The following is a 45,764-nucleotide window of genomic DNA, read 5'->3' on the forward strand; positions in this document are numbered from 1 at the left end:
GACGTCCGGGTGGCGGCCACTCCCTTGTGTCACGGAAGCCAGAACGTGATCGGTTTATTGCATTTTCAATGCGGCGGTTGGTCGTTTTTATCTGCATGGAATGACCGGTGGAGGCTGTCCTTCCAGCAAGGTCACATGGCGAACCCGAACTGACTATGCTCCCCGATGTGTTGCGGAGCGCTCACAGCGAGTCATGAACGCTGCGAGCGCACGGACGGAGCGCGGCTGCGAGAAAAGCGGCCATCGACGCGATCTCGAAGCGCCCCGTCGGCGCATCGCATCACCTCAGTCCGTTCATTTCAGACGGTTTAGGGACCCCTTGATGGTTCGTGCAGGTTCAATTTCCAGACCCCGGCCGACCGCCGTCGCCCGGGTATGGCTCCTCCCTCCCGGAGTTCTGGCCGCGGCCTCCGCCATAGCGCTGCTGCTCTGTCCCGCGCGGATACGGACACCGGTCACCTGGTGCGGACTCGCCGCGGTCCTCCTGACGGCCCTCACCTCCGCCACCGCCGCGCGCCGAACCCGCGCGGTGGAAGCGGGCCGCCACACACGGGCGAGCGCCGAGGCGGCGGAGCGGCACGCCCAGCGCGAGGCCGAACTGCTCGGGCGCCTGGCCGATCAGCGGGCCACCGTCGTCTGGCTCGCCGAAGAGCTCCTGCCCGCGACCGTCGCCCGTCTGCAGAAGGGCGACCGCTCCTCGGAGATCCTCGGCGCCGTCAGCTTCGGGAAGCACCTCGACCCCGACTACACCGAGGCGCTCAAGGGGGCCCTGCGGACGTTCCTGGAAGCCGTGGAGGCCGAGGAGCACACCCGGGACGCCTCCCAGCGGGCCCTGGTGGCGGTCGCGCGCCGGGTCCAGGCGATCGTGCACCAGCTCGCCAAGGACCTCCACGCCATGCAGATCCTGCACGGCACGGACCTCGTGGTCTCCCGCGGCCTGCAGAACGTCGACCACCGCAACGCCCTGATCGGCCGCCTCGCGGCCAGCATCGCGGTCCTCGGCGACGCCAGGCCCGGCCGCCAGTGGTCGAAGGCGATCCCGCTCTACGACGTCCTGCGCGGGGCCATGTCGCGCATCGTGGACTACCCCCGGGTGAAGCTGCAGTCGGTGACGGAGGTGGCGGTGATCGGCCCCGGCGCCGAGCCGCTGATGCACCTGCTCGCCGAACTCCTCGACAACGCCACCACGTTCTCGCCGCCGCACACCCCCGTGGAGGTGACCGCGAGCGAGGTGCCCTCCGGCATCGCGATCGAGATCGAGGACCGCGGCGTCGGACTCACCGAAGAGGTCCGGCAGCGCGTCGAGCGCGTCATGGCGCAGTCGCGGACCGGAATCAACCTGTCGGGCCTCGGCGAGCTCACCCAGATCGGCCTTCCGGTCGTCAGCCGGCTGGCCCGCGAGCACGGCTGCGAGGTCGACCTGCGCACCTCCGCCTACGGAGGCGTACGGGCCGTGGTCCTCGTCCCCCGCAATCTGATCACCACGGTCCCGCAGTCCGCCCTGCGGATCCCGGACATCGCCCGGAGGCGTACGGGCGGTGGCCCCGTCCTGCCCCGGCCGACACCGGCGCCCGACGCCACCGCGGGCTCCGGCGAGGTCAGGAAGACCGCCAACGGACTCCCGCAACGACGACGGGAGCCTCCCGTGCTCCCGCAGCGACGACGCGAGTCGCCCGTTCCCACCCCGGTCGTCCAGACGGGGCCCGCGCCCGCCGATCCGGCGGCCTCCCGGGGCGCCTCCGCCGACGCCCGCCAGCCGGGCCTGATGTGGGAGGCGTTCAACGGCGACAAGAGAGGCGACAAGAGAGCGGTCGCCGAACCTTTCCCTTCCCCCAGCGAGCCGTCAGATGAGGACGAGTAACATGCAGCCACTGCCGAACATGGACTGGATGCTCACGGAGCTCGTGAGCAGCGTCCCGTACGTGCGACACGTGGTCGTCCTGTCGTCGGACGGCCTGTGCATCGGGCAGGCGAACACGGCCCCCGACACGGCCGACGCGATCGCTGCCGCCTGCTCCGGCATCCAGAGCCTGGCGCGGGCCATCGCGCAGATGTTCCCGCAGGGGGACGGGTCGACGCGGATGGTCGGCATCGAGGCCGACGGCGGCTACTTCTCCCTGATGGCGGCCGGCCCCGGGGCCTATCTCGCGGTCCTCGCCGACCAGGAGGTGGACGCCGGACTCCTCGGCGACCGCATGCGGACGCTGGTGATCCGGATCGGCCAGCACATGACCAGCCCGCCTCGTGAGGACGTCGGGCAGGCGATGTGACATCGGAGAACCAGGACCCCTGGAATGAAGGCACACCCGTCCCGCTCTACGTCATTACCGGTGACCCGGACTCCGTGGCCAAGACCTTCAACCTGGTCACCCTCATCGCGACGAGGTCCGAGCCCGACCCCGCCATGCAGCCCGAGCACGCGGCCATCCTCTCCCTGTGCTCGTACCCGCTCTCGGTGGCCGAGGTCTCCGCATACCTCAGCCTCCCCTTCAGCGTCGTCACCGTGCTGCTCTCCAAACTCGTCGAGGAGGAGCGGGTCGAGGCCATCGCACCCGTCCCCGTGGCGGCCTATCCCGAACGCGACCTACTGGAGGCGGTGATCCATGGACTACGCAAGCTCTGACGTACTCGATGCCGGCCGACGCGACACCGACCTGCTGCTGCCCCACGGCGCCAGGGGGGTCAAGGTCGTCATCGTCGGCGGCTTCGGGGTCGGCAAGACCACCATGGTCGGGGCGGTGAGCGAGATCCCGCCCCTGACCACCGAGGAGACCATGACGCAGGCGGGCGTCGGGATCGACGACAACCCCGGCGCCAAGGACAAGAAGACCACGACCGTCGCGATGGACTTCGGACGGATCAGCATCAACGAGGAGCTGATCCTCTACCTGTTCGGCACCCCCGGACAGGAGCGCTTCTGGTTCCTGTGGAACGGCATCTTCGAAGGCGCGCTCGGCGCGGTGGTCCTCGTCGACACCCGCAGGATCGAAGTCTCCTTCGAGGTCATCACCCGGCTCGAGGACCGCCGCGTCCCGTTCGTCGTGGCCGTCAACGCCTTCCCGGAGGCCCCGAAGTACCCCCTAGCAGACCTCCGCACCGCTCTGGCCCTCAGCGAAACCGTGCCCATCGTCACCTGTGACGCACGGGACAGGGCGTCCTGCCGCGACGCCCTGCTCTCGCTGATGGGCTACCTGTGCACCCTCGCCGCCGCCCAGGAGACCGCATGACCGTCCCGCCCACCGAACACGCCCCCGCACAGCCCGGGGCCGTCCCGCCCCCGGGCTGCCCGGCCCACATCGCCGACGGCCCCGGTGGGGCCACCCGGCTCTACGGCCCCGCCGCGGAGACGGACCCCATGGGCCTGTACGAGAAGCTGCGCGCCGCCCACGGCCCGGTGGCGCCCGTCCTGCTCGACGGCGACGTACGCGCCTGGCTCGTCCTGGGGTACCTGGAGAACCGCGACGTGGCCAGCCGCCCGACCCAGTTCTCCCGCGACCCCCGCGTCTGGCACGGCTGGCGCAGCGGGGAGATCGACCCCGCCACCTCCCCGCTCATTCCGATGATCGGCTGGCGCCCCGACTGCGTCTGCGCCGACGGCGAGGAGCACCAGCGGCTGCGCGGCGCGGTCACGGCCGGCCTCAACCAGTTCGACCACCGGGGCGTCCGGCGCCACATCACCCGCTTCGCCCACCAGGTGATCGACACCTTCTGCGAGAGCGGCGAGGCGGATCTGGTGGAGCAGTTCACCGAGGCCGTGCCCATGCTCACCCTCAGCCATCTGCTCGGGATGTCGGACGAGGACGCCCCCAGGCTCGTGCACGCCGCCCGTGACCTGTTCAAGGCCACCGAGACCTCGCTCGCCAGCAACGCCTACGTGCTGGAGTGCCTCGAACAGCTCGTCGCCGAGAAGCACGCCCGGCCGGGACACGACATCGCCTCCGCGCTCCTCGCCCACCCCGCGGGGCTCACCGACGAGGAGGTCCAGCACCACCTGCGGCTCATCCTGCTCGCCGGCTACGAGACGACCGCCAACCTCATGTCGAACGTCATGCGCATGGTCGTCACCGACCCCCGGTTCCGCGGTTCGCTGGCGGGCGGTCAGATGACGCTGCCCGAAGCGGTCGAGCAGGTCCTCTGGGACGAGCCGCCGCTCATGGTGTGCCCGGGACGCTGGGCCAACGGCGACACGACCCTCGGGGGACAGCAGATCAAGGCGGGGGACATGCTCCTGCTCGGTCTGGCCGCGGGCAACGTCGACCAGACGATCCGCCCGGACTCCGCGACCCCCGTGCACCACAACCGCGCGCACCTGTCCTTCAGCGCCGGCACGCACGAATGCCCGGGTCAGGACATCGGCCGCATCATCGCCGACGCGGGCATCGACATCCTGCTCACCCGGCTGCCCGACATCGCGCTGGCCGTCCCCGAGGAGAGCCTCAGCTGGCGCTCCTCCACCTGGGCCCGGCACCTCACGGCCCTCCCCGTGACCTTCGCCCCCCGCCCGCCCCAGTCCGACGACCTCCCGGCCCCGCTCCCGGCCCCGCCGCCGCAGAGCAACGGCAGGCCCGTGCCGTCTCCGGGGCCGGTGGCCGTACCCGGGACGGCACGAGGGCCCGAGCCCCGCGCCTCCTGGCTGACGCGCGTCAGGCGCTTCCTGCGCAGGAGGTAGGCCCGCGCCGGGGCGACCCCGCTGCCCTCACCCCGGGAACGGGACGTCCCCGGAGGCGTAGCGGGGCGCTCCGGTGTACCAGGCGTGGAGGCCGGAGAGGAAGCCGCAGGCTCCCTCGAGCCAGGTCTCCAGCTCGGCCCGCTCGTCGCGGTCGAGGCCGAAGCGCCGGACGAGCGGCGGCAGTTCGCTCCGCCGGAGGTGCTCGAAGTCCCGCAGCCGGGCGTTCACCAGGTTCAGGGCGGCGGGCACGGCGTCGTGGAGGGCGATGCCCAGGGACGTCCCGACGACCAGCACCAGGTTGTTGACGTCGTTCTCCTCGTGCACCTCCCTTTCGTAGGACGCGATGTCGTTCGCCAGTCCCATGAAATCCATGAAGGCGTCGAGCAGGGCACGGACGGTCCGGGTGTGCCGTATCTGTTCGGGTATGCGCGCGCCGGTGGCCAGTTCGACGGAATAGGGGGCGGTGTAGGCGGCGAAGCTCTCCCGGCGGAACGGGGCGTAATCGATCAGGTGGGGAATGCGGCCGCTGCGGCTGTTGGCCAGTTCCTCGACTCCCGCGTCGACGTACCGCACCAGGGCCCGGTTGAACTCCACCCGCCAGTGCGCCAGCCTCGGCGGGAAGAGCTGCTGCTGCAGATCGGCGATCCCCCGCTCGACGGCGTTCGTCGGTTCGGGCAGCCGGGCGCCGCGCTCGGGCCGCAGGAAGGCGTGCAGCCGGGCGGTGAAGGCCCGGGCTCCGGGAAGGTCGCCGGTCTGCTTGAAGGCGGAGGCGAAGTAGTCGTCCCAGGCGAGGGCCCAGATGTTGAACCGGTGGTTGAGCCGTAAGGCCTCGAACGAGGCGTCGGGAAGGGTCCAGGCGGTCAGCTGGTCGACGGTCATGGCGTGGAACTTCGACCGCGTCCAGATCGCGGTACGCGCCGAGGACCACCCGCCGCCGTCCAGCATCCCCATGCCGCGCGCCCAGGACTCGCTCTCCTCGTGCAGGGCCGGCAGATACGGATTCACCCGCAGCGCGTAGGGCATCCACAACTGCGGCAGCTCGACGGCACGCACGGTCATGGGACCGACCTCCTTCTCACTCCGGTCCGCATCGCTGTGCCGCGAGGCCGGACGCTGCCCGGTCCACGGCTCTGCAAACCTGCCCATCAGAGACGGCCGGAAACCGTTCAACTAACCGAGATCATCGATCAGTTCGGGTTCACTCACGAAACAGAACGGACCTCCCGGTGACCGGCGTCAGACGCGTCACAGCGGCTGGTCGGGCCAGTCCAGGAGCCGGGCGCCGATGACGGCCGTTTGGAGGGTGTAGCGCTGGACGGGATCGCCGGGGTCCGCGCCGGTCAGGCGGTGGATGCGGTCGAGGCGGTACGTCATGGCCCGCACGCTGAGGCTGAGGCTGCGGGCCGCCTGGGCGGTGACGCAGCCGGTGTCGAAGTACGCCGTGAGCGTGTCCAGGAGGGGCTTGGCGCCGCCCCGGGCCTGGCGGAGCGGGCCGAGAACGGTGCCCACGAGCTCGGCCATGGCCTGCCGGTCGCGGGTGAGCACGGGGTAGACGAGGAGGTCGCCGGCGTGCAGGACAGGATCGGTGAGGTCCATGCGGGCCGCGAGGGCGAGGGCGTTGAGGGCCTCCTCGTAGGAGTGGACGACACCGCCCGCGCCCGGATGCGCGCGGCCGATCGCCACCTGGCCGCCGTCGGTCGCCGCGTACGCCTGCTTGGCGAAATGGGCGAGCACCTCGGGCTCGTCGGCCGGGGCGACGCAGATCAGCCGCCCGTCCTTGGTGGTGAGCAGGATGCGGCGGTTGCCGAAGCGGGCGACGAGCGAGGACTCGACGGTACGGGTGACCGCGTAGCCGTCGCCGTACGGCTCCGGGCCCTGGGCGACGGCGACGGCGTGGGCGTGGGAGAGGAGCAGCCCGAAGCGCTCGGCCCGCTCCGCCAGCCGGCCGAGACCGCTCCGGCCGTGGAGCAGGTCGTCGATGAACTCGCGCCGCTCCGCCTCCTCCTGGCGCACCGCCAGGTGCTGGGCCCGCTCGTGTCCCTCGGCGAAGGCGTCCACGGCCTGCTCGACGGCGCTCAGGAGGTGCTCGGCGGCGGCCTGCGGCAGACCGGGGCGTACCCGCTGGGCCGCGGAGAGGTGGGCCCGGACGAGGGCCCGCAGTCCGATGCCGGCCTCCGCGGCCCGCTCCCCGAGCGCGCCCAGGGCCTCGCGCTCCTCCCGGGTGAGCCTGCGACGGGTCGCGCACACCCCCGTCAGGATCTCGGCGTACCCCTCCAGGTACTCTTCGGCCGGCTCCCGCTCCGCCATGGTTCCTCCCCCGTCTCCCGACGCGTTCTCGACGCGCGGTGGTCCAGGGTGACATGCCGCCGGCCGGGGTCCGCGACCGGCATCGGGGAGACGTCGAAGACTGCCGGATCACGGCAATGCCGGACGGGTGATCAAGCCTCAGGATGGCCGAACGGGAGGGCATGGGCGTCGGCCCGGTGCCGGGAGACAGAAAGCGGACGGGGGAGCAGCTCGGCGTCCAGCGCGAGAACCAGGCCCGCGAGGTGGCCGTCGCGCAGGAGAACCGCGAGCGGGTCATCGCCGTCGAGAACGAGCGGATCGAGAAGGACCGCCTCCTGGAGGTCATCGCCCGCGACCGGGAGACCCAGCTGCCCCGTATCGCGGCCGACAAGGAGGTCGAGGCCGAGCGCCGCGAGATCGCCGAGGTGATCCGGGAGCGGGTCGCGGTGGACCGCACGGTCGTCGAGCAGGAGGAGTCCATCAAGCGGCTGCGCGTGGTCGAGGAGGCCGAGCGCACCCGGCAGGCCGTCGTCATCGCCGCCGAGGGCCTCCGCGGCGGCGCGGGTGCGGGGGATGGAGGCCGGCGTCATCGAGAAGGCCGGCCGCGCCCAGGCGGAGGCCATCGAGGCACGGCTGCGTGCCGAGGCTGCCGGTGGCCGCGAGAAGGCGCTCGCCGAGGCGGCCGGCACGCGGGAGAAGGCACTGGCCGAGGCCACGGCGATCGGCGAGAAGCTGAAGGCCGAGGCGGCCGGTCCGACCGAGACCGGCTGGTGGAGTCGATCGCGCTCGGGAAGTCCGTGGACGGGTTCATGGACCACAGCCGGACCGCGCAGGCGCTCGCCGGTCCCTGGCGGCTCCGGCCGGCATCGAGGCGCTGAACGGCGCCGCCGAGAACTGACCGCACGGGGAGCGGTCACAGAGGGTCCGGCGCCGGCAAACGGGGGAGTTGGCGGCACCGGACCCGTACTCACCACCGTACAAGGAGCGGGACGAGATGGGTGCCGGAATCGACGAGGACACGCACACGGTCTTGCGCGACCGGCTCGCGGCACGGGCCGCCGAGCCGGCCAGGCGCGCCGGAGCCCTCGACGAGGAGCGGATCGCGGCCTTCGGCTCCGGCGAGCTCGCGCTCACCGACACCCGCCGCATCGACACCGAGCGCGCCCGCCTCCGCCTGGACGCCTACCGCCCCCGGGTCATGGCGTCCTCCGTCCGCAACCGGCTCGTCGACGAGGTCTACCTCCCGCTCCTCGGCGACAACCTCGCCAAACAGCTCGGCGCCGCCGGAGCCGCCGGGCGCGGCGACTCCCACGGACTGCTGCTGCTCCTCTCCCCGCCCGGTTACGGCAGGACCACCCTCATCGGGTACGTCACCGAACGCCTCGGCCTGCTGCTCGTCGAGGTCGACGGCCCCGCCCTCACCCGGCTGGCCGCCGCGACCGGCTCACCCACCCCTACGCCCCGGCCGAACTCGACCGGGTCCTCGCCGTCCTCCGTCGTCTTCTCACCGCCCGGGAGACCGTCCTCGCCGTCAACGAGGCGTACGTCGCCTCCGTCGCCACCGCCGACGAGGCTCGCACCGGACCGCTACCGTACGATGAACAAGATCACGGCCCGCCTCTCTCCCGTCATGGACGACGCCGAACTCGGCGCCCTGATCGACGACCACTCCACCGCCGGGGCCCAGACGCTGACGACCGAAGCCGAGGCCGACCTCCTCGAACTCGCCGCACTGCGCGGCACCCTTACCCCGGAACACCGCCGGAACCGGCGGAGGAGGAGAGAGACAGCATGGCCAAGCCGGTGCACGCGGCGATCGGACAGAAGCCGATCCGCTGCCAGGTGTGTGACAACGACACCTTCCGCGAGCGGGAGGTGAAGCTGAACAGCACGGGGATGGAGTTCTTCAACATGGCCTGGGCGAACGAGTCGGCGACCGGACTGATCTGCTGGTCGTGCGGCTACGTCCACCTCTTCGTCAACCGGGACATCAGGCTCTACCGGATACGCGAATGACACCGGCTCCCGAAGGGACCGGCGCCTTCGCCGCGGCCCGGACGGCTCAGGCGGTGAACGAGCCGTGCCGGCCGGCCCCGGCCGTGAAGCGTGCGGCGCCGCTGAGGGTCTCGCCGGCCGACAGGGGCACCATGCCGTGCCGCAGTTCGACCGCCAGCGCCTCGGGTTCGGGCAGACCGTGCTGCTCCCGGACGGACAGGCGGTCGTGGCGCAGGCACAGTTGAGGGAACGCGGCGATCTCCCGGGCCAGTTCCTCCGCCGCGGCCCGGGCCCGGCCCGGCGGTACGAGACGGTTCGCGAGCCCGATCTCGTACGCCTCGGCGGCCGGGACCGGCCGACCGGTCAGGATCAGGTCCATGGCGCGGCTCTCGCCGATCAGCCGGGGCAGCCGGACCGTGCCGCCGTCGATCAGGGGCACTCCCCACCGGCGGCAGAACACCCCGAGGACCGCGTCCTCCTCGACCACGCGCAGATCGCACCAGAGGGCCAGTTCGAGCCCGCCGGCCACCGCATGGCCGCTGACGGCCGCGACGACCGGCTTCGTCAGGCGCAGCCGGGTCGGCCCCATCGGGCCGTCGCCGTCGGGCGCCACCCGGTTCCCGCGCCCGGTGCCGACGGCCTTGAGGTCGGCGCCCGCGCAGAACGTGCCGCCCTCGCCCCACAGCACCGCGACCGAGGCCTCCTCGTCGGCCTCGAACGCCCGGAAGGCGTCGGCCAGTCGCCGCGCCGTCGGCCCGTCCACGGCGTTGCGGGCGGCGGGCCGGGACAGGACCACCGTGGTCACGGGCCCGTCGCGCTCGACGCGGACGGCGTCCTGCTCCGCCGGTGTCGCTGATGCATCGGTCATGGGGGCATTCTCACGTGGCCGTGGCCCGGCGACCAGACCGGGGAGCGGGCGAGCCACGGGTCGGCCGGCGGGCTCCACCGCCCAGGTCCTCGCGCCCGCGTCGGTGACGGAGCAGGGGATCGGCCGGGCCGAGCGGGCGCCCTGGCGGCGGACGGGTGTCCGGGATCAGCCGGACCGGCCGAGCAGCAGGTCCCGTACGCAGCCGCGCAGCCAGGCGTGCGCCGGATCGGCGTCGTGGCGCGGATGCCAGGCGAGGCCGACCGGCAGCGGCGGCAGGTCGAGGGGGACGTCGAAGGTGACCAGGCCGAGGGCCGCGGCCAGCGAGCGGCTCCGCGCGCTGATCAGGCCGACGAGGTCGGTGTCGCGGAGGACGAACAGCGACGCCGGGTACGTGCCGACACTCGCGACGACCCGCCGCCGCAGACCGTGCTCGGCCAGGGCGGTGTCGACGGGGCCCTGCAGCCGCCCCCGGCGCGAGACGATCAGGTGGTCCGCGTCCGTCGCGAACCTCCGCCGGGTCAGGCGCCCCCGGAGGAGGGGATGCCCCGCCCGGACGACCGCGAGCATGCGGTCGTCGAGGACGTGCTCGGTGTGCACCTCGGGATGGACGGTGTCGATGACGCCGATCTCCAGGTCGGCGACCCCCTCCCGCAGTGCCGGCGCGTCGACGTGGCTCTCGTTCAGGAAGCGGAGCCGTACCCGCGGGGCCTCGCGGGCGGCACGCGCGAGCAGGTCGGGGCCGAGCAGGGCGGGGTGGGAGTCCTGGCCGAGCACCGTGAACGTGCGCGCGACGGCGCGGAGATCGGTGGGGCCCGAGGCGGCGAACAGCGCCCTGGCCCGCTCCACGACCGCGCCGACCTCCGCCCGTACGGACAGCGCGTACGGAGTCGGCACCATCGCGCGCCCGGCGCGCACCAGGATCGGGTCGCCGAGCGCCTTGCGGATCCGCCCCAGGGTGCGGCTGGTGGCCGGCTCGGACAGATGCAGCCGCCGGGCCGCTCCCCGCACGCTCTGTTCCTCCAGAAGGACGTCGAGGGCGAGGAGGAGATTGAGGTCGAGACCGGTGGCGTCCACGGATTGCGTCACACGCACTCACCCCTTGCAAAAGATGCACTGGAAGTAATCCATGGGCCGAGCCTACGGTGAACGCACCTCCCCTCACCACGACGCTCCCCGGAGGAGCCATGTCTTCCGCTGCCCTCTCACCGCCCCCCTCCGCCCCGGCCGGCACCGCGCCGAGCCCGCTCGGGCGGTCGACCCTGCTCGCCCTGTGCGCCTGCGTCCTGGTGGCGCAGAGCATGGTCGCCGCCATCAACCTCCTCATCCCCCAACTGGCCGCCTCCTCGCTCCACCCGTCCTCCACCGAACTGCTGTGGACGGTGGACGCGTACGTCATCGTCTTCGCCGGACTGCTCATCCCCGCCGGAGCACTGGGGGACCGCCGGGGCCGCAAGGGCGTGCTGCTCGCCGGTCTCGCGCTGTTCGCCGCCGGGGCGGCGCTGAGCGCCCTGGCCGCGTCACCCGCGCTGCTGATCGCCGGCCGCGGGGTGTCCGGTGCCGGAGCCGCCTGCATCATGCCCGCGACCCTGTCGATCCTCGTGCAGCTCGCCGGACCGGAAGGCCGCGCCCGGGCCCTGGCCTCCTGGACCCTCTCCGCCGGCCTGGGCGGCCTCGCGGGCAACGTCGGCGGGGGAGCGACGGGCCAGTTCCTCTCCTGGCGCGCCCTGTTCTGGCTGATGGTCCCGCTGGCCGCGCTCCTCGCCTGGACCGTCGCGGTCACCGTGCCGCGCACCGAGCGCTTCCCGCACGGGCGCCCCGACCCGCGCGGCACCCTGCTGCTCGTCGCGGCCCTGGTAACCCTCCTCGCGGGCATCATCGAAGGCCCGGCGCACGGCTGGACCTCGCCCCGCATCCTCGTCCTCTTCGCGGTGGGCGCGGCGCTGACCGGCCTGTTCACCTGGTACGCGCTCCGCTCGCCGACCGCGCTTTTCGACCCGCGGGTCTTCCGCTCCCGGCGGCTGCGCGCCGCCGTCCTGGGCACGGCCACCGGTTTCTTCGGCCTCTTCTCGCTGTTCTACGCCAACTCGCAGTACCTGCAGTACGTGAAGGGGTACGGCCCCGCCGTCACCGGGCTCGCCATCGTCCCGCTCACGATCGGCATGGCCCTCTTCCCCAAGGTCGCGACCCGCTGGCAGGCCGCCTCCGGTCCGCGCCCCGCCGTCGCCACCGGCCTGTTCCTGATCGGCGCCGGACTCCTCGGGGCCTCCACCGCCGACGCCGCCACGCCGTACGCCCTGTACGCCTGCTGGCTGCTCGTCATCTCGGCGGGAACCGGCCTGTGCATGCCGGTCCTGACCGTCGGCGTCGTCTCCTCCCTCCCCCCGCACCAGGCCGGCCTCGGCTCCGGCCTCGGCACCTCGGCCCGGGAGATCGGCGCCGCCCTCGGCGTGGCCGTCACCGGCACCGTGCTCGCCGCACACGACGCCGGCGCCGGCACGGCGTCCTTCGCCGACGCGATGAGCCCGGCGCTGCGCACGGTGGGCACGGTCGTCCTGGTGGCCACGGCCCTGGTCACCCTCGGATACCGGACCGCGTCCGGGCGGCGCTCCGGCGCCGGGACCGCGCCGACCTCCTGAGAGCGGCCGCCGGACGGCCCCTGCTTTGCGCAGGGGCGCGGGCCGGCCGTCCGACCGGCGCCGGGCACTTTCCTCCCCGACTCCCCTTACGCAGCGGCGGGTTTCCCCCTTAGCCTCACACCACCGCTCGTAAGTTACCCGCCGGTCAATGACGTTGACGGGCGCACAGGGCCCGGAGGTCGCCATGAGTTCCGCGCAGTACCTGCTCGAAAACCGGCCGCGTTCGGTGGCGCACCTCTTCCTCTCGCGGGTCGAGGCCACACCCGACCGGGAGGCCTACCGCTACCCCGTGCCGGCCGGTCAGGGCGCCCCGGGCGCCGAGGAGTGGCGCTCGCTGACCTGGGCCCAGGCCGCCGAGCGCGTGACGGCGATCGCCGCCGGTCTGCTCGCCCTCGGGCTGCGGACCGAGGAGCGCGTGGCCATCTCCTCCTCGACCCGGGTGGAGTGGATCTTCGCCGATCTGGGCGTGATGTGCGCGGGCGCCGCCGCGACCGCCGTCTACCCGAGCACCGACGCCGACGAGACGGCGTACATCCTCGCCGACTCCGGCAGCCGGGCCGTCTTTGTCGAGAACGCCGCCCAACTCGCCAAGGTCGTCGAGCACGCGGACCGCCTGCCCGGCCTCGGCCACGCGATCCTCTTCGACCCGGAGGCGGACCTCCCCCGGGTCAAGGGGCTGGACGTACTGAGCCTCGCCGAGCTGGAGGAGCGCGGCAGGGCGTACCTCCAGGAGCATCCGGACGCGATCGACACGGCGGTGGGGGCCATCGAGCGCGACCAGCTCGCCACCCTGATCTACACCTCCGGGACGACCGGCCGTCCGAAGGGCGTGCGCCTGGTGCACGACTGCTGGTCCTACCAGGGCGTCGCGCAGGAGGCCAGCGGACTGCTGCACCCCGACGACGTGCAGTTCCTCTGGCTGCCGCTGTCCCACGTCTTCGGCAAGGCCCTGATCTCCGGTCAGGTGCAGACCGGGCACGTGATCGCGATCGACGGGCGCGTCGACCGCATCGTCACCAATCTGCCCGTCGTCCGCCCCACCGTCATGGCCTCCGCGCCGAGGGTCTTCGAGAAGGTCTACAACGGCATCGCCGCGAAGGCGCGGGCCGAGGGCGGAGCCACGTACAGGATCTTCCGGTGGGCGGCGAAGGTCGCCCGCGACCACGCCAGGACCGGTCAGGAGAGCCTGGTGGCGACGGGAAGCCGCAAGGTGCCCCTGTGGCTCACCGTCCAGCACGCCCTCGCCGACAAGCTGGTCTACGGCAAGATCCGGGCGGCGTTCGGCGGAGAGCTCCGCGGCAGCGCCTCGGGCAGCGCCGCACTCGCCCCCGACATCGGCTACTTCTTCGCCGGCGCGGGCGTGCCCGTCCTGGAGGGCTACGGCCTGACGGAGACCAGCGCGGCCTGCACCGTCAACCCGGTCGACGACTACCGGGTGGGCACGGTCGGCCGGCCCCTGCCGGGCACCGAGGTCCGCATCGCCGAGGACGGGGAGATCCTCCTGAGGGGCCCAGGCATCATGCGCGGCTACCACAACCTTCCGGAGAAGACCGCCGAAGTCCTGGAGAGCGACGGCTGGTTCCGCACCGGTGACATCGGCGAGATCGACAAGGAGGGCTTCGTCCGGATCACCGACCGCAAGAAGGACCTGTTCAAGACGTCGGGCGGCAAGTACGTGGCGCCCACGGAGATCGAGGGCCGCTTCAAGGCCGTCTGCCCGTTCGTCAGCAACATCCTGGTCATCGGCAACGGCCGCAACTACTGCACCGCCCTGATCGCGCTCGACGAGAGCGCGATCATGCCCTGGGCGGCGTCGAACGGCCTCGGCGGCCGCCCCTACGCCGAGGTCGTCTCCTCTCCGCAGGTGCACGCGCTGATCGACGGCTTCGTCCAGCGCGTCAACGGCGACCTGCAGCGATGGCAGACGATCAAGAAGTTCTCGGTCCTGCCGCGCGACCTCGACGTCGAGCACGGCGAACTCACCCCGAGCCTCAAGGTGAAGCGGCCCGTCGTGGAGCGTGAGTACGCCGAACTCGTCGAGGCGATGTACGAGGGCGCCCGCGAAGCCTGAGGCCCGGCTGCCACCCGTCCGGTACGGCCCCACGGCCGTACCGGACGTCAGCCGTTCCCGTCGCCCGCGCCTGACGCCCGGGCCGCACCTTTGTCCGGGCGGCTTCGAACAGGCGGCGTGGCAGGGCGCCGACCCCTCAGGCCTCCCACACCTCCACGTGGTCGCCGACCGCGACGGCCAGCACCCGCGAGCCCGGTTCGGTGGTGCGCCAGCGGTGCCGGACGCCGCCGGACAGGAGCAGCGTGTCCCCGCGGCCCAGCCGGTGGACGCGGCCGTCGGCCTCCACCTCCACCGAGCCGTCCGCCACGTACAGCAACTCGTCGTTCCGGTGCCGGAACTCGCGGTCCGCCTCGTGCGCGCCGACGAACTCGAGCGCGTGCAGCTGATGGCGGCCGCGCACCAGCGGCCGGACGCGCGCCTCCCGGTCGAGGCCGCTGTCGTCGTCCGCGCGCACCACGTCGACCGTACGGGTCTCGTCGGAGGCCGCGAGCAGCTGCACCGCCGTGGTCCCGAGGGCGTCGGCGATCCGCTGCAGCGACCGCATGCTGGGGCGCGCCCGGTCGTTCTCGATCTGGCTGAGGAACGGCGAGGAGAGCCCGCTGTTCCGCGCCACCTCGGCGAGCGTCAGGTCGAGCGCCCGTCGCCGGCGGCGCACGGCGGCGCCCACCCGCGGTGTGTTCGCGGCCTCCATGGATGTCCCGTCCTTCCCCGCGGCACCCGGTGCCGCCTGACGGCACCCTACGCGGCGCGGCCGCGGAACCCGCAGACGGTTTCGTACTCCCGACACACGCCCGTCACACAACGCGCCTACCGTCAAAGTCGGTTGTTCTCATCAAAGAAAGTTCGAAGCGAGGAGCCCCGACGTGCCCACGATCGACCAGAACTCACGCCGCCGACGTCCCACCGGCCTCATCGCCCTCGACGAGACGGCCGCGTCCGAGGGCTACACCCTCTACGCGCCGCTCACCGGCACCGGGGAGGTGTACCTCATCGACCTCCGGGGCCGCACCGTCCACCGCTGGGACCTCCCCTACCGCCCCGGCCGCCACGCCCGGCTCCTCGCCGACGGATCCCTCGCCTACAACGGCGTGCTCCCGGGAGAGCGGGCCCTCTTCCCGATGTGGCACAAGTACCGGGGCGGCGTCATGCTCCGCGCGGCACCCGACGGGACCGTGCTGCGTGAGCACCGCGACCCCCTCCAGCACCACGACGCCCACCACCTCGACGACGGCCGCATCCTCTACACCGCCCTCGAACCCCTCACCGGGGCCGACGCCGCGGCGGTACGGGGCGGAGTGCCCGGCTCCGAAGCCACGGACGGCGTGGTCTGGGCCGACACCGTCAAGGAGGTCGGCCCGGACGGCGAACTCCTGTGGTCCTGGCGCGCCGCCGACCACCTCGACCGCGACTCCTACCCGCTGCATGAGGCCTACGCCCGTGAGCACTGGCCGCTGATCAACAGCGTCACGCCCCTGCGGGACGGCAACATCCTGGCCAGCCTGCGCAGCGTCTCGGCCGTCGTCGTCATCAGCCGCGCCACCGGCGAGATCCTCTGGCGGAGCCGCCCCGGCACCGTCAGCCAGCAGCACGCCCCCACCGAACTCGACGACGGCCGGCTCCTCGTCTTCGACAACGGCGTCTTCCGGCCCGGCCACGACGTCCCCCACTCCCGCGTCATCGAGATCGACCGGGCGACCGGCGACGTCGCGTGGGAGTACCACGACCCCGCCCGCGAGTTCTTCTTCGCGCCCTTCATGGGCTCCGCGCAGCGCCTGCCGAACGGCAACACGCTCGTCACCGACTCCCCGTCGGGCCGCCTGTTCGAGGTGACGAAGGACGGCTACCTGTGCTGGGAGTACGTCGTCCCGTACTTCGCCGGCTACCAGGAGAGCGAGGTCCGCGGCCTCTTCCCGTCGCAGCCGAACGCCGTCTTCCGCGCCTACCGCTACACCCCGGCCGAGATCCCGTGGCTGGAGACGACGGCATGACGACCACCACCGGACCCAGCCGGACCGGGACCGGGGACGTCGACGCCCGGGTGCCGCTCCACCGCCTCGCACCGCTGGCGGCCCAGCACGTCCTGGCGATGATCGCCGCCCCGGTCTCCACCGTCTTCCTCGTCGCCGGCACCCTGAAGATGTCGCCCGGTGCGACCGCCTCGCTGCTCAGCACCACCCTGCTGCTGTGCGGCGCCGGCGCCCTGCTCCAGTCCCTCGGGGTGTGGCGGATCGGCGGCCGCCTGCCGTTCGTCATGCTGCCCGGCGGCGCCGCGACCGCGCTGTTCCTCCAGATCGCCCAGGAACACGGCCCCGCCACCGCCACCGGCGCCGTCCTCCTCGCGGCCGCCCTGCTGCTCGCCGTGCTCCCCCTGTACGCCCGTGTCGTACGGCTCTTCCCCCCGCTGGTCATGGGCGTGACCGTGCTGCTCATCGGGGTCGCGATGATCCGGGTCGCCGCTCGGCTCGTCACCGGACCGGACGGCACGGGGGAGCCGCGCGCGGTGCTCCTCGCCGCCCTCACCGTGGCGGCGACCGTTGCCGCGTACCTGTCCCTGCGCGGTGTCTGGCGACAGACGTCCGTCCTCATCGGCATGGCGGCGGGGACCGTCCTCGGGGTGGGGACGGGCCTCGGCTCCTTCGCCCCCGCGGCCGGCAGCGGCTTCGCGCTGCCCGTCCTCCTGCCCTTCGGCACCCCGAGGTTCGACCTGGTCGCCGCGCTTCCGCTGCTCGTCTTCAGCCTCACCACGCTCGCCGAGATCACCGGACAGACCGTGCTCAACAGCGAGACCGTCGGCCGGAGGCCCGCTCCCGAGCGCGACGTCCCCCGCGTCGCCCGCGCCGACGCCCTGGTGTCCCTCACCGGCGCGCTCTTCGGCACCTCCCTCATGGTCACCAGCGCCGAGAACATCGGCATCGGCCGGCTCACCGGGGTCCGCAGCCGCTTCGTGACCGCCGGCGCCGGAGCGCTCCTGGTCGTCCTCGGCCTGGCCGCGCCCGTCTCCCGTGCCCTGGCCGGCATACCCGAGGCCGTCGTGGGCGGCTCCGCCCTCGTCGTCTACGCCGTGATCGCCGTCATGGGCGTCGAAATGCTCCGCCGGGCCGATCTGTCCGGGACGGGGACGGGCTCGCTGACGGCCGCCCTCGCGCTCACCGCGGGACTGCTGCCGCTGCTCAGCCCCGACCTGTACGCGGGGTTCCCCGGCTGGGCCCGCACGATCCTCGGCAGCGGCGTCGTCGCCGGCACCCTGACGGCAGTCCTCCTCACCGCGCTGCTCGGCCGGTCCGGCCGGGGGAGCGGCACGCCCTCCCCGCCGGACGGGCCCTAGGGAAGACGCTCAGCGAGGGCCTCGAACCGAAGGCCGTCACCGCCGTCGTCATCCAGCAGCGCCGCAGCGGCGAACGCGCCGTCGGCCTTCCTCGCTGAGGGCCGCCCGCACGAGTCCGCCACCTTCGCGACGGACCCGTGCGGGTGCCTCAGACGCCTTCGGCCTCGAAGGCGCGCAGCAGATCCGCGGCGACGCTCACGGCGATCGTCGCGGGTTCCTTGCCGGTGATGTCGGCAAGACCGATCGGGGTCTTGATCCGGTCGATGACGGCCTCGTCGTGACCGCCCTCGGTGGCGAGGCGCTTGCGGAACCGCGCCCACTTGGCCGCCGACCCGATCAGGCCGATGGAGCCGAGGTGCGTCGTGCGCAGGGCGGCGTCGCACAGGGCGGCGTCCTCGGCGTGGTCATGGGTCATGATCAGGACGTGGGTGCCGTGCGGGAGCTCCTCGAGGACCTCCTCGGGCAGCAGCGGCGTGTGGTGCACGCGCACGCGGGCCACCGCGTCCGCGAGCACGTCGAGCCGCCGCTCGGCGAGGGTGTCGGCGCGCGTGTCGACCAGATGGAGGTCGAGGTCCTGGCGGGCCAGGATGCGCGCCAGTTCGAGTCCGACGTGCCCGACCCCGAAGATCGCCACCGCCCGTACCACCGGCAGCGGTTCGAGCAGCACCGACACCGTGCCGCCGCAGCACTGCACGCCGTGCTGGTTGGTCACCTTGTCGTTCAGCGCGAAATCGAGCAGCTCCGGCTCGGGCCCGGACGCGTCGAGCATCTCCCGGGCCCGGTCGATCGCGACGGCCTCCACGTTGCCGCCGCCGATCGAGCCCCAGGTCTCGGTCCGGCCGACCACGAGTTTCGCGCCGGCGTCGCGCGGGGCATGGCCGCGCACGGTCGCGACGGTCACGAGCACACCGGACTCCCGGCGTTCCCGCAGCCGCGCGACCGCGGCGAACCACGTCATGTCAGGCACCGCTCAGCGCTTCCACGACATCGGCGCGGACGGGGGAGTCACCGGCCCGGCGGGCCGCCTCGATCGCCCAGTACACCGCCTCCGGCGTCGCCGGCGAGGCCAGTTCGACACTGGTCCCGGCCGGCCCGAACGCGGCGGCGGCCTGCCGCAGCGCCTCCCGCACCGAGAAGGCCAGCATCAGCGGGGGCTCGCCCACCGCCTTGGAGCCGTAGACCGCGCCCTCCTCGCTCGCGTTCTGAAGCAGCGTCACGTGGAACTCCTCGGGCATCTCCGAGAAGCTCGGCAGCTTGTAGGTGCTCGCCGCCTGTGTGAGGAGACGGCCCCGGTTCGGGCCGTCGCCGGCGTCCCAGCGCAGGTCCTCCAGGGTCAGCCACCCCGCGCCCTGCACGAAACCGCCTTCGACCTGACCGATGTCGATCATCGGGGACAGGCTGTCGCCGACGTCGTGCACGATGTCCACCCGCCGGACGCGGTACGCGCCGGTGAACCCGTCCACCTCCACCTCGGCCGCGGCGGCGCCGTGGGCGAAGTACTTGAACGGCGAGCCGTGGAACGTCTTCGCGTCCCAGTGCAGCCCCTCGGTCCGGTAGAAACCGGCCGCCGACAGCTGCACCCGCTGGAGGTACGCGGTGCGCACCAGGTCGTCCCAGGCCAGCTCCCCGTCGCTGCCCAGGGCGCGCGCGACGCCCTCGACGATGCGCACGTCCGAGGCGCTCGACCCCAGCCGGGTCGCGGCCACCTGGAGCAGCCGCCCGCGCAGCTGCTCGCAGGCGTTCTTCACCGCGGCGCCGTTGAGGTCCGTCCCTGCGCTGGCGGCGGTGGCGGAGGTGTTGGGCACCTTGTCGGTACGCGTCGGGGCGAGGCGCACCTTGTGCAGCGGGATGCCGAGCGTGGTCGCGGCCACCTGGAGCATCTTGGTGTGCAGGCCCTGGCCCATCTCGGTGCCGCCGTGGTTGATCAGGACGGAGCCGTCCTTGTAGATCAGCACCAGTGCGCCGCCCTGGTTGAAGGCGGTGAGGTTGAAGGAGATGCCGAACTTCAGGCCGGTGATCGCGAGGGCCCGCTTGGTGTGCGGGTGCGCGGCGTTGAAGGCGGCGATCTCGCGCCGGCGGGCGGCGATCCCCCCGTTCTCCTTGACCTGCTCCCAGACGGCGGAGATCCGCTCCGGCTGGACGACCGGCTGCCCGTACGGAGTGGTCTGTCCCCGCCCGTAGAAGTTGCGCTCCCGCAGCTCCGCCGGATCCAGGCCGAGCAGCGGCGCGCACCGGCCCATGATGTCCTCGATCACCAGCATGCCCTGGGGGCCGCCGAAGCCGCGGAAGGCGGTGTTGGAGACCTTGTTGGTCCTGGCGATGCGGCCGGTGACGCGGGCGTTGGGGATCCAGTACGTGTTGTCGATGTGGCACAGGGCGCGGGCCACCACCGGCTCGGACAGGTCCAGGCTCCAGCCGCCGTCCGCCGTGAGGGTGGCGTCGAGGGCCTGGATGCGGCCGTCGGCGTCGAAGCCGATCCGCCACTGGGCGTGGAAGCCGTGCCGCTTGCCGGACATGGTCAGGTCCTGGGTCCGGTTGAGCCGCACCCGGACCGGCCGGCCGGTCAGCCTGGCACCGAGCGCGGCGACGGCCGCGAAGCCGTGCGGCTGCATCTCCTTGCCGCCGAAGCCGCCGCCCATCCGCAGGCACTGCACGGTCACCTCGTGACTGTGCAGGCCGAGCACATGGGCGACGATCTCCTGGGTCTCGGAGGGGTGCTGGGTGCTGCTCTGCACGAACACCTGCTCGGCCTCGTCGACGTAGGCCAGTGCCGCGTGCGTCTCCAGGTAGAAGTGCTCCTGGTCGGAGAAGTGCAGCTCGCCGGTGAACACGTGCGCGGAGTCGGCGAAGCCGGCGTCGACGTCACCCGTCACCATCACGGGGCGGGCGCCGTGGAAACTGCCGGCCGCGATCGCTTCCCGCAGCGTGATCAGGGAGGGCAGTTCGTCGAGTTCCACCTCGACGGCCGCCGCGCCGAGCCGGGCCGCCTCCAGCGTCTCGCCGAGGACCCAGGCGACCGCGTGCCCGTGGAACATGACCACGTCGGGGAAGAGCGGCTCGTCGTGCTTCATCCCGGCGTCGTTGACGCCGGGCACGTCGGCGCCGGTCAGCACCCGGACCACACCGGGCACGGCGAGCGCCGGCTCGGTGCGCAGCGCGGTGATCCGGCCGTGGGCCTTCATGACCTGGACCGGGTAGGCGTGCAGCACGTCCTTGGTGCGGTGGATCAGGTCGTCGGTGTAGAGCGCGGCGCCGGTGACGTGCTGGACCGCGCTCTCGTGCGGCAGCGGAAGGCCGACGACGGACTTCTCGGGGCGTTCGGACAACTGGCTCATGACGGCACCGCCTCGGTGGTTCGCGTGTACAGCTTCAGCAGGCTCCGGCCGAGCATCGCGGAGCGGTAGGCGGCGCTGGCCCGGTGGTCGTCCATCGGGGTGCCCTCGTCCCGCAGCACCGGCGCCACGGCCTCGACGGTCTCCGCCGTCCACGGCCTGCCCTCCAGGGCCGCCTCGGTGGCGAGGGCGCGGATCGGGGTGGCGGCGACGCCGCCCAGGCCGATGCGCGCCTTGCGGACGATCCCGCCCTCGACGTCGAGCGCGAAGGCGACGGCCACGCTGGAGATGTCGTCGAAGCGCCGCTTGGCGATCTTGTGGAAGGCCGTGACCGGCGACAGGGGCAGCGGGATCCGCACCGAGCGGATCAGCTCGTCGGGCCGGCGCACGCTCTGCCGGTAGCCGGTGAAGTACTCGGCGAGGGGGACTTCGCGCTCGCCGTCGGCGTCGGCGAGGACCACCGACGCCTCAAGGGCGAGCAGCGCCGGTGGGCTGTCGCCGATGGGGGAGCCGGTGCCCAGGTTGCCGCCGAGGGTCGCGCCGTTGCGGATGAGGCGGGAGGCGAACTGGGGGAACAGCTCGGCGAGCAGGGGGACTTCGCCGTCGAGACGGCGCTCGATCTCGGTGAGGGTCAGCGCCGCGCCGATCTCGATGGAGTCGGAATCGACGCGCAGCTCCCGCAGTTCGGGGAGCCGGTCGACGGCGACCACGCAACCGGCCCGCCGGGAGCGGATGTTGACCTCCACGCCCCAGTCGGTGGAGCCGGCCACGACCACCGCGTCGGGCTGCTCGCGCAGCAGCCGCAGGGTCTCGGGCAGGGTGCCCTTCCGCAGGAACGCGCTGTCGTCCTGGACGTAAGCGGTGGCGACCGGTGCGGGCGGGGCCTGCTCGCGGCGCCGTGCGAGGGGGTCCTCGTCGGTGGGCGTGCCGACGGCGAACGCGGCGTCGCGGATCGGGCGGTAGCCCGTACAACGGCACAGGTTCCCGCTCAGGGCGTGCAGGTCGAAACCGTTGGGGCCGTGCTCGGCGTCGGATTCGCCGTCCGTGTCCGCGTGCGCGCAGCGGCCGGGGCGGTAGTACTCGGCCGCCATGCTGCAGACGAAACCCGGTGTGCAGTAGCCGCATTGGGAGCCGCCGCGGACCGCCATCTCCTCCTGTACGGGGTGCAGGACGGGCGGCGTGCCGGGTGCGCCGGCGGTGGCGAGGCCTTCGGAGGTGACGACCTCCTGGCCGTCGAGCGCCGCGACCGGGACCAGGCAGGCGTTGACCGCCACCCAGTCGGTGGGCTTGTCCACCCCGGGGCGGGCCACCAGGATCGAACAGGCGCCGCATTCGCCCTCGGCGCAGCCCTCCTTGGTACCGGTGAGTCCCCGCTCGCGCAGGAAGTCCAGCACCGTGGTGTGGGCCGGGGCCGGTGAGATGGGTGCTTCTTCTCCGTTGACGGTGATGTGCGCCGCTACCATGACGGGCCCTCGTTTCGGTGCGCGATGGGTCGATTCATCATGTTCGCCAATGTCGGGCAGCTTTCTGTACTCGGACGCGCCACGTCAGAGAAGCGGGCGCGGAACGGCACGCGACGGCGGCGTGCCGGGAAAGGGTGAAGGAAAAGCAGGGGCGTGCCGCAAGCGGGCACGGGAGAACGGCGTCGTCAGCAGCCGTGGGCGATGCGACCCGGAACCCAGACCGTGGTGTGGGCGAGGCGGCTCAGGTCGGAGCTGGTGTTCATCCGCGGGCCGCCTCCTCTCGGTCGTCATGGGTCGAGGCTGCAAATTAATGCCCGGCGATCACCGAGGTCAAGAGCCGTCCGAGCCGCCTACATCTGAGAATCAGATGACTCCCAACTGAAACATCTGTTGGACAGTTCCACGGGCCGGTCCAAGGATGTGCCGTGCGGTTGCACAGTCCACGAGAGCGGAGGCACCCATGCCGCATGAAGAGACCGAAGTAGTCGTCGTCGGGGCGGGCCAGGCGGGCGTCGCGATGAGCGAGCACCTGGGCGCCCACGGCATCCCGCACCTCGTCCTGGAACGGCACCGGATCGCCGAGCGGTGGCGCTCCGAGCGCTGGGACTCCCTGGTCGCGAACGGGCCCGCGTGGCACGACCGCTTCCCCGGACTGGAGTTCGCCGACATCGCCCCCGACGCCTTCGCGTCGAAGGAGCAGGTCGCCGACTACTTCGTCGCGTACGCCGAGAAGATCGGCGCCCCGGTCCGCAGCGGTGTCGAGGTGACCTCGGTGCGCAGGCTCGCCGGCCGGTCCGGCTTCCGCGTCGAGACGCCGGAGGGCACGATCGACGCGCGCTTCGTCGTGGCCGCGACCGGGGCGTTCCAGCGGCCCGTGATCCCGCCCGTCGTGCCGGACGGCGCCGTCCCCACGCAGATCCACTCCAGTGGGTACCGCAATCCGGAGCAGCTGCCCGAGGGCGCCGTCCTCGTCGTCGGGGCCGGCTCCTCGGGGGTCCAGATCGCCGACGAACTGCGCCGGTCCGGGCGCCGGGTGTTCCTCTCCGTCGGCCCGCACGACCGTCCGCCCCGCGCGTACCGAGGGCGTGACTTCTGCTGGTGGCTCGGCGTGCTCGGGATCTGGGACGCGCAGACCCCTCCCCAGGGCGCCGAACACGTCACCATCGCGGTCAGCGGGGCGCACGGCGGCCACACCGTGGACTTCCGGGACCTCGCCGCGAGCGGCGTCGAACTCGTCGGCATGACCACGTCCTACAACGACGGCGTCCTGCGCTTCGCACCGGACCTCGCCGCCAACATCGCCTTCGGCGACGCCAAGTACCTGGAATTCCTCCGGGCCGCCGACGCCTACGTCGAGCGCAACGGACTCGACCTCCCCGAGGAGCCGGACGCCCACGTCCTCGGACCGGACCCGGAGTGCGTGACCAGCCCCCGCCCCGAGCTCGACCTGAACGAGGCCGGTGTCACCTCCGTCGTGTGGGCGACGGGCTTCGCCACCGACTACGGCTGGCTCGACGTCGACGCGTTCGACGAGAACGGCCGCCCGGACCAGCGACGCGGAGTGTCCGCCGAACCCGGCGTCTACTTCCTGGGCCTGCCCTGGCTGTCCCGCCGCGGATCGAGCTTCATCTGGGGCGTCTGGCACGACGCCCGGTACGTCGCCGACCACATCGCGCGGCAGCGCGGCTATCTCGCGTACGCCCCCACCGACCGGAAGAACTGAGGAGCGGATCATGACCTCCACGCCCCCGAAGGCCCCGATCGTCGCCGGCGGACACACCCGCGTCCGCCCGTTCAACACCCGCGAGACCTATCCCGAGCAGAACCTCGACAACGACCTCTGCCAGGCCGTCGTCGCCGGCAACACGGTGTACGTCCGGGGCCAGATCGGCCAGGACCTCGACACCAGCGAGTCCGTGGGCATCGGCGACGCCGAGGCCCAGGCCGAGCGGGCCATGGCCAACATCAAGATGCTGCTCGAAGAGGCGGGCAGCCGCATGGAGCACCTCGTCAAGCTGACGATCTACCTGATCGACCCGCGCTACCGCGAGGCGGTCTACCGCACGGTGGGCCGCTGGACCAAGGGCGTGCACCCCATCTCCACGGGCCTGGTGGTGTCCGCGCTCGCCCGCCCGGAGTGGCTGTGCGAGATCGATGCGATCGCCGTCATCCCCGCGCCCGCCGAGGAGGACGCGGCATGACCTTCTCCCTCGTCGTGCGCGACGGCGAGCGGTTCGGCGTCGTGGCCAGCTCGTCGAGCCCGGCGGTCTTCGCCCGCGTCGCCCATCTGCGACCCGGCGTCGGCGCCGCGACCTCGCAGAACATCACCGACCCCACGCTCGGCACGAGCCTCCTCGCGGGCCTCGCGGAGCACGCGGACGCGGAGCGCGCCCTGGCCGGCGTCACCGGCGCGGCCCGCAACGCCGGGACCATCGACTACCGGCAGCTGACCGTCCTCGGCCGCTCCGGCCCCGGCTTCGCCCACAGCGGCGCGCGGACGCTCGGCACGTACGCCTCGGCCACCGCGGACGGCGCGGTGGCCGCCGGCAACATGCTCTCCGGCCCGCACATCCCCGGCGTGCTCCTCGACGCCTACGCCGCGGCCGGCGGTGAACTCGAAGAGCGTCTCCTCGCCGCCCTCAGGGCCGCCGTCGCGGCCGGCGGCGAGGAGGGCCCGGTGCACTCCGCCGGCCTGGCGGTCGTCGCGGACGTCGACTGGCGCGTGACCGACCTGCGGGTCGACTGGGCCGACGAGCCCGTGGACCGGCTCGGCGAACTCCTCGACGTCTGGCTGCCGCAGCGCGACGACTACGTGCGGCGCGGACTCGACCCCGCCACCGCACCTTCGTACGGCGTCCCGGGGGACCTGTGACAGCGGACATGAAGGAGGCGGCCCGGCAGGCGGTCGACCGCAGGGCCGAGGAGCTGATCGGCCTCTCCGAGCGGCTGCACGCCGACCCGGAGACCGCCTGGGAGGAGCACCGGGCCGCGGCCGCCGTCCCGGAGCTCCTCGACCGGGCCGGATTCGACGTCACCTCGTCCTACCTGGGCCTGGAGACGGCGTTCCACGCCCGGATCGGCAGCGGGCCCGTCCGGATCGCCCTCTGCGCCGAGTACGATGCGCTGCCCGGCCTCGGCCACGCCTGCGGGCACAACCTCATCGCGGCGAGCTCGGTCGGGGCCGCGCTCGGCCTCGCGGCCGTCGCCGACGACGCCGGCCTGACCGTCGAGGTCTACGGCACCCCGGCCGAGGAGGGCGGCGGCGGCAAGATCGAGCTGCTCGACCGGGGCGCCTTCGCCGGCGTGGACCTGGCGATGATGGTGCATCCGGCGCCCGTCGACGTCGCCGAGGCCCGCCCGTTCGCCGTCAGCCACTCCAGGATCTCCTACACCGGGAAGTCCGCGCACGCCGCGGCCTATCCGGAGGCCGGGGTGAACGCGGCCGACGCCTTCACGGTGGCCCAGGTCGCGATCGGCCTGCTCCGCCAGCAGCTGCCGGCCTCGGCCCGGGTGCACGGCGTGGTGACCCACGCCGGCGACGCCCCCAACGCCATCCCGGAGCGCTCGACCGGGCGGTGGTACGTACGGGCGGAGACGCTCGCCGAACTGGCCGCCCTCGAACCGCGCGTGACGCGGGCCTTCGAGGCCGGTGCCCTCGCGACGGGCTGCGAGCTCCGGATCGAACCGGAGAGCAAGCCGTACGCGGAGTTCCGCAACGACGAGACCGCCCTCGGCCACTACCGTGCGAACGCCCTCGCGCTGGGCAGGGAGTTCGCGCCGCCGGGGCAGGCCGCACGGATGAACCGCGCCTCCACCGACATGGGCAACGTCTCCCAGGTGGTGCCGGCCATCCACCCGTACATCGGCATCGGCTCCCTGCCCGCGACCAACCACCAGCACGAGTTCGCCGCGCACTGCGTGGGCGGGACGGCCCGGAAGGCCCTGCTCGACGGGGCGATCGCACTGGCCTGGACGGGCGTGGACCGCGCCGGGCCCGCCGGAAGCATCCCGACGACCGAAGGACCCCGATGACCCCGACCCCGGACCCCCGGCGCACCGCACCGCCGGACCACGGGTACCGCACGGAGCACGACATGCTCGGTGACGTCGACGTGCCGGCGGACGCCTACTACGGGGCGCACACCGTCCGGGCGGTGGCCAACTTCCCCCTCACCGGGGAGACCCTCGCCGCCCGGCCGCACCTGATCGTCGCTCTGGCGGCGGTCAAATGCGCCGCGGCCCGCGCCAACGCCGGGATCGGCGCCCTGGACGCCCCGCTCGCCTCGGCCATCGAGACCGCCTGCGCCGAGATCCGCGACGGAGCCCTGCGGGACCAGTTCGTGGTCGACCTCATCCAGGGCGGCGCGGGCACCTCGACCAACATGAACGCCAACGAGGTGATCGCCAACCGTGCCCTGGAACTGCTCGGCCGCTCCCGCGGAGCGTACGAAGCCCTGCACCCCCTCGACCACGTCAACCTCGGCCAGAGCACCAACGACGTCTATCCGACGGCCCTGAGACTGGCCCTGGACGCGCACGTCGCCGAGCTGCTCGTCGCCCTGGCCGGACTGCGCGGCGCCTTCGAGGGCAAGGCCGCCGAGTTCGCCGACGTCCTGAAGATGGGCCGCACCCAGCTGCAGGACGCCGTCCCCATGACGCTGGGCCAGGAGTTCGGGGCGTACGCCGCCACCCTCGCCGAGGACGAGCAGCGGCTCGCCGAGGTCAGACCGCTGCTGCACGAGCTCAACCTCGGCGGCACGGCCATCGGCACCGGACTCAACGCCCGGCCGGGCTACCGCGAGCGGGCGGTGGAGGAGCTGCGCCGGCTGACGGGCATCCCCACGCTCGTCTCCGCGCCCGACCTCGTCGAGGCCACCCAGGACGTCGGCGTCTTCGTGCACCTCTCCGGAGTGCTCAAACGGATCGCCGTGAAGCTGTCCAAGATCTGCAACGACCTGCGGCTGCTCTCCTCGGGGCCACAGGCCGGCCTCGGGGAGATCAACCTCCCTCCACGGCAGGCCGGTTCGTCCATCATGCCCGGCAAGGTCAACCCGGTGATCCCGGAGGCGGTCAACCAGATCGCCTTCGAGGTGATCGGCAACGACCTGACCGTCACCCTCGCCGCCGAGGGCGGCCAGCTCCAGCTCAACGCCTTCGAGCCGGTCATCCACCGGAGCCTGAGCGCCGGCCTCGACCACCTCACCGCGGGCGTCGGCGTCCTCACCGAGCACTGCGTGCGGGGCATCACCGCCAACCGGGACCGGCTCGCGAAGACCGTCGCCGCCTCCACCGGCCTCGTCACCGCGCTCGGCCCCGCACTCGGCTACGAGACCGCCTGCGCCCTCGCCCTGGAGGCCCACCACACCGGCAGGCCCGCGCTCGACCTCGTACGCGAGCGCGAGCTGCTGACCGAGGCGGAACTCCGCGAGCTCACCAGCCCCGCCGCCCTCACCGGCCGGGGCGCACCCTGAGCACCCCACGGCGTCGTGTCCGTCGCCGGTGCCGCATAGGGTCGGAGCCGGCAAGACACCCCCCAGGCGCGAGGGCCACGCATGACGTCACCAGTGGGTTTCACACTCGTCCAGCTCCGCTACTTCCTCGTCGCCGCCGAACGCGGCTCGATGACGGAGGCGGCGGCGGAGCTGCACATCGCGCAGTCCGCCGTGTCCACGGCCGTCCACAACCTGGAGCAGGACCTGCGGACGCAGCTGTTCATCCGCCGGCGCGGCCGGGGGCTGACGCTCACACCCGCCGGGGAACGGCTCCGGCAGCAGGCCCAGGACCTCCTCGCCCGCGCCCGCGAGGTCGAACGGGAGGCCAGGGGAGGGGGCGGGCCCCTCTCCGGGCCGGTGGCCGTCGGCTGCTTCGTGACCCTGGCCCCGCACTACCTGCCGGCGCTGTTCAGCGAATGCACCCGACGCCACCCCGGCATCGAGCTCGACGTCATGGAGGGGGAGTCGGACCAGCTCGTCCAGGCCCTGGCGGCGGGACGCGTCGACTTCGCGCTCACCTACGACCTCGGTCTGTCGGCCGAGCCGGACCTGCGCGCCGAGACCGTCGCCCGCGCCCCGGCGTACGTCATCGTCCCGGCCGATCACCCCCTGGCCGGCCGGGACGGCGTCGAACTGGCCGAACTGTCGGCGGAGCCGCTCGTCCTCCTCGACCTCCCCCACAGCCGCGACTACTTCCGCTCGCTGCTCGCCGCCACCGGCACCGCGCCCGACGTGCGCTACCGCACGCGGAGCTACGAGACGGTGCGCTCCCTGGTGGCGCGCGGACTCGGCTACTCCGTCCTCAACCAGCGCCCGGCGACCAGCCAGACCTACGGCGGCGGAGAGGTCGCGGAGCTCCGGCTCCGGGACGGCGGACCGCCGCTCGAAGTCAAGATCGCCTCGGTGGCGAGCGTGACCCCGACGGCCCGCGCCCGAGCGGTCATGGACGTCCTGCGGGAGGTCGCCACCCGGTCCGTCGAGGGCTGAGCGGCGACCTCCCCTCCGTCCTACAGGTCGGCCCGGCCCGTCACCGCCCGGGCGTGGGCCAGGAGCAGCTCGCGGGCCCTGTCGGGGCGCAGGGCCGCGTTGCGGCTGACGATGTGCAGTCCGTAGCCGTCCTCCAGGGCCACCAGGCCGTGCGCCAGGTCGGGCGCGGCCGCGGCGAGCGTGAACCCGCCGGTCGCGGCGCCCACCGCGAGGGCGGTCGTGTAGAGCGCGACCTCCCGCGCGAAGAGCGAGGTCATCAGCTCGGCGTGGCCCGGGCTGCGGCCGGCGCGCCGGTGCAGTTCGTACAGGAGCCCGTGGACCGGGTCGTCCGTCGTGCTCGGCAGACCGCTGTTCAGCAGGGCCCGCAGCCGCGCGGCGGGATCGTCGGGGGCCGCCTCGTCGTAGGCCTGCTGCCGGGACGCGAGATAGCCCTCCACCGCGCCCCGGTGCACCTCCAGGACGAGGTCGTCGAGCTCGGGGTAGTAGTACAGGACCGAGCCCTGGGAGACGCCCGCCGCCTCCGCGATGTCCTTGATGCGCAGGGCTTCGAGCCCGCGCTCCGCGATGGCCCGCCCCGCGGCGGAGACGAGGGCCTCCCTGCGTGCCGTCTGGTCGCGTGGTCTGCCGACTTTCCTCATGGGCCCATTCTCTGATGCTCGTATCAGATTCTGCAAGAAGTTCTCGCTCAGGGCATTGACGGCCGGTTCACCTATTGTTTGAATCCCAACTCAAAGAACTCGGTGCGGACGTCGCCGCCGAGCCCCTTCCCCCTCGCCGTCCCGCTGTCTCCGAGCGGCCCCCCCCGAAACGGCCAGGCCCGCACCCCACCCCCGGGGGAGCCGGCTCACCCCACGTCCCACGACGCAAGCGAAGGCCACAGCAATGCAGACCCACGCCCACTGGCGGCAGCGTGCCGCCGACCTCACGCCCCGCACGCGCCTGTTCATCGACGGAGCGTGGACCGATCCCGCAGAGGACCGGTGGATCCCGACCGTGAACCCCGCGACCGGCAAGACCACCGCCCACGTGGCGGCCGGCTCCGCGGCGGACGTCGACCGGGCCGTGGCCGCGGCCCGCACCTCCTTCGAGGACGGCCGCTGGTCGCGCACCGCCCCCGCGGAGCGCAGGCGGGTCCTGCTCGCCCTCGCCCGCCTCGTCGAGGAGCACGGCGAGGAGCTCGCCCTCTGCGACACCCTCGACATGGGCAAGCCCATCGCGGAGTCCCACGGCACCGACGTCCCCGGCGCCGCCGGCGTCTTCACCTGGTACGCCGAGGCCGTCGACAAGCTCTACGACGAGGTCGCCCCGGCCCCGCCGGGCAACCTCGCCCTCGTGCGCCGCGCCCCGCTGGGGGTCGTCGGCGCGGTGGTCCCCTGGAACTTCCCCCTCGACCTCGCGAGCTGGAAGCTGGCCCCCGCGCTGGCCGCGGGCAACAGCGTCGTCCTGAAGCCCGCCGAGCAGTCCCCGCTCTCCGCCCTGCTCCTCGCGGAACTGGCCGCGGAGGCCGGACTGCCCGACGGCGTGCTGAACGTCGTGCCCGGCCCGGGGGAGACGACCGGGCGGGCGCTCGGCCTCCACCCGGACGTGGACACCCTGGTCTTCACCGGCTCCACCGCCGTGGCCAAGCGCTTCCTCGCCTACTCCGCCGAGTCGAACATGAAGCAGGTCTGGCCCGAGGCCGGCGGCAAGAGCCCCAACGTCGTCTTCGCCGACGCCGACCTGGACGCCGCCGCGGAACGCGCCGCATGGGGCTTCGTCTACAACGCCGGACAGGTGTGCTCCGCCAACACCCGCCTCCTCGTCGAGGCCTCCGTCGCCGAGGAGTTCACCGCCCGCGTCGCCGAGCACGCCCGCACCTGGCAGCCGGGCGACCCCCTCGACCCCGCCACCCGGCTCGGACCGCTCGTCGACGAGGCCCAGGCGGCACGCGTCCTCGACGCCGTGCGGTCATCGGGCGGCACCCTCGTGTGCGGCGGCACGCGCCCCGACCGCGACGGCGCCTACCTCGACCCCACCGTCGTCACCGGCCTCGGCCCCGACGCCCCGCTCGTCCGGGAGGAACTGTTCGGCCCCGTCCTGACGGTGCTCCCCTTCCGGGACGAGGCCGAGGCCGTCCGCCTCGCCGACGACTCCGCCTACGGCCTCGCCGCCTCCGTGTGGACCCGGGACCTCGGTCGCGCCCACCGCGTGGCGGACGCCCTGCGCGTCGGCACCGTCTCCGTCAACACCGTCGACGCCCTCAGCCCGTACACCCCCTTCGGCGGGTTCAAGCAGTCCGGGCACGGGCGCGACCTCTCCCTGCACTCCCTCGACAAGTACACCGGCCTGAAGACGACCTGGATCGCCCACGGCTGACCGGCACGCCCTCGTCCGCATCCACACCCTCACCCGAGCAAGGGACTCACCCCATGACCATCGACACCGCAGAGCTCGTCCGCCTTGACCGGGCGCACATCATCCACCCCTACCTGCCGGGCAGCGCCACCGAGCGCGTCGTCATGGCCTCCGGCTCCGGCTGCCGCCTCACCGACACCGAGGGCCGCGACTACCTCGACGCCACCGGCGGCCTCTGGCTCGCCCAGATCGGCCACGGCCGCACGGAGGTCGCCGACGTCGCCCACGAGCAGATGAAGAAGCTGGAGTACTTCACCAGCTTCTGGGAGTTCTCCAACGAGCCGGCCATCAAGCTCGCCGCCCGCCTCGCCGACATCGCCCCCGAGCCCCTCAACCACGTCTACTTCACCTCCGGCGGCTCCGAGGGCAACGAGGCGGCCATCAAGATGGCCCGCTACTACCACCACCGGCGCGGCGAGGGCAGCCGGACGTGGATCCTGGCGCGCAGCAAGGCCTACCACGGCATCGGGTACGGCGGCGGTTCGGCGACCGGATTCCCCCTCTACCACGAGGGCTTCGCGCCGATGATGCCGCACGTCTCCCACCTCACGCCCCCGTGGCCGTACCGCAGCGAGCTCTACGGCGACGAGCCGCTCAGCCCCGAGCAGGTCACCGACTTCCTCGTCCGCGAGCTCGAGGAGCGCATCGCCGAGATCGGCCCGAAGAACATCGCCGCCATGATCGGCGAGCCCATCATGGGCGTCGGCGGCATGCTCGTCCCGCCGGCCGACTACTGGCCCCGGGTGCGGGAGGTCCTCGACCGGCACGGCATCCTGCTGATCTTCGACGAGGTCGTCACCGCGTACGGCCGCGTCGGCGAGTGGTTCGCCGCCCAGTACTTCGACGTCACCCCCGACATCATCGTCACCGCCAAGGGCATCACCTCCGGCTACGTCCCCCTCGGCGCCCTCCTGGTCGGCGACCACCTCGCCGAGGTGCTCCTGCGCGACCACGGATTCCCCATGGGCTACACCTACAACGGCCACCCCGTCGCCACCGCCGTCGCCACCGCCAACCTCGACATCATCGAGAGGGAGGGACTGCTCGCCCGCGCCACCGGCCTGGGCTCCTTCCTCCACGACGAACTCAGGGCACAGCTCGGCGACCTGCCGATCGTCGGCGAGATCCGCTCCGTCGGCATGATGCTGGCCGTCGAACTGGTCCAGGACCGCGCCACCCGCGCCCCCCTGCCCCTCGACCCGGACCGCATGCCCCACGACGTCATCCGCCGCGAAGCCGGCGTGATCGTCCGCGACTCCGCCCACAGCCTGGTCCTCTCCCCGCCGCTCGTCATGACCGAGACCGAGGCGAAGGAAGTGGCCACCGCCCTGCGCGGCGTCCTGGAGCGCACCGAACCCACCGGCGAGATCCGCCCCGCCTGAGGCTTGTCGGACCATTCCCGTCGGGCCCGGGTCGTCCGACGGGCCCTGCCCCCTCCAGGGAGGCCCGGTGCCCGCCGGGCCTCCCCGACACGGACGCCACGCCGTCACCGCGCTCGCGCGCGCCTGCTCGCAGTACCCCTCTCCCCGCTAGGAACTGCCCGTGTCCTCCCCCCTCTCCTCCACCGCCCCGCACGCTCCCCACCCCACGACCGGCCTGCGGCGCAGCCTGAAGCGCCTCGACATCACCGCCCTGGCCATCGCCGCCGTCATCTCCTTCGACACCGTCGGGCAGATCGCCACCGGCGGCGGCGAGGCGGCCACCTGGACGGCGGCCCTCGCGCTCTTCTTCCTCGTCCCTTACGCCCTGCTGTTCGCCGAGACCGGCGCCGCGTTCCCGCAGGAGGGCGGCCCGTACGTCTGGGTCAAGCTCACTCTGGGCCGGGCCGCGGCCGCGCTCACCGTCCTGTTCTACTGGGTGACCAACCCGATCTGGCTGGGCGGCTCCCTGGTCTTCCTCGCCGCCGAGACCTGGGACGGCTTCGTCTTCCCCCTGGGCTCGGGGACCGTCGCCGACTACGGGTTCAAGCTGCTGTTCGTCTGGACCGCCATCCTCACCGCCGTCGTCTCCCTGCGCCGCGGCAAATGGATCACCACCCTCGGCGCCGCGGTGAAGGTCCTCACCCTCGCGGTGTTCACCCTGACCGCGCTGCTCTACGGACTGGAACACGGCTTCCACGGCCTCGCCGACGCCCGCTTCACGCCGACCACCGCCGGATTCCTCGCCCTCGTGCCGATCCTGCTCTTCGCCTACGTCGGCTTCGAGGCCCCCAACGCCGCCGGCGAGGAGATGCACGACCCGCAGCGCGACGTGCCCGCCGCACTCGGGCGCTCCGCGACCGTCGCCGCCTGCTGCTACCTGCTGCCGGTCCTCGCGCTGCTCGCCGTCGTCCCCGCACAGAAGGTCACCGGCATCGGCGGCTTCATGGAAGGCGCCCGCCTCGTCTTCGGCATCTACGGCGACGCGGCCGGCCCGCTCCTGACGCTCACCGCCGTCATGTTCGTCTTCGCCCTCCTCACCCAGGGCAGCGCGTGGATGATCGTCAGCGACCGCATGCAGGCGATGGCCGCCGCCGACGGCGGCTCCTTCAGCCGCAAGCTCGGTGCCTTCCACCCCAAGCTCGGCACGCCCGTGCGGACCAACCTGCTCTCCGGAGCGGTGGCCACCGTGTTCATGATCGTGGCCATGCGGGTCGCCGAGGGCGACGCGGGCGCCGTGTTCGCCGTGGTCCTCACCGTGGCCGTCACCACGCTGCTGCTGTCCTACCTCGTCATCGTCCCCGCCCTCGTCCTGCTCCGGCTGCGCCGGCCCGACGTCGTACGGCCCTACCGCGTCCCCTTCGGCCACCGCGGCTTCATGGGCTGCGCGGCACTGGTCTACGCCTGGATCCTCGTCGGCTCCTGGTGCGCCCTCTTCCCCGGGACCCTGGAAGCGCTCTTCGGCATCGAGTACGCCTTCGACGACGTCTGGGGCATGTCCCGCGGCGCGTTCGAGGCGTTCACCCTCGGCACGGTCGCCGTCCTGCTCCTGGTCGGCGCCCTCGGCCTGCTGATCGCCCGCAGGGAGCCCCCGCAGCCGGCCGCCGCCGCCGAGGCGGAAGCCTAGAAGCCCCGCCGGGCGCGGGCGACAGGGCGGTGGTCCTGTCGCCCGCGCCCGCCGTCGCTCCCGTCGTCGGAAGATCCCGCCCCCGTCCGGAACGCGCCGAGGTCCTTCGCCTCACCGGTCGTGTGTGGGACGGTGAGGACATGCCGGTTCCCGTGATTCTCGACTGCGATCCCGGTCACGACGACGCCTTCAACATCCTGCTGGCCGCCGCCCACCCCGCGATCGAACTGCTCGCGATCACCACCGTCGCGGGCAACCAGACGCTGGAGAAGACCACGCTCAACGCCCGCCGGGTCTGTTCCGTGGCCGGGATCCGGGGCGTACCGGTCGCGGCGGGCCGCGACCGCCCGCTGCACGGACCGCCCCGGATCGCCGAGAACATCCACGGCGACTCCGGCCTGGACGGGCCCGGCTTCGGCGAGGGCGAACCGGAGGTGCCCCAGGACCCGCGCGACGCCCTCACCCTCATCCGGGACACCCTGCTCGCGCACCCTGCGCCGGTGACGCTCGTACCGACCGGGCCGCTCACCAACATCGCGGTCTTCCTGCTCGCCCACCCCGAACTCGCCGCGCGCATCGAGCGGATCGTGCTCATGGGCGGCTCGACGGGGCGCGGCAACACCACGCCCGCCGCCGAGTTCAACGTCCTGTGCGATCCGGAAGCCGCGGACATCGTCTTCCGCAGCGGTCTGCCGGTGACCATGTTCGGGCTCAACGCGACCCACCAGGTGCGGGCCACCGCCGAGGTCGTCGCCCGGATCGCCGCGCTCGGCACCCCGCTGAGCGGGCTCTGCGCCGACCTGCTCACCTACTTCGCGTCCACGTACCGCGAGGTGTACGGCTTCGACGCGCCCCCGCTGCACGATCCGCTCACCGTCGCCCACCTCATCAACCCGTCACTGGTCAGCCTGGTACGGGCGGCGGTGACGGTGGAGCTCAGCGGCACGCACACCCGGGGCGCGACGGTGGTGGACCTGCACGGGGTGACGGGCCGGCCGGCCGACACCGAGGTCGGCATGGAGGCCGACACGGACGCGTTCTGGGACCTGATCGTGGAGGCCGTGCGCGTCCTCGGCTAGTTCTTATGGCGATGGGGCGGCACCACCAGGGGTGGTGCCGCCCCGTCAGACGAACCAGGTCACTTGCCGTACCACGCGTTGTGGACGGTCAGCGTCGACGTGTTGCCCTGCTTGTCCGTGACCTCGGCGGAGAGCGAGACGCCGCTGTCCTTCGCCGGGCTCTTCACGGAGATCACGCCGCCCACGACCTTCACGGACCGCCAGGTCCGCCCGTCGTCGTAGCTCACGGACACGGCCAGCGACTTGAGGTTCGCTCCGGCGGCCGAGCCCTGCACGGTCACGGGGACCAGGACCGTCGTGCGCTCCGGAAGGCGCGAGGCGAGGTCGACGGGGGCCGCGAAGCGGACCGTGGACACCGGCAGCGCCGTGGTGGCCGCGACCCGCCCCGAGCGGAACGTGAAGCCGGCCTCGATCCGCGTGGAGACCGTGGCGGCCTTCGCCGGACGTTCCACGGAGGTCGTCAGCCGGTACTCGGCGTCCGCGGCGTCGACCGTGAAGGGCTGCGAGCCGCTCAGCGGGTCGTCGTTCTCGGCGACCTTGACGCCGTCGCGGTACAGCGTCGACTTCGCCGAGGTGTACGGGACCGATCCCGGGTGCCCCTTGCCGTCGGCGAACAGCGGCACGGCGCCGACGAGCCGCTCCTCGCCCGTGGCCGGGTCGGGAGCGGTGCGGAAGACGCCCGTGCCCTCGCCGAGCAGCGGGCCGAAGACACCGGTGTTGAAGGTCTCCCGGTACGTCCGGCCGGCCTCGTAGCGCTTCGGCCGGGCCATCTCGTAGGCACCCTCGAAGGCCGGGTAGCCCCACTCATCGGGGTCGCCCAGCTGGTTGAACCGGGTGAGCCACGTGGCGCCGTCGGCGGTGGAGACGTAGAAGGTACGGGTGCCCGGCGCCGCCTGCGGCGCGGAGAAACCGTTGCCCTCCGGCGCGCCCGGCAGATGGGCGTACGGGGAGGCGAGCGCGGTCTTCCCGGGGGCGGAGGCGCCGAGGCCGACCTTGAGGGTGGCCAGCTCGTTCGCCCTCACGTGCCTGGTGTAGCCGGTCGCGACCGTGCTCGCCCTGCCGCCGAAGGCCACCGAGTACTGGCTTGTGGCGTCCTTGAGGAAGTGCGCGTCCCAGGTCTGCAGGAGGGAGCCGTCGGTGACGGCCGGGCCCATGTGGGCGGTGCGGAAGCCGGTGAAGCCCCTCAGGACCCAGCCGTTGCCGACGCGCCCGACGTCGGCGGTGGCGAGCTCGTAGTAGGTCCCCGCGTAGTCCGCCCTGGTGAGACCGGGGACGGTGAGGTCCACCGGCTTCGTGGTGCGGGCGTCGGCGGTGACCGTGGTGTCGGCGGAGACGTCCAGCTTCGGCTGGGCGATCCAGTCGGTGCCCGCCGCGTAGTCCGACGGGTTCTGGTAGACGGCCGTGTTGAGCGTGTACGCGCCCTTGGGCACGCGGATCGTGTGGGCGCCCGGCTCGTTGTCGATGCGGGTCTCGAAGCCCGCGGCCGACCCGCCGACACCCGTCAGGGTGTTGGAGAAGTACGAGGCGTCGGCGCCGTCGCGCCCGAGGGTGCGGATCGTCAGGTCGTACGACTCCGCCTCCCGCACGGCCACCGCGGCCGTGCGGACGGACTGGCCCGCGCCGGTGGCGGTGACGTAGCCCGAATAGGTGCCGTCGGCGTCGCCGATCCCGGTGTCGGCGACGAGACCGACCTCGGCCGTCCCGCCCGCGGGCACGGTCACCTTCGAGGCGTCGAGCGCGAAGAACCCGGCCGGGGCCGGCTTGCCCGACGGGTCCAGGCCGGACACCGACAGGTCGAGGGTGACGTCAGTGGTCCCGAGGTTGCGGTAGGAGAGCTTCTTGGTGACGGGCTTGTCGTCGGCGTGCGGCCAGAGGGCCGTGCCGAAGTTCAGCGACACCGGCTCGGCGACGACGTTCCGGGCGAGCGCCTCGTCGACCCGGATCCGGCCCGTGCCCTGCTGGAAGGGTGTGTAGCCGCCGCCCTCGGCGGAGCCGGTCAGCGCGCCCTTGAGCTCGGCGGCCTTCCAGTCGGGGTGCCGCTGCTTCAGGACCGCGGCCGCGCCGGCGACGTGCGGGGTGGCCATGGAGGTGCCGTCGATCTGGAGGTATCCCGGCGCGGGGTGCGGCGTGCCGGGGCGCGTGTCGATGGCGCTGCCGGCCGCGGCGGCCGCGGTGATGGCGACGCCGGGCGCGGTCACGTCCGGCTTGACGGCGCCGTCACCGACGCGCGGGCCGGTGCTGGAGAAGGGCGCGAGCCGGTCGTCCTTGTCGACGGCGCCGACGGTCAGCGCGGCGTCCGCGGTGCCCGGCGAACCCACGGACGACGCACCGGACTCGCCCTCGTTGCCCGCGGCGATCGCGAACAGGACGCCCTTCTCGGCGGACAGCCGGTCGACCGTCGCCTCCAGCGGGTCGACGCCGGGGCTGTCGGGTCCGCCGAGGCTGAGGTTGACCACGTCCGCGCCTTCGGCGGCGGCCCACTCCATGCCGGCGATGATGGCGGAGTCGTCCCCGTACCCCTCGTCGTCGAGGACCTTTCCGCTGATCACCTTGGCGCCGGGGGCGACGCCCTTGTACCGGCCGCCGGACCTGGCGCCGGTGCCGACGGCGATCGACGCGACGTGCGTGCCGTGTCCGACGCGGTCCACGGCGTCGGCGGAGGCGGAGAAGTTCTTCTCGCCGACGACCTGCGTCCTGAGGTCGTCGTGGGTCCTGTCGACGCCGGTGTCGAGGACGGCGATCTTCACGCCCGTGCCGTCGAACCCGGACTCCCAGGCCTTGTCGGCACCGATCTGCCGGACGCTGCGGTCCAGGCTCGCGCCGCGCACCCCGTCCAGCCACACCGTGGCGATGCCGGAGGCGGCGACGCGCGCGCCGGTGGCCTGACGGTCGGTCAGTGCCTCCCACACCCGGGCCACGTCCTCCGGGGACGTACGGACCGCGTCGGCGTTGATCGTCGGGAACGTGCGCCGCACCTGGGTGTCGCCGGCCGCGCGCACCTCGGCGCGTGCGGCGCCGGCGCTCCCCGCGTACCGCACGATCAGTTTGAGACCGGCGCCGTGGCTCTCGCGCAGCCGCGGGTCGGTGAGCACGTCGAGGTCGAAGAGCCGCTGGTCGAGGCGGCCCGTGGCGATCAGGCGCCGCGCGTCGGCGGGCACCACGAGGGTGTGGTCCCCGGTGCGCTGCACCTGTACGGGTATGTGTTCACGGCCCTCGGCGGACTCGAAGCCCACCATCCGGCCCTCGGCGTCCACCACCACGCGGTCGCCCGTGACGAGCGGGATCCGCTGGGTGCCGCCGACGCGTGGGGCGGTGTCGGGTGTGGCCGCCGCGATCGCGACGGTCGCCGTCGCGGGGCCGGTCATGCCTGCTACGAGGGCCACCGATGTGGCCGCTGCGATGGTGAGGGCGCGTGCTCTGTGCACGTGTGCGCGCAAGTCTCCCCCAGGAGCTCGGGATGAGGTCGGGTGGTCGGTTCCGGCCAGGGGTGCCAAGGCGCCCGCCGTCGGTCAGCGCAGTATGTGAAGCGGGACGGACGTGATCAACGACGGTTCGGGGAAGGAGGGTCGAGCCGTATGGATTCAGGCCATCCTGAAGCCAGTGAGTGCGATGGGGCGACGATGACGGTGTGACGGGAGCGTGACGCCGGGACGATCCTTCCGCGACGGCGGCGCGCACCGGCCCCGCGCGAACGCGGGCCCCACGGCCTTTTCGGGGGCCGCGCCCCGCGTGCTCGGAGCGCGTCCCTCCTCTTGGCCGTATCCGTACCCGGAGGGAACGGCTCTCCGTCCGGGTACGGCAGGGGCGGCCCCCGCGGCTACGGCTGGCCGTCCACCCAGCTCAACTTGTGCCCGTACAGCACCCGCTGGCAGTAGTCCGTGCCCACCGGATCGGCGGCGTCCCGGTTCGCGGTGCAGTCGGACGCCGACCCCGGGCGGTGCTCGGAGAGGGACCACAACCGGCCCGTGCCGCGCTCGACGTAGAGGTCCTCGGCGCCCCGGGCGGTCTTGACGGGCCGGCCGCTCGCGACCAGCTCCTTGTCGGTGTTCCAGTGGTGGCGCCAGAGGTTGCCCGGCTCGTCCGTGCCCTTCGACTCGTTCACGTACAGCGTGCCGTTGTTCGCCGCCGCGCCCTGCGCGCCGCCGTTGGTCAACGGCAGGTAGTTGGCCCAGCCTTCGGCGGTCACGTCGGCGGTGCGGCCCTCCAGGGCCGCGACGGGGAACGAGGCGATGCGGCCGGTGGACGGGTAGCCGGTCGCCGGACGGCAGTACTCACCCATGATCAGCCGGTCCGGGGTGGTGCTGCGGTCGAGCGAGATGTACGAGGCCTTCGGCGCGCCGGTCGAGACGCAGGCGTAGGAGCCCACGGGGTTGCTCTGCGTCGCCTTGAACTTCCAGGCGGCGACCTGCGGCATCACGTAGCGGTAGCCGAAGCTGTACCAGACGTTGTCGTGCCGGCCCACCTTCGTCTTGTCCTCGACGTCGGCGGTGGTCTTCACCCCGTCGGTGTCGGCGCCCATCGCGTCGTGCGTGCTCGGGTCGCCGTCCGGGTCCAGGTCCATGATGTAGCGCATGTCGAAGACGCGCAGGCCGTTGCGGGTGTCGGCGACGTACAGGTAGTTGCCGTACCAGACGATCCCGCCGGCGTGGACGCCCTTCTGGATCGGGTACTCGGAGGCGTGCAGTCCGTCGAAGGAGATGTGGTCGGCCGAGTTGACGTACGTCCAGCCCAGCAGGACGTGCCGGTACTTGACCTCGGGGCTGCCGGTGGCCGGGTTGGTCCGGCTCTGTACGAAGGTGATCCGGACGCCCTTCTGGTTGCAGGCGTCGTCGGCCTCCAGCTCGGCCGCGGTGCAGTCGCCGGTCGCCGGGTCGGGGTCGGTCTCCCGGCCGGGGTCCGAGCCGTCGTACGAGGCGAACAGCTGGATGTTCCCGGCCTCGCCCCACAGCTCGTTGTCCTTGGCGTCGGATACGCCGGTGAATCCCTGCGGGACCCACTCGGGCGAGGTGGAGTCGTCGCTCTGCAGGCAGTACTTGACGTCGGGATCGGGAGCGGTGCCGAACGGGTCGCGGGAGCACCACGGAGTCACGGTGCGGTTGGCCCCGGCCAGGAGGTTCTGCACGCCCGACTTGGGGAGCACCGAGTCCAGGCGGGCGACCCGCGTGGTGGTCTCGGAGTTCAGCGCGCCGGGCGACATCGTGAAGTCCCCGGGCGAGGCCGTGCCGCCGGGCGAGGTCCAGGCGGTGGCCGCGAGCGGAGAGGGAGCGGCCTCGGCGGCGAGGGGCTCCTGGACCGTGGAGTCCGGGCCGCCCGGCGGGCCGTCCTCGGCCTGGGCCGGAGCCACGAGGCCGGTGAACGCGAGCGAGGCCGCGGCGGCCGTCGTGAGCCAGGCGCGACGTGTTCGCCTTGAGGGCATGGGAGGTTACCTCCGTCTGTTGATGCGTCAGGCAAGTCGAACGGAGGGTTCCAGAACGCCTGAGCGAAAGGCAAACGTGATCGATTTGCCTGCAATGCCTCATGAATCACCAGTGGTTGATGATGAAATGAGCGAATCGCACCGATCGTGGGGACGCGGGCCAGGATGCCCGGACGGCCGGGAGGTGACGGTCCGACGCACGGTCGGTGCAAGACCCGCCGCCGATCCCCACAAGATCCACACGCTGGACGGGCGGGCCGTACTCGACGCCGGCTGCGGACCTCCCGGCGGACGAGCGGACCGGCCCGGGCGCGGTCGTCATGGCGAAGCGCCCCGGCGGCGCTGTCAGCGGCGGGAGCTAACGTCCCGGGCATGGGATTCACGAGCGCGTGGGCGATCAGCAGTCACACCGACGAGGTCGTCACCGACCTCGGCCCACGCCTCCTGCCCGCGATGCGGGCGGACCGTGCCCACCCGGATGCCGGACGGCGCTGGTCGGCCTGGCAGCGGCAGCCGCTCCCCGACCACCGGACCTGGTACTCCCCCGACGGGGAGGCGCGGGACGCCATCGCGTCGTTCCAGGCCCTCACCGCACCCGGCCGCCATGTCGACGACGTGTGCGACGGGAGTACGGACCCCTCCTTCCACGTCCTGGACGACGTGTGGGAAGGGCAGGACGAGGACGGCATGTTCATCTCCGTCCACCACAAGGAGTACGCGGTCTCGTCCCTGTTCCACGCCATCGGACCGACGCGCGCGGCGCTGCTGCCGGGCTGGTGCGGCACCTTCCTGCTCTCCGCCGCGCAGGTGCGCGCGAGTCTGCCGCTCGTCGAGCGTGCGCTGACCCTCGCTCCGACCGAACGGGCGGCCGTGGAGGACCAGGACTGGCTGGACTACACCGAGGGCGAGGAGTCCGTTCTGGACGGCCCCCTGCGCGTCTGGCGTGCGGCCGCGCGTCAGGGGCTGGGTCTGTGCGGTGTCGCCGTGCATCTGTGCTGAAGGCCCGCGGGCCGGGCCGCCCGTCTTCGGTGGTCCGGCCCGCGGTGTTCCGTTCTCGTGTGCTCAGCGGGCGACGAAGGTGATGCGGCCCGGGGCCGGGGGAGCGGCGGGGGCGGTGGCCGAGGTGGTGGTCTCCAGGTGGGCGACCAGTGCCTCCAGGTCCGTCATCTCGCCCCCTTCCCGTGCGGTGATCCCGCCGAAGACGGTGAAGCCGTTGCCGTCGTTCGCGAGGAACTCGTTGAGGACCACCCGGTAGGTGGTGTTCGGCGCCACCGGCTGCCCGTCGACCCGTACCGTCTCCGCGAGGAGACGGTCGGCGCCGGTGCGGCTCATGTCGACGGAGTGGCTGAGCTCCTCGGAGAGCCGGAGAAGCGCGGGCTGTCCGCGTTCACGCCGGTGAACTGCTGCTGAAGCGCGGTGACGAGCTGCGCGCCGGTCACCGGCAGCACCCACAGCGGGGTCTCGAAGGGCTGGACCCGGTAGGTGTCCGGGTACGTGACGGCGCCCCCGTCGTCCGGGTGGCAGCCGCCGTCGACGATGCGCCGGAGCTCGGCCGGGCCCTCGTCGAACTCGTGGTTGCCGACGGAGCTGACACCGAGACCGGGTTCTTCGAGGGCGTCGACCGTCGGCTCGTCGTGGAAGAGCGCCGAGAGCGGCGGACTGCCGCCGATCGTGTCGCCCGCAGCGCCCCGTTCAGCCGTTCGGTTCGGTCGTCGTGGCGAGTGCCCGCGGCAGTTCGGCCGCGGTGGCGTGGAGTCGGTGTACGAGGTCCTCGGGGGAGTGCCCGGTCGGCTGGGCCACCCAGGCGTCCAGAGCCCGGTGGAACGCCACGACGAGCAGGTCGAGCGCCAGACGGGCGTGCAGCCGTCCGGCGGGGTCGGGGAGGGCGAAGCGGCGTTCGACCACGGCGAGCGCGGCCCGCGTGGTGCGGTCGCAGAACGCGAGGCCGTGCGCGTCCATCGAAGGGGTGAGGGCGGCGAGTCGGCGCGCGGCCAGGACGCGCCCGGCCCATCCGTCGGCCGGCATCCGGCCGACGGCCTCGGCGAGCGCGTCCTCGAACAGCGTGAGAAGCCGTCGGCCGTCGGCCGGGCAGCTCTCCAGGACGTCGAGGAAGGCCGCCCACAGGTCCTGGGTGGGAGCCATGGCGACGTCTTCCTTGCTGTCGAAGTAGCGGAAGAAGGTCCGCTTCGACACTTCGGCGGCCTCGCAGAGACCGTCCAGCGTCACGCCGTCGAAGCCGTGGGCACCGAACAGCTCCAGGGCGGTGTCGATCAGGGTCTGCCGGGTGCGCAGCTTCTTGCGTTCGCGCAGCGGGAGTGCGGGAGAGGTCTCGGCGGTCATCGGCACCACTGTATCGGAGCAGCAAGCGCTACCTATAGGCTTATGCCACTCAGTGGCAGAATCTTGGAGGTCTTGCATGCGCGCGCTTCTCGTCGACCCCTCCGCCCCCGGCGGCCTCCGCCTCGGCACCGCCCCCGATCCCGAACCCGCGCCCCACCAGGCCCTGGTCCGGGTGACCGCGACCTCGCTCAACCCCGGCGAGATCGCCTTCGGCCTCGGCGCCGCCCCGAAGGGCGCGGTCCTCGGCTGGGACGCCGCCGGAATCGTCGAACGCGCCGCCGCGGACGGCTCGGGCCCCGCCCCCGGCACTCCCGTGGTGACCCTGATGCCCGACGGCGCCTGGGCCGAACTCCGCGCGGTCGACACCGCACTGATCGGCGTCGCCCCCGCCGGAGCCGACCCGGCCGCCCTCGCCACCGTTCCCGTCGCCGGCACGAGCGCCCTGCGCGCCCTGCACCGCCTCGGCCCGATCCTCGGCCGCGACGTCCTGATCACCGGGGCGACCGGAGGCGTCGGGCGGTACGCCGTCCAGCTCGCCCGCGCCGGCGGCGCCCACGTCGTGGCGTCGACCAGCTCCCCGGCTGCGAACGGCGAACTCCTGCGCGGCCTCGGGGCGCACGAGGTGGTCGGAGCGCCGAAGGAGGTCTCCCGGCCGGTGGACGGCGTGATCGACCTGGTCGGCGGACCGCTGCTCGTGGAGGCGTACGACACCCTCGGCGAGGGCGGCACGCTGGTCGCCCTCGGGCACTCCGCCGGCACGGGCGAGGACTTCCCGTTCGGGACGCTGTTCGGCGACCAGGGGCGGCACGACCGGTCCGTGGTGACCTTCTTCCTGCTCTCCTGCGCCGGCCTCGACCGCGACCTCGGCCGGCTCGCCCACCGCGTCGCCGACGGGACCCTCGACCCGGGCATCACCTGGCGGGGCGACTGGGCCGACGCGGCCGAGGCGGTCGCCGCCCTGCTCGCCGGAGACCTCCACGGCAAGGCGGTCCTGACCTTCGGTCAGAGCTGAAAGTGATCGTCGTCGGTGTCGGTCGGGAGGAAGATCGTCCCATGCGCATTCTGATCATCACCGCCGGATCCCGTGGCGACGTCGCACCCTTCACCGGCCTGGGGCGGCGCCTGCTCGACGCCGGCCATCAGGTCGCCGTGGCCGCCCACCCGGCCTTCGCCGCGCTCCTCGGCGGGTGCGGCCTGGAGCACCGGACCGTGCCGGGAGACCCGCAGGCGCTGATCCGGGACTGGGGACGGGCGGCCTCCCGCGAGGAGGCCCAGGCCTTGACCAGGGCGTACGCGGACGGGCTCGCCGACGGAGTCGCGGAGGCCGTGGCGGGCGGCGCCGACCTGCTGCTCACCCCCTTCGGCCCGGCGCCCCTGGCCCGCACGGCCGGCGAGGCGTTCGGCGTCCCCGTCGTCGGCACCTACCTCGTACCGGCGTTCGCCACCCGGGAGTTCCCCCTGCCCCACGCCCGGAGCACCGACGACCTGGGCCCGGAGGGCAACCTCGCCGCGGGCCGGGACGTGCTGAAGCGCGCCGAAGGGGCCTTCGCGGGAGCCGTGACCCGGCTGCGCGACCGCCTCGGGCTGCCCGCCGACACGCCTTCGGCACCGGGGGACATCCGGCCGGTCTTCCACGGCTACAGCCCGCTGGTGGTGCCCCGCCCCGAGGACTGGCCGTCCCGGGTCCACGTCACGGGCTACTGGTGGCCCGCGCGGCCGGACCACTGGCGGCCCCCGGCCGAACTGACCGACTTCCTCCAGGCCGGTCCGCCCCCGGTGTTCATCGGGTTCGGCAGCATGGCGGCGGGCCGGGGGGAGCGGCTCAGCGAGCTGGTGGCCGCGGCGGTACGGCGTGCCGGCGTGCGGGCGGTGGTGCAGGCGGGGTGGGCGGGGCTGAGCGGCTGCGGCGACGACGTCCTGGCCGTCGGCGACGTCCCGCACGACTGGCTGTTCCCGCGCACCGCCGCCGTGGTCCACCACGCGGGCGCGGGCACCACGGCGGCCGGGCTGCGGGCCGGCGTACCCGCCGTGCCCGTCCCCGTCATGTACGACCAGCCGTTCTGGTCGGCCCGGCTGCACGCGCTCGGGGTCGCCCCGCGGCCCGTCCCGTTCGACTCCCTGACCGCCGAGGCCCTCGGCGACGCGATCACGGCCTGCCTCTCCGAGCCGTCCCACCGCCGCCGCGCGGCCGAACTCGCCCACGGGATCGCCGCGGAGGACGGCGCCGCCGCCCTGCTCGCCCACATCGGTCCGGAAGGGGAATGAACCCGAGTGTCCGGCCGTGCCCGCGACACGTCACGGGCACGCCCCGACGCCCGGCGCCCGGGGCCGGGCGCCCCGCACGCGAAAACAAACCTCAAAAAAAA

36 protein-coding genes and 3 pseudogenes are annotated in these 45,764 nt (G+C 73.0%); 25 read left to right on the forward strand and 14 right to left on the reverse strand.

What is annotated here, in order from left to right; translation table 11 throughout:
• The first annotated feature begins 322 nt into the window (after positions 1 to 322).
• From ABZ318_RS19345 to ABZ318_RS19365, 5 genes are read left to right on the forward strand one after another with little or no spacing between them, the layout of a single operon-like run.
• Positions 323 to 1,861: a sensor histidine kinase gene (locus ABZ318_RS19345; RefSeq protein ID WP_356903677.1), complete on the forward strand. Its 1,539-nt coding sequence runs from the start codon at positions 323 to 325 to the stop codon at positions 1,859 to 1,861.
• 1 nt (position 1,862) lies between these two features.
• On the forward strand, positions 1,863 to 2,270 hold the full coding sequence (locus ABZ318_RS19350; RefSeq protein WP_356903678.1) for a roadblock/LC7 domain-containing protein: 408 nt from the start codon (positions 1,863 to 1,865) through the stop codon (positions 2,268 to 2,270).
• On the forward strand, positions 2,267 to 2,623 hold the full coding sequence (locus ABZ318_RS19355) for a DUF742 domain-containing protein (RefSeq protein ID WP_356903679.1): 357 nt from the start codon (positions 2,267 to 2,269) through the stop codon (positions 2,621 to 2,623). Before ABZ318_RS19350 ends, ABZ318_RS19355 begins: the two co-directional genes overlap by 4 nt.
• Positions 2,604 to 3,227, forward strand: a complete 624-nt coding sequence (locus ABZ318_RS19360) for an ATP/GTP-binding protein (RefSeq protein ID WP_356903680.1) — start codon at positions 2,604 to 2,606, stop codon at positions 3,225 to 3,227. The genes ABZ318_RS19355 and ABZ318_RS19360 overlap by 20 nt, the downstream gene beginning before the upstream one ends.
• Positions 3,224 to 4,669 carry a cytochrome P450 gene (locus ABZ318_RS19365; protein WP_356903681.1) on the forward strand — a complete coding sequence of 482 codons (1,446 nt, stop codon included), beginning with the start codon at positions 3,224 to 3,226 and terminating at the stop codon, positions 4,667 to 4,669. The genes ABZ318_RS19360 and ABZ318_RS19365 overlap by 4 nt, the downstream gene beginning before the upstream one ends.
• Before the next feature lie 27 nt (positions 4,670 to 4,696).
• On the opposite strand, the gene ABZ318_RS19370 is transcribed toward ABZ318_RS19365, so the two are convergent.
• Positions 4,697 to 5,728 carry a hypothetical protein gene (locus ABZ318_RS19370; RefSeq protein WP_356903682.1) on the reverse strand — a complete coding sequence of 344 codons (1,032 nt, stop codon included), beginning with the start codon at positions 5,726 to 5,728 and terminating at the stop codon, positions 4,697 to 4,699.
• A 186-nt stretch (positions 5,729 to 5,914) separates the two neighbouring features.
• Positions 5,915 to 6,976 carry a helix-turn-helix domain-containing protein gene (locus tag ABZ318_RS19375; protein ID WP_356903683.1) on the reverse strand — a complete coding sequence of 354 codons (1,062 nt, stop codon included), beginning with the start codon at positions 6,974 to 6,976 and terminating at the stop codon, positions 5,915 to 5,917.
• Positions 6,977 to 7,170: 194 nt separating this feature from the next.
• On the opposite strand from ABZ318_RS19375, the pseudogene ABZ318_RS19380 reads away from it, so the two are divergent.
• From ABZ318_RS19380 to ABZ318_RS19390, 3 genes and pseudogenes are all read left to right on the forward strand, one after another.
• Positions 7,171 to 7,806 (forward strand): annotated as a pseudogene (locus ABZ318_RS19380) (flotillin family protein); the annotation flags it as partial.
• Positions 7,807 to 8,111: 305 nt separating this feature from the next.
• A pseudogene (locus ABZ318_RS19385) lies at positions 8,112 to 8,834 on the forward strand (AAA family ATPase); the annotation flags it as partial.
• On the forward strand, positions 8,798 to 8,971 hold the full coding sequence (locus ABZ318_RS19390) for a hypothetical protein (RefSeq protein ID WP_356903684.1): 174 nt from the start codon (positions 8,798 to 8,800) through the stop codon (positions 8,969 to 8,971). The pseudogene ABZ318_RS19385 and the gene ABZ318_RS19390, both read left to right, overlap by 37 nt.
• A gap of 46 nt (positions 8,972 to 9,017) precedes the next feature.
• Here the strand turns inward: ABZ318_RS19390 and ABZ318_RS19395 are convergent, their stop codons facing one another.
• Entirely contained in the window at positions 9,018 to 9,818 is an 801-nt protein-coding gene (locus tag ABZ318_RS19395; protein ID WP_356903685.1) for a crotonase/enoyl-CoA hydratase family protein, read from the reverse strand.
• A gap of 165 nt (positions 9,819 to 9,983) precedes the next feature.
• Positions 9,984 to 10,910: a LysR family transcriptional regulator gene (locus ABZ318_RS19400; protein WP_356903686.1), complete on the reverse strand. Its 927-nt coding sequence runs from the start codon at positions 10,908 to 10,910 to the stop codon at positions 9,984 to 9,986.
• A 92-nt stretch (positions 10,911 to 11,002) separates the two neighbouring features.
• On the opposite strand from ABZ318_RS19400, the gene ABZ318_RS19405 reads away from it, so the two are divergent.
• Together ABZ318_RS19405 and ABZ318_RS19410 are read left to right on the forward strand one after the other, a co-directional pair.
• Positions 11,003 to 12,454 (forward strand): MFS transporter, encoded by a 1,452-nt coding sequence (locus ABZ318_RS19405; RefSeq protein WP_356903688.1) that lies wholly within the window; start codon positions 11,003 to 11,005, stop codon positions 12,452 to 12,454.
• 184 nt (positions 12,455 to 12,638) lie between these two features.
• Positions 12,639 to 14,525 carry a long-chain fatty acid--CoA ligase gene (locus ABZ318_RS19410; protein ID WP_356903689.1) on the forward strand — a complete coding sequence of 629 codons (1,887 nt, stop codon included), beginning with the start codon at positions 12,639 to 12,641 and terminating at the stop codon, positions 14,523 to 14,525.
• Positions 14,526 to 14,661: 136 nt separating this feature from the next.
• Here the strand turns inward: ABZ318_RS19410 and ABZ318_RS19415 are convergent, their stop codons facing one another.
• The gene (locus ABZ318_RS19415) at positions 14,662 to 15,216 is read right to left on the reverse strand and encodes an XRE family transcriptional regulator (protein WP_356903691.1); all 555 of its coding nucleotides are present in this window, start codon (positions 15,214 to 15,216) and stop codon (positions 14,662 to 14,664) included.
• A gap of 172 nt (positions 15,217 to 15,388) precedes the next feature.
• Here ABZ318_RS19415 and ABZ318_RS19420 point away from each other — a divergent pair, with 172 nt between their 5' ends.
• Both ABZ318_RS19420 and ABZ318_RS19425 read left to right on the forward strand, forming a co-directional pair.
• A complete protein-coding gene (locus tag ABZ318_RS19420; RefSeq protein WP_356903692.1) occupies positions 15,389 to 16,513 on the forward strand; it encodes an aryl-sulfate sulfotransferase in 1,125 nt (374 codons plus the stop codon).
• The gene (locus ABZ318_RS19425) at positions 16,510 to 17,850 is read left to right on the forward strand and encodes a solute carrier family 23 protein (protein ID WP_356903693.1); all 1,341 of its coding nucleotides are present in this window, start codon (positions 16,510 to 16,512) and stop codon (positions 17,848 to 17,850) included. The genes ABZ318_RS19420 and ABZ318_RS19425 overlap by 4 nt, the downstream gene beginning before the upstream one ends.
• A 148-nt stretch (positions 17,851 to 17,998) precedes the next feature.
• Here the strand turns inward: ABZ318_RS19425 and xdhC are convergent, their stop codons facing one another.
• From xdhC to ABZ318_RS19440, 3 genes are read right to left on the reverse strand one after another with little or no spacing between them, the layout of a single operon-like run.
• The gene (gene xdhC / locus ABZ318_RS19430; RefSeq protein ID WP_356903694.1) at positions 17,999 to 18,808 is read right to left on the reverse strand and encodes a xanthine dehydrogenase accessory protein XdhC; all 810 of its coding nucleotides are present in this window, start codon (positions 18,806 to 18,808) and stop codon (positions 17,999 to 18,001) included.
• Position 18,809: 1 nt separating this feature from the next.
• Positions 18,810 to 21,185: a xanthine dehydrogenase molybdopterin binding subunit gene (gene xdhB / locus ABZ318_RS19435; RefSeq protein WP_356903695.1), complete on the reverse strand. Its 2,376-nt coding sequence runs from the start codon at positions 21,183 to 21,185 to the stop codon at positions 18,810 to 18,812.
• The gene (locus ABZ318_RS19440) at positions 21,182 to 22,645 is read right to left on the reverse strand and encodes an FAD binding domain-containing protein (RefSeq protein WP_356903696.1); all 1,464 of its coding nucleotides are present in this window, start codon (positions 22,643 to 22,645) and stop codon (positions 21,182 to 21,184) included. The genes xdhB and ABZ318_RS19440 overlap by 4 nt, the downstream gene beginning before the upstream one ends.
• Positions 22,646 to 23,105: 460 nt before the next feature.
• Here ABZ318_RS19440 and ABZ318_RS19445 point away from each other — a divergent pair, with 460 nt between their 5' ends.
• From ABZ318_RS19445 to ABZ318_RS19470, 6 genes are all read left to right on the forward strand, one after another.
• Positions 23,106 to 24,368 (forward strand): NAD(P)/FAD-dependent oxidoreductase, encoded by a 1,263-nt coding sequence (locus tag ABZ318_RS19445; RefSeq protein WP_356903697.1) that lies wholly within the window; start codon positions 23,106 to 23,108, stop codon positions 24,366 to 24,368.
• A 10-nt stretch (positions 24,369 to 24,378) separates the two neighbouring features.
• Positions 24,379 to 24,846, forward strand: coding sequence for a RidA family protein (locus ABZ318_RS19450; RefSeq protein WP_356903698.1), 468 nt, complete (start codon positions 24,379 to 24,381; stop codon positions 24,844 to 24,846).
• Entirely contained in the window at positions 24,843 to 25,517 is a 675-nt protein-coding gene (locus ABZ318_RS19455; protein ID WP_356903699.1) for a DUF1028 domain-containing protein, read from the forward strand. The genes ABZ318_RS19450 and ABZ318_RS19455 overlap by 4 nt, the downstream gene beginning before the upstream one ends.
• Positions 25,514 to 26,677, forward strand: a complete 1,164-nt coding sequence (locus tag ABZ318_RS19460) for a M20 family metallopeptidase (protein WP_356903700.1) — start codon at positions 25,514 to 25,516, stop codon at positions 26,675 to 26,677. Before ABZ318_RS19455 ends, ABZ318_RS19460 begins: the two co-directional genes overlap by 4 nt.
• Positions 26,674 to 28,116 carry an aspartate ammonia-lyase gene (locus tag ABZ318_RS19465; protein ID WP_356903701.1) on the forward strand — a complete coding sequence of 481 codons (1,443 nt, stop codon included), beginning with the start codon at positions 26,674 to 26,676 and terminating at the stop codon, positions 28,114 to 28,116. Before ABZ318_RS19460 ends, ABZ318_RS19465 begins: the two co-directional genes overlap by 4 nt.
• An 81-nt stretch (positions 28,117 to 28,197) precedes the next feature.
• Positions 28,198 to 29,124 (forward strand): LysR family transcriptional regulator, encoded by a 927-nt coding sequence (locus ABZ318_RS19470; RefSeq protein WP_356903702.1) that lies wholly within the window; start codon positions 28,198 to 28,200, stop codon positions 29,122 to 29,124.
• A 20-nt stretch (positions 29,125 to 29,144) separates the two neighbouring features.
• Here the strand turns inward: ABZ318_RS19470 and ABZ318_RS19475 are convergent, their stop codons facing one another.
• Positions 29,145 to 29,762: a TetR/AcrR family transcriptional regulator gene (locus tag ABZ318_RS19475; protein ID WP_356903703.1), complete on the reverse strand. Its 618-nt coding sequence runs from the start codon at positions 29,760 to 29,762 to the stop codon at positions 29,145 to 29,147.
• Positions 29,763 to 30,006: 244 nt separating this feature from the next.
• Here ABZ318_RS19475 and ABZ318_RS19480 point away from each other — a divergent pair, with 244 nt between their 5' ends.
• From ABZ318_RS19480 to ABZ318_RS19495, 4 genes are all read left to right on the forward strand, one after another.
• Positions 30,007 to 31,479, forward strand: coding sequence for an aldehyde dehydrogenase family protein (locus ABZ318_RS19480; RefSeq protein ID WP_356903704.1), 1,473 nt, complete (start codon positions 30,007 to 30,009; stop codon positions 31,477 to 31,479).
• 53 nt (positions 31,480 to 31,532) lie between these two features.
• Positions 31,533 to 32,900 carry an aspartate aminotransferase family protein gene (locus tag ABZ318_RS19485; protein WP_356903705.1) on the forward strand — a complete coding sequence of 456 codons (1,368 nt, stop codon included), beginning with the start codon at positions 31,533 to 31,535 and terminating at the stop codon, positions 32,898 to 32,900.
• 160 nt (positions 32,901 to 33,060) lie between these two features.
• Entirely contained in the window at positions 33,061 to 34,563 is a 1,503-nt protein-coding gene (locus ABZ318_RS19490) for an APC family permease (RefSeq protein ID WP_356903706.1), read from the forward strand.
• Positions 34,564 to 34,703: 140 nt separating this feature from the next.
• Entirely contained in the window at positions 34,704 to 35,642 is a 939-nt protein-coding gene (locus ABZ318_RS19495) for a nucleoside hydrolase (RefSeq protein ID WP_356903707.1), read from the forward strand.
• A 59-nt stretch (positions 35,643 to 35,701) separates the two neighbouring features.
• On the opposite strand, the gene ABZ318_RS19500 is transcribed toward ABZ318_RS19495, so the two are convergent.
• Together ABZ318_RS19500 and ABZ318_RS19505 are read right to left on the reverse strand one after the other, a co-directional pair.
• Positions 35,702 to 39,007: a S8 family serine peptidase gene (locus ABZ318_RS19500; RefSeq protein ID WP_356903708.1), complete on the reverse strand. Its 3,306-nt coding sequence runs from the start codon at positions 39,005 to 39,007 to the stop codon at positions 35,702 to 35,704.
• A gap of 452 nt (positions 39,008 to 39,459) precedes the next feature.
• Positions 39,460 to 41,058, reverse strand: a complete 1,599-nt coding sequence (locus tag ABZ318_RS19505; RefSeq protein ID WP_356903709.1) for a hypothetical protein — start codon at positions 41,056 to 41,058, stop codon at positions 39,460 to 39,462.
• 372 nt (positions 41,059 to 41,430) lie between these two features.
• Between ABZ318_RS19505 and ABZ318_RS19510 the strand changes: the two genes are divergently transcribed.
• Positions 41,431 to 42,057 carry a hypothetical protein gene (locus tag ABZ318_RS19510; protein WP_356903710.1) on the forward strand — a complete coding sequence of 209 codons (627 nt, stop codon included), beginning with the start codon at positions 41,431 to 41,433 and terminating at the stop codon, positions 42,055 to 42,057.
• A 63-nt stretch (positions 42,058 to 42,120) separates the two neighbouring features.
• On the opposite strand, the gene ABZ318_RS19515 is transcribed toward ABZ318_RS19510, so the two are convergent.
• The 3 genes and pseudogenes from ABZ318_RS19515 to ABZ318_RS19525 form a co-directional block, all read right to left on the reverse strand.
• A complete protein-coding gene (locus ABZ318_RS19515) occupies positions 42,121 to 42,510 on the reverse strand; it encodes a 5'-nucleotidase C-terminal domain-containing protein (protein WP_356903711.1) in 390 nt (129 codons plus the stop codon).
• Positions 42,471 to 42,728, reverse strand: a pseudogene (locus tag ABZ318_RS19520) (hypothetical protein); the annotation flags it as partial. The pseudogene ABZ318_RS19520 and the gene ABZ318_RS19515, both read right to left, overlap by 40 nt.
• Before the next feature lie 22 nt (positions 42,729 to 42,750).
• Positions 42,751 to 43,398: a helix-turn-helix domain-containing protein gene (locus tag ABZ318_RS19525; protein ID WP_356903712.1), complete on the reverse strand. Its 648-nt coding sequence runs from the start codon at positions 43,396 to 43,398 to the stop codon at positions 42,751 to 42,753.
• 76 nt (positions 43,399 to 43,474) lie between these two features.
• Here ABZ318_RS19525 and ABZ318_RS19530 point away from each other — a divergent pair, with 76 nt between their 5' ends.
• Complete coding sequence (locus ABZ318_RS19530) at positions 43,475 to 44,410, forward strand: zinc-binding dehydrogenase (protein ID WP_356903713.1); 936 nt, start codon at positions 43,475 to 43,477, stop codon at positions 44,408 to 44,410.
• 41 nt (positions 44,411 to 44,451) lie between these two features.
• Positions 44,452 to 45,663 (forward strand): glycosyltransferase, encoded by a 1,212-nt coding sequence (locus ABZ318_RS19535; RefSeq protein WP_356903714.1) that lies wholly within the window; start codon positions 44,452 to 44,454, stop codon positions 45,661 to 45,663.
• Positions 45,664 to 45,764 lie beyond the last annotated feature (101 nt).

The organism is Streptomyces sp. NPDC006197, assembly GCF_040613865.1.
GTDB lineage: Bacteria > Actinomycetota > Actinomycetes > Streptomycetales > Streptomycetaceae > Streptomyces.

Excerpts from the sequence above, each read along its gene's own strand:
- ABZ318_RS19345 (WP_356903677.1), top strand. The coding sequence starts at position 323 with ATGGTTCGTGCAGGTTCAATTTCCAGACCCCGGCCGACCGCCGTCGCC.
- ABZ318_RS19350 (WP_356903678.1), top strand. The coding sequence starts at position 1,863 with ATGCAGCCACTGCCGAACATGGACTGGATGCTCACGGAGCTCGTGAGC.
- ABZ318_RS19360 (WP_356903680.1), top strand. The coding sequence starts at position 2,604 with ATGGACTACGCAAGCTCTGACGTACTCGATGCCGGCCGACGCGACACC.
- ABZ318_RS19365 (WP_356903681.1), top strand. The coding sequence starts at position 3,224 with ATGACCGTCCCGCCCACCGAACACGCCCCCGCACAGCCCGGGGCCGTC.
- ABZ318_RS19370 (WP_356903682.1), bottom strand. The coding sequence starts at position 5,728 with ATGACCGTGCGTGCCGTCGAGCTGCCGCAGTTGTGGATGCCCTACGCG.
- ABZ318_RS19375 (WP_356903683.1), bottom strand. The coding sequence starts at position 6,976 with ATGGCGGAGCGGGAGCCGGCCGAAGAGTACCTGGAGGGGTACGCCGAG.
- ABZ318_RS19395 (WP_356903685.1), bottom strand. The coding sequence starts at position 9,818 with ATGACCGATGCATCAGCGACACCGGCGGAGCAGGACGCCGTCCGCGTC.
- ABZ318_RS19405 (WP_356903688.1), top strand. The coding sequence starts at position 11,003 with ATGTCTTCCGCTGCCCTCTCACCGCCCCCCTCCGCCCCGGCCGGCACC.
- ABZ318_RS19410 (WP_356903689.1), top strand. The coding sequence starts at position 12,639 with ATGAGTTCCGCGCAGTACCTGCTCGAAAACCGGCCGCGTTCGGTGGCG.
- ABZ318_RS19415 (WP_356903691.1), bottom strand. The coding sequence starts at position 15,216 with ATGGAGGCCGCGAACACACCGCGGGTGGGCGCCGCCGTGCGCCGCCGG.
- ABZ318_RS19425 (WP_356903693.1), top strand. The coding sequence starts at position 16,510 with ATGACGACCACCACCGGACCCAGCCGGACCGGGACCGGGGACGTCGAC.
- xdhC (WP_356903694.1), bottom strand. The coding sequence starts at position 18,808 with ATGACGTGGTTCGCCGCGGTCGCGCGGCTGCGGGAACGCCGGGAGTCC.
- xdhB (WP_356903695.1), bottom strand. The coding sequence starts at position 21,185 with ATGAGCCAGTTGTCCGAACGCCCCGAGAAGTCCGTCGTCGGCCTTCCG.
- ABZ318_RS19440 (WP_356903696.1), bottom strand. The coding sequence starts at position 22,645 with ATGGTAGCGGCGCACATCACCGTCAACGGAGAAGAAGCACCCATCTCA.
- ABZ318_RS19445 (WP_356903697.1), top strand. The coding sequence starts at position 23,106 with ATGCCGCATGAAGAGACCGAAGTAGTCGTCGTCGGGGCGGGCCAGGCG.
- ABZ318_RS19450 (WP_356903698.1), top strand. The coding sequence starts at position 24,379 with ATGACCTCCACGCCCCCGAAGGCCCCGATCGTCGCCGGCGGACACACC.
- ABZ318_RS19455 (WP_356903699.1), top strand. The coding sequence starts at position 24,843 with ATGACCTTCTCCCTCGTCGTGCGCGACGGCGAGCGGTTCGGCGTCGTG.
- ABZ318_RS19465 (WP_356903701.1), top strand. The coding sequence starts at position 26,674 with ATGACCCCGACCCCGGACCCCCGGCGCACCGCACCGCCGGACCACGGG.
- ABZ318_RS19470 (WP_356903702.1), top strand. The coding sequence starts at position 28,198 with ATGACGTCACCAGTGGGTTTCACACTCGTCCAGCTCCGCTACTTCCTC.
- ABZ318_RS19475 (WP_356903703.1), bottom strand. The coding sequence starts at position 29,762 with ATGAGGAAAGTCGGCAGACCACGCGACCAGACGGCACGCAGGGAGGCC.
- ABZ318_RS19480 (WP_356903704.1), top strand. The coding sequence starts at position 30,007 with ATGCAGACCCACGCCCACTGGCGGCAGCGTGCCGCCGACCTCACGCCC.
- ABZ318_RS19485 (WP_356903705.1), top strand. The coding sequence starts at position 31,533 with ATGACCATCGACACCGCAGAGCTCGTCCGCCTTGACCGGGCGCACATC.
- ABZ318_RS19495 (WP_356903707.1), top strand. The coding sequence starts at position 34,704 with ATGCCGGTTCCCGTGATTCTCGACTGCGATCCCGGTCACGACGACGCC.
- ABZ318_RS19500 (WP_356903708.1), bottom strand. The coding sequence starts at position 39,007 with ATGACCGGCCCCGCGACGGCGACCGTCGCGATCGCGGCGGCCACACCC.
- ABZ318_RS19505 (WP_356903709.1), bottom strand. The coding sequence starts at position 41,058 with ATGCCCTCAAGGCGAACACGTCGCGCCTGGCTCACGACGGCCGCCGCG.
- ABZ318_RS19510 (WP_356903710.1), top strand. The coding sequence starts at position 41,431 with ATGGGATTCACGAGCGCGTGGGCGATCAGCAGTCACACCGACGAGGTC.
- ABZ318_RS19525 (WP_356903712.1), bottom strand. The coding sequence starts at position 43,398 with ATGACCGCCGAGACCTCTCCCGCACTCCCGCTGCGCGAACGCAAGAAG.
- ABZ318_RS19530 (WP_356903713.1), top strand. The coding sequence starts at position 43,475 with ATGCGCGCGCTTCTCGTCGACCCCTCCGCCCCCGGCGGCCTCCGCCTC.
- ABZ318_RS19535 (WP_356903714.1), top strand. The coding sequence starts at position 44,452 with ATGCGCATTCTGATCATCACCGCCGGATCCCGTGGCGACGTCGCACCC.